Source organism: Litchfieldella qijiaojingensis (genome assembly GCF_014651875.1).
Classification (GTDB): Bacteria; Pseudomonadota; Gammaproteobacteria; order Pseudomonadales; family Halomonadaceae; genus Litchfieldella; species Litchfieldella qijiaojingensis.
On the sequence record NZ_BMXS01000016.1, the window covers coordinates 1 to 57,671 of the forward strand.

Annotated in this window: 49 protein-coding genes and 1 pseudogene (1 of these 50 running past the window's edge); 16 read left to right on the top strand and 34 right to left on the bottom strand. The window is 61.6% G+C overall.

Annotated elements, in window-relative coordinates; genetic code table 11:
- Nucleotides 1–286, bottom strand: a pseudogene (gene glyA / locus IE093_RS14750) (serine hydroxymethyltransferase); the annotation flags it as partial.
- A gap of 260 nt (nt 287–546) precedes the next feature.
- Here glyA and IE093_RS14755 point away from each other — a divergent pair.
- Complete coding sequence (locus tag IE093_RS14755) at nt 547–1,425, top strand: AEC family transporter (protein WP_189470482.1); 879 nt, start codon at nt 547–549, stop codon at nt 1,423–1,425.
- Nucleotides 1,426–1,449: 24 nt separating this feature from the next.
- The gene (locus IE093_RS14760) at nt 1,450–1,797 is read left to right on the top strand and encodes a hypothetical protein (protein WP_189470483.1); all 348 of its coding nucleotides are present in this window, start codon (nt 1,450–1,452) and stop codon (nt 1,795–1,797) included.
- A gap of 73 nt (nt 1,798–1,870) precedes the next feature.
- Here the strand turns inward: IE093_RS14760 and IE093_RS14765 are convergent, their stop codons facing one another.
- Nucleotides 1,871–2,632, bottom strand: coding sequence for a transporter substrate-binding domain-containing protein (locus tag IE093_RS14765; RefSeq protein WP_189470485.1), 762 nt, complete (start codon nt 2,630–2,632; stop codon nt 1,871–1,873).
- Nucleotides 2,633–2,886: 254 nt separating this feature from the next.
- Here IE093_RS14765 and IE093_RS14770 point away from each other — a divergent pair, with 254 nt between their 5' ends.
- Complete coding sequence (locus IE093_RS14770) at nt 2,887–4,044, top strand: PQQ-dependent sugar dehydrogenase (protein ID WP_189470487.1); 1,158 nt, start codon at nt 2,887–2,889, stop codon at nt 4,042–4,044.
- Nucleotides 4,045–4,089: 45 nt separating this feature from the next.
- Here IE093_RS14770 and IE093_RS14775 read toward each other — a convergent pair whose 3' ends face one another.
- Nucleotides 4,090–5,196 carry an FAD-binding oxidoreductase gene (locus IE093_RS14775; RefSeq protein WP_189470489.1) on the bottom strand — a complete coding sequence of 369 codons (1,107 nt, stop codon included), beginning with the start codon at nt 5,194–5,196 and terminating at the stop codon, nt 4,090–4,092.
- A gap of 356 nt (nt 5,197–5,552) precedes the next feature.
- On the opposite strand from IE093_RS14775, the gene IE093_RS14780 reads away from it, so the two are divergent.
- From IE093_RS14780 to IE093_RS14790, 3 genes are all read left to right on the top strand, one after another.
- Nucleotides 5,553–6,839, top strand: coding sequence for an aromatic ring-hydroxylating oxygenase subunit alpha (locus IE093_RS14780; protein WP_189470490.1), 1,287 nt, complete (start codon nt 5,553–5,555; stop codon nt 6,837–6,839).
- A gap of 193 nt (nt 6,840–7,032) precedes the next feature.
- Nucleotides 7,033–8,481, top strand: coding sequence for a sensor histidine kinase (locus IE093_RS14785; protein ID WP_189470491.1), 1,449 nt, complete (start codon nt 7,033–7,035; stop codon nt 8,479–8,481).
- A 42-nt stretch (nt 8,482–8,523) separates the two neighbouring features.
- On the top strand, nt 8,524–9,888 hold the full coding sequence (locus tag IE093_RS14790; RefSeq protein ID WP_229803612.1) for a sigma-54-dependent transcriptional regulator: 1,365 nt from the start codon (nt 8,524–8,526) through the stop codon (nt 9,886–9,888).
- 132 nt (nt 9,889–10,020) lie between these two features.
- Here the strand turns inward: IE093_RS14790 and IE093_RS14795 are convergent, their stop codons facing one another.
- From IE093_RS14795 to IE093_RS14815, 5 genes are all read right to left on the bottom strand, one after another.
- Nucleotides 10,021–10,371: a hypothetical protein gene (locus IE093_RS14795; protein WP_189470675.1), complete on the bottom strand. Its 351-nt coding sequence runs from the start codon at nt 10,369–10,371 to the stop codon at nt 10,021–10,023.
- Between the two features lie 88 nt (nt 10,372–10,459).
- Nucleotides 10,460–10,789 carry a hypothetical protein gene (locus IE093_RS14800; RefSeq protein WP_189470492.1) on the bottom strand — a complete coding sequence of 110 codons (330 nt, stop codon included), beginning with the start codon at nt 10,787–10,789 and terminating at the stop codon, nt 10,460–10,462.
- Between the two features lie 268 nt (nt 10,790–11,057).
- Nucleotides 11,058–11,297 carry a hypothetical protein gene (locus IE093_RS14805; RefSeq protein ID WP_189470493.1) on the bottom strand — a complete coding sequence of 80 codons (240 nt, stop codon included), beginning with the start codon at nt 11,295–11,297 and terminating at the stop codon, nt 11,058–11,060.
- A gap of 24 nt (nt 11,298–11,321) precedes the next feature.
- Nucleotides 11,322–14,189, bottom strand: coding sequence for a formate dehydrogenase subunit alpha (gene fdhF, locus IE093_RS14810; RefSeq protein WP_189470495.1), 2,868 nt, complete (start codon nt 14,187–14,189; stop codon nt 11,322–11,324).
- A gap of 18 nt (nt 14,190–14,207) precedes the next feature.
- Entirely contained in the window at nt 14,208–15,926 is a 1,719-nt protein-coding gene (locus IE093_RS14815) for an NAD(P)H-dependent oxidoreductase subunit E (protein WP_189470497.1), read from the bottom strand.
- 252 nt (nt 15,927–16,178) lie between these two features.
- On the opposite strand from IE093_RS14815, the gene IE093_RS14820 reads away from it, so the two are divergent.
- The 3 genes from IE093_RS14820 (at nt 16,179) to IE093_RS14830 (ending at nt 20,448) form a co-directional block, all read left to right on the top strand.
- Complete coding sequence (locus IE093_RS14820; protein ID WP_189470499.1) at nt 16,179–16,706, top strand: PRC-barrel domain-containing protein; 528 nt, start codon at nt 16,179–16,181, stop codon at nt 16,704–16,706.
- A 221-nt stretch (nt 16,707–16,927) separates the two neighbouring features.
- On the top strand, nt 16,928–18,502 hold the full coding sequence (locus IE093_RS14825) for a BCCT family transporter (protein WP_189470502.1): 1,575 nt from the start codon (nt 16,928–16,930) through the stop codon (nt 18,500–18,502).
- A gap of 275 nt (nt 18,503–18,777) precedes the next feature.
- Complete coding sequence (locus tag IE093_RS14830; protein WP_189470504.1) at nt 18,778–20,448, top strand: BCCT family transporter; 1,671 nt, start codon at nt 18,778–18,780, stop codon at nt 20,446–20,448.
- An 81-nt stretch (nt 20,449–20,529) separates the two neighbouring features.
- On the opposite strand, the gene IE093_RS14835 is transcribed toward IE093_RS14830, so the two are convergent.
- From IE093_RS14835 to IE093_RS14845, 3 genes are all read right to left on the bottom strand, one after another.
- Nucleotides 20,530–21,252: a 3'-5' exonuclease gene (locus IE093_RS14835; protein ID WP_189470506.1), complete on the bottom strand. Its 723-nt coding sequence runs from the start codon at nt 21,250–21,252 to the stop codon at nt 20,530–20,532.
- A gap of 4 nt (nt 21,253–21,256) precedes the next feature.
- Nucleotides 21,257–23,167, bottom strand: a complete 1,911-nt coding sequence (locus tag IE093_RS14840) for a DUF294 nucleotidyltransferase-like domain-containing protein (protein ID WP_189470508.1) — start codon at nt 23,165–23,167, stop codon at nt 21,257–21,259.
- Between the two features lie 163 nt (nt 23,168–23,330).
- Complete coding sequence (locus IE093_RS14845; RefSeq protein WP_189470510.1) at nt 23,331–23,717, bottom strand: DUF4168 domain-containing protein; 387 nt, start codon at nt 23,715–23,717, stop codon at nt 23,331–23,333.
- A 239-nt stretch (nt 23,718–23,956) separates the two neighbouring features.
- Between IE093_RS14845 and IE093_RS14850 the strand changes: the two genes are divergently transcribed.
- Nucleotides 23,957–24,901 carry a DMT family transporter gene (locus IE093_RS14850; RefSeq protein WP_189470512.1) on the top strand — a complete coding sequence of 315 codons (945 nt, stop codon included), beginning with the start codon at nt 23,957–23,959 and terminating at the stop codon, nt 24,899–24,901.
- 103 nt (nt 24,902–25,004) lie between these two features.
- Here IE093_RS14850 and etfB read toward each other — a convergent pair whose 3' ends face one another.
- The 10 genes from etfB to IE093_RS14900 all read right to left on the bottom strand — a co-directional run bounded on the left by etfB (nt 25,005) and on the right by IE093_RS14900 (nt 37,631).
- A complete protein-coding gene (etfB, locus tag IE093_RS14855) occupies nt 25,005–25,823 on the bottom strand; it encodes an electron transfer flavoprotein subunit beta (RefSeq protein WP_189470514.1) in 819 nt (272 codons plus the stop codon).
- Nucleotides 25,813–27,096 (bottom strand): electron transfer flavoprotein subunit alpha, encoded by a 1,284-nt coding sequence (gene etfA, locus IE093_RS14860; protein ID WP_189470516.1) that lies wholly within the window; start codon nt 27,094–27,096, stop codon nt 25,813–25,815. The genes etfB and etfA overlap by 11 nt, the downstream gene beginning before the upstream one ends.
- On the bottom strand, nt 27,093–29,060 hold the full coding sequence (locus tag IE093_RS14865) for a (Fe-S)-binding protein (RefSeq protein ID WP_189470518.1): 1,968 nt from the start codon (nt 29,058–29,060) through the stop codon (nt 27,093–27,095). Before IE093_RS14865 ends, etfA begins: the two co-directional genes overlap by 4 nt.
- Nucleotides 29,061–29,315: 255 nt before the next feature.
- Nucleotides 29,316–31,388: a dimethylglycine demethylation protein DgcA gene (dgcA, locus tag IE093_RS14870; protein ID WP_189470519.1), complete on the bottom strand. Its 2,073-nt coding sequence runs from the start codon at nt 31,386–31,388 to the stop codon at nt 29,316–29,318.
- A gap of 12 nt (nt 31,389–31,400) precedes the next feature.
- The gene (locus IE093_RS14875) at nt 31,401–31,949 is read right to left on the bottom strand and encodes a 4-vinyl reductase (protein WP_189470522.1); all 549 of its coding nucleotides are present in this window, start codon (nt 31,947–31,949) and stop codon (nt 31,401–31,403) included.
- 173 nt (nt 31,950–32,122) lie between these two features.
- Nucleotides 32,123–33,100 carry a dipeptidase gene (locus IE093_RS14880; protein WP_189470524.1) on the bottom strand — a complete coding sequence of 326 codons (978 nt, stop codon included), beginning with the start codon at nt 33,098–33,100 and terminating at the stop codon, nt 32,123–32,125.
- Nucleotides 33,101–33,240: 140 nt separating this feature from the next.
- On the bottom strand, nt 33,241–33,945 hold the full coding sequence (mtgA, locus tag IE093_RS14885; protein ID WP_189470526.1) for a monofunctional biosynthetic peptidoglycan transglycosylase: 705 nt from the start codon (nt 33,943–33,945) through the stop codon (nt 33,241–33,243).
- Nucleotides 33,946–34,053: 108 nt separating this feature from the next.
- Complete coding sequence (gene gbdR / locus IE093_RS14890) at nt 34,054–35,187, bottom strand: choline metabolism transcriptional regulator GbdR (protein ID WP_189470528.1); 1,134 nt, start codon at nt 35,185–35,187, stop codon at nt 34,054–34,056.
- 332 nt (nt 35,188–35,519) lie between these two features.
- Nucleotides 35,520–36,377, bottom strand: a complete 858-nt coding sequence (fghA, locus tag IE093_RS14895) for an S-formylglutathione hydrolase (RefSeq protein ID WP_189470530.1) — start codon at nt 36,375–36,377, stop codon at nt 35,520–35,522.
- A 144-nt stretch (nt 36,378–36,521) separates the two neighbouring features.
- Entirely contained in the window at nt 36,522–37,631 is a 1,110-nt protein-coding gene (locus IE093_RS14900) for an S-(hydroxymethyl)glutathione dehydrogenase/class III alcohol dehydrogenase (RefSeq protein WP_189470532.1), read from the bottom strand.
- 182 nt (nt 37,632–37,813) lie between these two features.
- Between IE093_RS14900 and IE093_RS14905 the strand changes: the two genes are divergently transcribed.
- The gene (locus IE093_RS14905) at nt 37,814–38,704 is read left to right on the top strand and encodes a LysR substrate-binding domain-containing protein (RefSeq protein WP_189470534.1); all 891 of its coding nucleotides are present in this window, start codon (nt 37,814–37,816) and stop codon (nt 38,702–38,704) included.
- A gap of 78 nt (nt 38,705–38,782) precedes the next feature.
- On the opposite strand, the gene IE093_RS14910 is transcribed toward IE093_RS14905, so the two are convergent.
- Nucleotides 38,783–40,162, bottom strand: coding sequence for an L-serine ammonia-lyase (locus tag IE093_RS14910; protein ID WP_189470535.1), 1,380 nt, complete (start codon nt 40,160–40,162; stop codon nt 38,783–38,785).
- 154 nt (nt 40,163–40,316) lie between these two features.
- On the opposite strand from IE093_RS14910, the gene IE093_RS14915 reads away from it, so the two are divergent.
- Together IE093_RS14915 and IE093_RS14920 are read left to right on the top strand one after the other, a co-directional pair.
- Nucleotides 40,317–41,267: a LysR substrate-binding domain-containing protein gene (locus tag IE093_RS14915; protein ID WP_189470537.1), complete on the top strand. Its 951-nt coding sequence runs from the start codon at nt 40,317–40,319 to the stop codon at nt 41,265–41,267.
- A 53-nt stretch (nt 41,268–41,320) separates the two neighbouring features.
- Complete coding sequence (locus IE093_RS14920; protein ID WP_189470539.1) at nt 41,321–41,965, top strand: hypothetical protein; 645 nt, start codon at nt 41,321–41,323, stop codon at nt 41,963–41,965.
- Between the two features lie 81 nt (nt 41,966–42,046).
- Here the strand turns inward: IE093_RS14920 and rpoD are convergent, their stop codons facing one another.
- The 3 genes from rpoD to rpsU form a co-directional block, all read right to left on the bottom strand.
- Nucleotides 42,047–43,909, bottom strand: a complete 1,863-nt coding sequence (rpoD, locus tag IE093_RS14925) for an RNA polymerase sigma factor RpoD (RefSeq protein WP_189470541.1) — start codon at nt 43,907–43,909, stop codon at nt 42,047–42,049.
- A 259-nt stretch (nt 43,910–44,168) separates the two neighbouring features.
- Nucleotides 44,169–45,992 carry a DNA primase gene (gene dnaG, locus IE093_RS14930; protein ID WP_189470544.1) on the bottom strand — a complete coding sequence of 608 codons (1,824 nt, stop codon included), beginning with the start codon at nt 45,990–45,992 and terminating at the stop codon, nt 44,169–44,171.
- Nucleotides 45,993–46,132: 140 nt separating this feature from the next.
- Nucleotides 46,133–46,348, bottom strand: a complete 216-nt coding sequence (gene rpsU, locus IE093_RS14935; RefSeq protein WP_016416934.1) for a 30S ribosomal protein S21 — start codon at nt 46,346–46,348, stop codon at nt 46,133–46,135.
- A 280-nt stretch (nt 46,349–46,628) separates the two neighbouring features.
- Between rpsU and tsaD the strand changes: the two genes are divergently transcribed.
- Entirely contained in the window at nt 46,629–47,660 is a 1,032-nt protein-coding gene (gene tsaD / locus IE093_RS14940; protein ID WP_189470546.1) for a tRNA (adenosine(37)-N6)-threonylcarbamoyltransferase complex transferase subunit TsaD, read from the top strand.
- On the opposite strand, the gene plsY is transcribed toward tsaD, so the two are convergent.
- Nucleotides 47,657–48,292: a glycerol-3-phosphate 1-O-acyltransferase PlsY gene (gene plsY / locus IE093_RS14945; RefSeq protein WP_189470549.1), complete on the bottom strand. Its 636-nt coding sequence runs from the start codon at nt 48,290–48,292 to the stop codon at nt 47,657–47,659. The genes tsaD and plsY overlap by 4 nt on opposite strands.
- 174 nt (nt 48,293–48,466) lie before the next feature.
- On the opposite strand from plsY, the gene folB reads away from it, so the two are divergent.
- Nucleotides 48,467–48,820, top strand: coding sequence for a dihydroneopterin aldolase (folB, locus tag IE093_RS14950; protein ID WP_189470551.1), 354 nt, complete (start codon nt 48,467–48,469; stop codon nt 48,818–48,820).
- Nucleotides 48,820–49,338, top strand: coding sequence for a 2-amino-4-hydroxy-6-hydroxymethyldihydropteridine diphosphokinase (folK, locus tag IE093_RS14955; protein ID WP_189470553.1), 519 nt, complete (start codon nt 48,820–48,822; stop codon nt 49,336–49,338). Before folB ends, folK begins: the two co-directional genes overlap by 1 nt.
- 57 nt (nt 49,339–49,395) lie before the next feature.
- On the opposite strand, the gene IE093_RS14960 is transcribed toward folK, so the two are convergent.
- The 8 genes in view from IE093_RS14960 to IE093_RS14995 are tightly spaced (at most 59 nt apart) and all read right to left on the bottom strand, a layout consistent with a single transcriptional unit that may run on beyond the window.
- Nucleotides 49,396–50,538, bottom strand: a complete 1,143-nt coding sequence (locus IE093_RS14960; RefSeq protein WP_189470555.1) for a tRNA nucleotidyltransferase/poly(A) polymerase-related protein — start codon at nt 50,536–50,538, stop codon at nt 49,396–49,398.
- 6 nt (nt 50,539–50,544) lie between these two features.
- Nucleotides 50,545–50,874 carry a thiosulfate sulfurtransferase GlpE gene (gene glpE / locus IE093_RS14965; protein ID WP_189470557.1) on the bottom strand — a complete coding sequence of 110 codons (330 nt, stop codon included), beginning with the start codon at nt 50,872–50,874 and terminating at the stop codon, nt 50,545–50,547.
- A gap of 59 nt (nt 50,875–50,933) precedes the next feature.
- Nucleotides 50,934–51,749, bottom strand: coding sequence for a symmetrical bis(5'-nucleosyl)-tetraphosphatase (locus IE093_RS14970; RefSeq protein ID WP_189470559.1), 816 nt, complete (start codon nt 51,747–51,749; stop codon nt 50,934–50,936).
- Nucleotides 51,750–51,769: 20 nt separating this feature from the next.
- Nucleotides 51,770–52,165, bottom strand: coding sequence for a Co2+/Mg2+ efflux protein ApaG (gene apaG / locus IE093_RS14975; protein ID WP_189470561.1), 396 nt, complete (start codon nt 52,163–52,165; stop codon nt 51,770–51,772).
- The gene (gene rsmA, locus IE093_RS14980) at nt 52,162–52,965 is read right to left on the bottom strand and encodes a 16S rRNA (adenine(1518)-N(6)/adenine(1519)-N(6))-dimethyltransferase RsmA (protein WP_189470563.1); all 804 of its coding nucleotides are present in this window, start codon (nt 52,963–52,965) and stop codon (nt 52,162–52,164) included. The genes apaG and rsmA overlap by 4 nt, the downstream gene beginning before the upstream one ends.
- A gap of 53 nt (nt 52,966–53,018) precedes the next feature.
- Entirely contained in the window at nt 53,019–54,068 is a 1,050-nt protein-coding gene (gene pdxA / locus IE093_RS14985) for a 4-hydroxythreonine-4-phosphate dehydrogenase PdxA (RefSeq protein WP_189470565.1), read from the bottom strand.
- A 16-nt stretch (nt 54,069–54,084) separates the two neighbouring features.
- Nucleotides 54,085–55,389: a peptidylprolyl isomerase gene (locus tag IE093_RS14990; RefSeq protein WP_189470567.1), complete on the bottom strand. Its 1,305-nt coding sequence runs from the start codon at nt 55,387–55,389 to the stop codon at nt 54,085–54,087.
- Between the two features lie 32 nt (nt 55,390–55,421).
- Nucleotides 55,422–57,671, bottom strand: the 3' portion of a protein-coding gene (locus tag IE093_RS14995) for an LPS-assembly protein LptD (RefSeq protein WP_189470569.1). It continues 186 nt past the right edge of the window; 2,250 of the gene's 2,436 nt are visible here — the last part of the coding sequence; the start codon falls outside the window, past its right edge — the gene reads right to left on this strand; its stop codon occupies nt 55,422–55,424.

Here is a 57,671-nt window from a genome sequence, read left to right on the forward strand (position 1 = left end):
CGTAGTCGGCGCCGAACAGGTCGCAGGCGCGCTCGATGGCCAGGGCCTCGACCTTGTCGACGAACTCGCAGCCACCGTAGTAACGCTTGCCCGGGTAGCCTTCGGCGTACTTGTTGGTCAGTTGGGTGCCCTGTGCCTCCATGACCCAGCGACTGGCATAGTTCTCGGAGGCGATCAACTCGATATGCGCCTCCTGACGAGCGGTTTCTTCAGCAATGGCGGTAGCCAGGGCGGCATCGAAGGATGCCAGGCGGTCGTTGTGGGCAAACCCATCACGGTGGGACATGCGAGCCTCCAGAGATTGTTGTCGTGGCCGGGAAGCAGTCGTTATTCACTATGCCATCCTTGCGGCGATGGTATTCCTTGCCCTGTGGGGCAAGATGCTTGGCGACGTCACGACCCGATGCGTTTGCGACACGAGTGTCGCCCCTCGACAATCCATTTCGTTTTTCTGGCTGACCGACACGCTCGGTTGCATCTTCGCAGGCTAATTAACGACAATACGCGCCTATCGCGTCGTTTTCCCTCATTTCAAGGATATTGCCCATGCTTGCCGAACTCTTCGCCGTGATGGCCCCGGTCTTCGTCGGCGCGAGTCTCGGTTTCCTATGGATTCGAATGGGTCATGCCTACCCGGTGGAGTTCGTGACCAAGCTGGTCTTCAATATCGGTACCCCGGCGCTGATCCTGGCCTCGCTGTCCGGTGCAGAGATCGATGCCGGCAGTTTCGGACGTACCATGCTCGGCACCGTATTGGTCCTGGTAGCCATGGGGTTGCTGACATTCGCCATGGCGCCGCTGCTGCGCAAGGACTGGCGGGTGCTGCTGTCGCCGATGATGTATCCCAATACCGGCAACATGGGCCTGCCGGTCACACTCTATGCCTTCGGCACTGCCGGTTTCGCCTTTGCCATCGCCGTCATGGTCACGGTGTCGCTGGTGCAGTTCACCTTCGGTACCGTGATGACCAGCCGCAGCGGTAAGCCGCTGAGGACGCTGGCGCGAACCCCCAACGTCTATGCCATCCTGATTGCCCTGGCCATCCTGCTGACCGACACCTCACTGCCCCTATGGCTCGATAACACCCTGGACCTGATGTCCGGTTTCACGGTGCCGCTGATGCTGATCACCCTCGGGGTGTCACTGGGTAGCATCCAGGTCAAGAGCCTGCGCTCCGGGGTCGGTTTCAGCCTGCTGCGCACCCTGGCGGCGGCACTGCTGGCCTCGGCGATCGGCTTCCTGCTCGAACTGCCACCGATGGCGCACAGTATCCTGGTGCTGCAGATGAGCATGCCGGTTGCCGTCTTCAACTATCTGTTCGCTCAGCGTGCGGGACGCGAACCCGCCTATGTCGCTAGCCTGGTGTTCTGCTCGACGCTGCTGTCGTTCCTTTACTTGCCGCTGCTGCTAGCCTATCTAATGTGAAGGCATTCGAAGCGGAGGCTCACCATGGCGCAGGATTCCGAAACGAAGCGATTATCGGTGCAGCACCACGATACGTTCCCGCAGTCACAGGAGCAGCACGCGTTGACACCCTGGCTGACGCCATTCCCAGGCCTATCCCTCACCGTCATCTGCGCGGAAATCACCTTGGGCAAGGACGAGGCGTACCTGAAAGCGGAACGCCACCAAATGGAGAATGGCCGAGTGACGACGGAGAGAATGGAGGGTCATGTGCCTCCGGCCATGTATCATGAGGCATGGCAAATGGCGGCACGGCAGGCGGAAATGATCGGCGAGTGCATGTATCAGCAGATGCGGTTGTTCATGCCGTGGCTGCCAAACTCACGGCGCTGAGCTATTCCTCAGGAACACTCGACATGAACGTCAACGACGAACCGCAAGCGGTTCGTCGTTGGTGACATGGGCATTATTGGATCAACATGTGCTCGCGACGCAAGGCGTCCAGATCACCGGTCAATTCCATGCGTTCCAGAATGAAATTGACGGTATCCTGAAGTCGTTCGGCGTCGGCTTGTATCAGATAGGCGAGTTGGCTTTTGGTAAATGGCTCGTCTGCCAATGGTGCTGCCAAGTTTTCGTCGGCGTTGGCGTAGAAAATGGCTTCCGGGCTGTCGGTAATCATCACGTCGACTTCCTTGGCCGCCACGGCGGGAGGAATATCGAGATTGTGCTCGATGACGACGACCTCGGCCTGCTGAATGTTGCCCTTCACGAAGGCTTCGTTAGTCCCTCCGGGGTTGACTCCGATCCTGACATCCGGTTGATCGATATCCTCCAACGAGGAGAAGCGATCCGCACTATCGACATGTACCAATGGCGTCTTGCCATAGGTCAGGTAAGGGTGTGAGTATCGTGCCTGTAGCTGACGGGAAATGGTACGGCTGATGCCGCCCATGCCAATGTCATATTCGTCGGCCTTGAGATCATCCATCAACGTCGGCCAACTGGTTTCGACGAACTCGACTTCCAACCCCATCTCTTTGGCCAAATATTCCGCCATGTCGATATCGAAACCTTCATATTCTCCTTCGTCGAGATAGGTGAATGGCTTGTAGTCTCCGGTGGTCCCTACGCGTAGTGTGCCACTGTCGAGAATGGCATCGAGATCACGCGCCGAAGCACTCAGACTAGTGGCCAGCAGCAGCCCGATAACAATGAATCGAAGCATGGGAAACTCATTCCTTATGATTGTTGGTGGGAAAACCAAGCGACTCGATCGAGGGTGTTTACAAATAGTAGTTTGTAAACACCCTCGTCCAGCTTCTTCAATGTCAGATATACCCAATCAAGCGTCAAGTGCAAGCACCTGAGCGCTGGTTTCTCGCACCGCCATGCCTTGTACTACCCAAGGCATGGCCAACCAGGCTTCACTTCCGAAGTCTCTGCTAGTGTGTAAGGACATGTCGTGACAGGGAGTCGACCATGAGCGATTTCGTCGGAGTCTCTCGATGGCTGGTCTTGTCCGGCACCTTGCTGGCTGGCGGTGCATTGCTGGGCACGACCCAGGCAGCGGAAGTGACACACGCAAGGATCGATAGCGAGCTTCACGACTTTCGCTTGGTCCGACTGGCCTCGGGGCTGGAGCATCCGTGGGCCACGGCGTTTCTGCCCGATGGCCGTTATCTGGTCAGCGAACGATCTGGACGTTTGGCCCTGATCGACGAGGACGGCGGCATCACCCGTTTGGAAGGCTTGCCGGAGATCAATGTCCAGGGTCAAGGCGGTCTGCTGGATCTGGCACTGCATCCCCGATATGGCGACGGCGAGCACGATTGGGTGTACTTCAGCTATTCCAAGCCTGGCAATGGCGGCACCGCCACGGCCATCGGCCGGGCACGCCTCGATGACAACCGCCTGACAGACGTGGAAGACATCTTCGTTCAGGGTCGCTATTCGCGACCCGGCCGTCACTACAGCGGACGACTGGCCTGGATGCACGATGGCACCCTGTTGCTGGGCATTGGCGATCGTGGCGTCGACCCTGACCGCGCGCAGGACAAGCGCGACCATGCCGGCAGCGTACTACGCTTGACCGATACCGGCGCGGCCCCCGAGGACAACCCCTTCGTCGGCGACGGCTCGGCACTCGAAGAGATGTACACGCTCGGCAACCGCAACATCCAGGGCCTGACAGTGGCGCCTGACGGCACGATCTGGGCCACCGAACACGGCCCACGGACCGGCGATGAAGTAAACCGTATCGAGGCCGGGGTCAATTACGGTTGGCCGGAGGTGACGTTGGGTCGCGACTACGCCACCAACCAGCCCATTGGCGCAAATTCACTGCCCGGCATGCGCGACCCCCTGCATGTCTTCGAGGGACGTTATGCACCCTCCGGGCTGGCCTATGTCGACAGTGAGCGTTTCCCCGACTGGAAGGGCGACCTGCTGGCTGGTGGTCTACGTAGCGAGAAGCTGATCCGGCTGCGTGTGAACGGCGGCGACGTGAGCGCCGCCGAGGTGCTGCTGGAGGGAGAAATCGGACGCATCCGCGATGTACGTCAGGGCCCCGACGGCTACATCTACCTGCTCAACGACCGTTCGAACGGTGGGTTGTATCGTCTGGAGCCGGTGGAATGAGTGGCAGAAAGTGACGGCGCGCCCGATGGGGCGCGCCGGATGGTATCAGTATTCCACCACTACATCACCGACGGGCTTGCTGCAGCAGGAGAGGATATACCCCTCTTCGACATCCTCGTCGGTGATGCCGCCGTTGTGTTCCATTTCGACCTGGCCCGACGTCAGGGGAACACGACAGGTGCCGCAGATACCCATGCCACAGGCCTTGGGAATGTGCAGTCCCAGTTTGGCAGCCGCCGAATGCACCGTCTCGCCGGGGTGGATGCGCACGCTCTTGCCGGTGGCACTGAACTCGACACTGATCAGGTCGGCCACGTCGAATTCTTCGGCCTCGGCCTCGGCCTGTTCGACATTCTCGAGCACCTCTTCCTGGACCTCCACCGGCGTGGCACCGAAGGATTCCTCGTGGTAGTGGCTCATATCGAAGCCGTTGTCGCGCAGCAAGCGCTTGACGGCGTTCATGTATGGCGTGGGGCCACAGCAGAATATCTCGCGGTCCATGAAATCGGGCGCCATCAGCTCCAGCATGGACTGGCTCAGATAGCCGCGGAAGCCGGACCATGCTTCGCCCAGCTCATCGCTGCGCTCACAGACGATATGCAGCTTGAACTCGGGAATCCGCGAGAAGATATGCTCGAGTTCACGATGGAAGATGATGTCCCTTGGGGTACGCGCGCTGTGCACGAACTCCAGGTCGACGGCAGCGTTGGTGTCGAAGAACCAGCGCGCCATGGACATCAACGGCGTGATCCCCACCCCACCCGACAGCATCAGGATCTTGTCGGCCGGATAGTCGATGGCGTTGAAGATGCCCACCGGCCCGTGAACCGCCAGTTCGTCGCCGACCTTGAGATTGTCGTGCAGCCAATTGGAGACCTTGCCGCCCGGCACGCGCTTGACGGTGATCGAGAAGCTATAGGGCACCGACGGAGAACTGGAGATGGTGTAGGAGCGCATGATCGGCTCGGCATCGATCTCCAGTTCCAGGGTCACGAACTGTCCCGGCTTGAAGAAGAACAGCACCGGTTGCTCGGCCATGAAGCAAAAGGTACGAACATCCCAGGTTTCCTGGATCACCTTGACGCACCGCACCAAGTGACGGCCGTTGGTCCAGGTCTGGGTAGTTACCGGATTGAGGAAGCTCGTTGTCATTGTCGTCTCTGCCTGGCTGGGCTGCACCATCGGTAGGCCTCCAATGCCTGGGGGCCCTCTCTTGATGAGCGCATTTTGCGCCATGCACCAGGGCCTCAACTTGTCTGTCAACGACATGAGCATATCCCTGGAATCCACCGGCAGGTCAGATTTTTCGCTACCGCGTCGTTGGTGAACCACCTTGTGTCGTCGGCAGACAACTGACCAGAGTCGACGTGATCCAAACTCGCCGAAAATCGACGGCATGACCGACAGGACATGCCCATCCTGGCCTCTCACGACACCCCTAACAACCATTATTCGACCTGACCGCGGTGGCGACCGCCGCGACAGCCATGCAAGAGGATGCTGCTGCCATGACCCCGATGTCCACTCCACGTCTGGACGACCCCCTGGCGCCGGCCCGCGAGGCCACTGCCGAGATGCTTGCCAATCGCCAACGCAACTTCTCTCTGCCGCAACCGTTCTACAACGACGCTCGTTTGTTCGCCCTGGACATGCAGGAGATCTTCGAGAAGGAGTGGCTGTTCGCCGGCATGACCTGCGAAATTCCCACCAAGGGCAGCTTCATGACACTGGAAGTGGGCGAAAACCCGGTGATCATCGTGCGCGGCAACAACGGCGCGGTCCATGCCTTCCACAACGTGTGCCGCCATCGCGGTTCGCGGTTGTGCCTGAAGGACAAGGGCAAGGTCGCCAAGCTGGTCTGTCCCTACCACCAGTGGACTTACGAACTCGATGGACGACTGCTGTTCGCCGGTAGCGACATGGGCGAAACCTTTGACCTCGGCGCCTATGGTCTCAAGCCAGTCCACGTCAAGACCGCCGGTGGCTACATCTTCATCAGCCTGGCCGAGCAGCCGCCGGCCATCGATGACTTCCTGGTGACGCTGGAGCACTACCTGTCGCCCTACGACATGGACAACGTCAAGGTGGCGGTGGAATCGAGCATTGTCGAACAGGCCAACTGGAAACTGGTTCTCGAGAACAACCGCGAGTGCTACCACTGCAACGGCGCCCATCCGGAGCTGCTCAACTCGCTGCAGGAATTCGATGATACCGATGACCCGCGTGCCACACCGGCTTACAAGGCGCTGGTCGAGCGCAAACAGGCCGACTGGGATGATCAGCAGGTTCCCTGGCAGCTCAAGCGCTTCGGCAAGCGCAACCGCCTGACCCGCACTCCGTTGCTGGACGGTACGGTGTCGATGACCATGGATGGCCAGCCGGCGTGCAAGAAGCTGATGGGACGCCTGATCAGCCCCGATATGGGCTCGCTGCGCATCCTGCACCTGCCCAACTCCTGGAACCACTTCATGGGCGATCACGCCGTGGTGTTCCGGGTCATGCCGCTGGGCCCACAGCAGACCGTGGTGACCACCAAGTGGCTGGTGCACAAGGATGCCGTGGAGGGCGTCGACTACGATCCCGAGCACATGCGCAAGGTGTGGGACGCCACCAACGATCAGGACCGGCAACTGGCCGAGGAAAACCAGCGTGGGATCAATTCCAAGGCCTACCAGCCCGGCCCCTACTCCGAAACCTATGAGTTCGGGGTGATCGACTTCGTCGATTGGTACAGCGAGCGCATGCTCGAAAACCTGGAACATACCGCGCCGCACCTGCGGCTCGCCCAAGGCTGACGGGATTTGTAATCGTTCGCCAACTCCGCATGATGAAAGGGCCCGCCAGTGTGCGGGCCCTTTTCATGTCACGAATCCAGCGACGCTGGAGCCGGCCTGGACGTCTCAAGGAGAACCTGCTGGGATAGTATGGGTCATATGCGTACCGTACCTGTCCTGCTCGCAGGTTGTCGTCGTCAACCACGAGAGTCCAATGCGTCTACGCAACATCATCATTCTCACCGTTCTCGTTCCCCTGTTCCTCATCCTGCTGGTCTTCAGCCTGGTGGCGATCAAGTCACTGGAGGACAACGTCCGCTCCAAACTGCAGAACGAAGTCCAGATCATCACCCATGCCATTGGCACTTCACTGAGCTATGCCCTTGAGCGGGACACTCCGGAAGCGCTGCAGGAATCACTGCACTCGGCGTTCTCCTTCCACCGCATCTATGGCGCCTATGTCTTCGATACCAATGGCCAGAAGATCTATGGCCTGGGCCTTGGCGAAGAGCTCTTCAAGCCGGAGGACATTCGCAAGGTGGCGGAAAGCGGTGAGGGGCTCGGAGCCTATCGACAGCATGAGCGCTGGAATTACTACTCGGCACTGATGCCACTGACCACTCCCAGCGGCGAAACCCAAGGCGTCCTGCAGGTCAACCGGCTCAACACCGGGATCGAAAACTATACCGGTTTCATCAGCATCGTCGCGGTGCTGGTGTTCACCTTCGGCGCCGCCGGCATCGTGCTGACCATCTGGTGGGGCTTTCGCCACTATATCGAACGCCCCATCAATCGGTTACTAGGGGTCATGGAGCAGATCGAGAAAGGCGATCGCAGCTATCGCGCCGCCATCAAGGGACCCGTGGAATACCGCAAGCTGTCGATGGCACTCAACGGCATGCTCGACGCCATGGCTGCCAAGGATGCCGACATCGAAGCTCGCCAGCAGAAGGAAATCGAACTGGAGCAGCGCTTGCGCAAGTCGAAGAAGCTCGCTGAACTGGGTGTCCTGGCCGCGGGCGTGGCTCACGAGATAGGCGCCCCGCTGACCGTGATCAACGGGCAGGCGCAACGTTTGGCCCGCCGCAAGACGATTGGCGATGATGAACGCGCCAAACTCGATCGTATCCGCAACGAGGTCGAACGCATCGTGGTCATCGTGCGGCATTTGATGGAACTCGGCCGCCAGCATAACGTGGAAAAGGAACCCTGCCGCCTGACCGATATCGTCGCGAATGCCCGAGAACTGGTGGAAGACGAGCTGACTGCCCAGCAGGCTCATCTCGAGGTGGATCTGGACGATCCCGACGCGACCCTGATGGCCAACGCCCAGCAGCTTACCCAGGTGGTGACCAACTTGCTGCAAAATGCCCTGCAAGCCAGTCCGGGCGGCAGGATACGGCTTCGCGCTCGCCGTCATGACGGCGAACTGCATCTGACGGTCGAGGACGACGGCCCCGGCATTGCCGATGCCGAAAAGAGTCAGGTTTTCGATCCTTTCTTCACCACCAAGCCGGTCGGCCAGGGTAGCGGTCTCGGGCTGTCCATGGTGCATCGTATCGTCAACGATCATGGCGGCAGCATCGGCGTCTTCGACAGTGCCCTCGGCGGCGCTGGCTTCGATCTGACCCTACCCTTGAAAGAAACCCAGCCAACGGTATAGGGGCCATGTCATCGTCAGTTCCAAGGAATACCAGGAGGTCCCGTGCAAGCACCCATACTGATCGTCGAAGATGACCCCGCTACCCTAGAACTGCTCGTGGAAGAATTGAGCGACGCGGGCTATCCCACCCAAGGGGTGGAAAGCGCCGAGGATGCCATTGCCACCCTGAGTCACAGCCAGGTCGAACTGATCATCAGCGACGTGCGCCTGCCCGGTATCAGCGGCATGACCCTGCTGGAAAACCTGCGCCGCGACGATAAACCGGTCGGTTTCATCGTAATCACGGCCTTTGGCACCATCGAGCAAGCCGTGGAAGCCCTCAAGATCGGCGCCGACGATTTCTTGACCAAACCACTCGATCTGGAAAACGTTCGTGAAGCGGTCTTTCGCGTACTGGAAAACCGTCGTTTGACCTCGCGCTTGAACAATGCCGACCACCAGAGCGTGAATTTTCATGGCCTCGTTGGCGCCAGCGAGGTGATGCAGTCGCTATTCCATGATGCCTCGCGGTTGGCCAAGAGCGAGGCACCGATTCTGATCCTCGGGGAAAGCGGTACCGGCAAGGAGCTGCTGGCACGCGCCATCCATGCCGAGAGTCCGCGCCAGGGAGCTCCCTTCGTCGCCGTCAACTGCGCCAGCATCCCATCCGAACTGATGGAGAGCGAATTCTTCGGACATGTAAAGGGAGCCTTCACCGGTGCCAGCGAGTCACGCCAAGGCCTGTTCCAGGCCGCCGCGGGTGGCAGCCTGTTCCTCGACGAGATCGGCGAGATGCCGACGGCGTTGCAAGCCAAACTGTTGCGCGCCCTGCAGGAAAAGACCATACGCGCAGTGGGCGCCGAGAAGGAAGATAAGGTCGACGTGCGGATCATCGCCGCGACACACCGAGATCTGGAAGAGGAAATCAAGAACGAGAACTTTCGCAGCGACCTCTTCTATCGCCTGGAAACCTTCTCGTTGCGCATTCCCCCGTTACGTGAACGCGAGGGCGATATCGACCGGTTGGTGGCGGCTCTGATCGACAAGCACTCCGAAGCCCAGGACAAACCCATCAAGCATGTCGAACCCTTGGCCTTGCAGTCCTTGCTGACTTACTCCTACCCAGGCAACGTCCGCGAGTTGGAGAATGCCATCATGCGGGCCGTGACCTTGGCCGAGGACGGCGTATTGAGCCATGCCGACCTGCCCGAACGGATTCGCCAGCACACCAATGGCAGACCTGCCGTGACCGACAGCGACTTGATGCCTGACGAGTATGGCGATCACTGGCCACGTCTCGAGGATGTGGAAAAACGCTATATCCAGAAGGTCCTGGAAGCCACTGGCGGCAACAAACGGCGCACCGCCGATATTCTCGGCATCGCTCGCAAGACCCTGTATCGGCGTCTCGAGGAAGATGAGGGCTAGAAACGACATCGCCCCCGATAACCTTCGGGGGCGATGCGTCACATCCTTGTGAAAAGACGACGTTCCTCATGGTGGGCCGGCACCATTCCTTGTCGTCCATGCTCTCCTCGTTGAGGACTTCCTTTTTTCCTCTTAATTAGCTTCCTCCCAAGGCTCCGATGTTTCTTCCTGGGGCAAGGCTTCGCCACCACTACCGAAGCCTGCCTCGTCACCCTGGGGTGGCAAACCCGATTCCGTGCCGGACGTGTCTGGCCCCGCTCCCGGTGCCGGTTCAGTCTCCGGCATGGTCGGGTCGGGTTCCGATCCTGTTCGAGAATCGGATGCTCCAGAGGGATCGGGCGCTTCCTGCCATTCAGGGTCGCTCTGTCCAGACGCTTGTGGATCGTATTCCGGTTCTTCCATGGAAAAAGCCATCGGGCTGGCGAGCAGGCCGAATGACACACAGAGAATTCCGATCCTCTTGAGCAGTTCGTTGGACATCATGATCCTGTCTACCTCCTTGATAGCGATGACTTCGCCTGGTTGCAGCCACCAGACATGTTCCGCTCCCTGCGCCATCCCTGGCTACTAATCATCCCTGGCTACTCTCTTGCTGTTGCTGCTCTTGCTGTTTCTGTTTCTGTTGCTGTTCTTGCCCATCCTCCGCCATGGACTTTTGGGACGACTCCTCATTCATGCCGGCGTCACCTTGCTGCATACCGGTATCCTCTTGCGGCGTGCCGACATTGCCTTCCTGCATTCCAGAATCCTGCTCGGTGGGCTGATCCGTGGACGACTGGTTTTCCATGGGCGGCATATCGTCACCACTGTCACAGCCTGCAAGCGACAGCGAACCAAGCATCAAGGCAGCGACCGACAGCATCGCCATGAGCTTATGATGAGACCTGCTGCGATGTTTCATCCTTGCCTCCTGGGTTGCCTCTGTACTTGCCCAAACACCAGCACAGGACATGCCAACCCTGGCCACAGGCATATAAAAAACTTTAACATCAACAAGATACCAAAAACGGCACTGCACCATTTTAGTCCGATCGGCGCATGCGCAAGGCATTCAGCATGGCGCTAAATGACACATGGGTCAGAGTGCCTCTGTGCAAACGGCAACGCCCCGCTCGACACAAGGTCGGGCGGGGCGTGCGTTCACAGTGTCGTGAAATGGCGAGCGACGGTCAGCGCAAACCTGGCAGCAGGTAGCGTTCAATGGCGGAGCGCACCGAAGGCAACATGACGTCGGTATGCTGCATCAGCTCGCGTACCAGATCCTGAAGTCCCAGAACACCCACTTCCGCATGCTTGCGCAACGCCAGACGCGCACACGTTTCGGGGCAGGCCCCCTCGGGAATCTGAACTCCCAAGGCCACCAGCCGGCTGCGGAAGTCATCCCCATCGATCAGATCGACGATCATCATCTGCCTGTCCTCCTCTATATCCCCTCAGGGGGAGACGGCCTCTCGAGCTGCCGCCTTGGACAACCGGCAGGCGGCGTATTTGAACTCGGGGATCTTGCCGAACGGGTCCAGCGCCGGGTTGGTGAGGATATTCGCCGCCGCCTCGGCATAGCAGAACGGCACGAATACCATACCCTCCGGCATCAGCGAGTCGGCCCGCGTGCGCAGAGTGATCTCGCCACGCCGGGTGGTGATGGTCAGCGGATCGCCCGGCTGGACCCCGAGGCGCCTCAGCTCGCTGGGTGCCAGGCTGGCCACGGCCTCGGGCTCGAGGTCGTCGAGTACCCGGGCCCGACGGGTCATCGAGCCGGTGTGCCAATGCTCGAGCTGGCGCCCGGTGGTCAGCACCGTGGGGTAGTCGGCGTCGATCGGCTCATCCGGCGGCAGCGGCAAGGTGGGACTGAACTTGGCCCGGCCGGACGCCGTTGGGAAAGCATCCGAGAACACCACATCCGCTCCGGGAGCATCGTCCGCCGGACAGGGATAGGTCACCGAGTCCTCGCGCTCCAGGCGTTCCCACGAAATATGATCGAGCGACGGCATGCCACGCGTCATTTCGGCGAACACATCACGAGGATGCTGGTAGTTCCAGGGTAGACCGAAGCGCTTGGCGACTTCCTGGATGATCCACCAGTCGGGCTTGGCATCGCCCGGCAGCGGCATCGCCTGACGCCCCATTTGCACCTGACGGTTGGTATTGGTCACGGTACCATCCTTCTCCGGCCAGGCGGAGGCCGGCAGGATCACGTCGGCGAACTGGGCGGTCTCGGTGACGAACAGGTCCTGCACCACCAAGTGTTCGAGCTTGGCCAGGGCGGCACGCGCATGACTCAGATCCGGGTCGGACATGGCTGGATTCTCGCCCTGGATATACATGCCACGGATGGTGCCATCGTGAATGGCCTCCATGATCTCGACCACGGTGAGTCCCGGCTTGTCGTCGAGCTTGGTATTCCACAGCTCTTCGAAGGCGCTGCGCACCTGGGCATCGGAGACCGGTTGGTAATCGGGCATGACCATGGGGATCAGGCCGGCATCCGACGCCCCCTGAACGTTGTTCTGGCCACGCAGCGGGTGCAGGCCGGTACCGGGTCGCCCAGTATGGCCGCAAGCCAGCGCCAGCGAGATCAGACAGCGGGCATTGTCGGTGCCGTGGGTATGCTGCGAGATGCCCATGCCCCAGAAGATCATCGCCTTGTCGGCCTTGGCATATTCGCGCGCCACCTCACGAATCGCTTCGGCACTGACACCGCAACTCTCGGCCATGGCCTCCGGCGTCAGGTCGCGCACGTGCGCCTTCAATGCCTCGAAGCCCTCGGTGTGGGCATCGATGTACTCCTGGTTGTAGAGCTCCTCGGTGACGATCACGTTGAGCATGGCATTGAACAGCGAGACGTCGCTGCCCGGCGTGAAGCGCAGTGCCTTGTGAGCATAAGCGCCCATCGCTTGCCCACGCGGGTCGATGATGATCAGCTTGGTGCCGCGCTTGGCGGCCTGCTTGAAGAAGGTCGCCGCCACCGGGTGGTTCACCGTCGGATTGCAGCCGGTAAGGATCACTACGTCCGCTTCCTGCGCCTGCATGAACGAGGCGGTTACCGCCCCCGAACCGATGCACTCCATCAACGCTGCCACTGAGCTGGCATGGCACAGGCGCGTACAGTGGTCGACATGGTTGGAGCCGAAACCGGTACGTACCAGTTTCTGGAATAGCCAGGCTTCCTCGTTGGAGCACTTGGCACTGCCGAAGCCGGCCAGGGCATCGGGGCCGTGGGCCTTCTTGAGATCGACCAACCCCTTGGCCGCCAGGTCCAGGGCTTCATCCCAGCTCGCTTCGCGGAAATGGCTCAGCGGCTTGGCCGGATCGAAATCCGGATCGATGCCTTTGGGAACGCCCTCGCGACGGATCAACGGCACGGTCAAGCGCGAGGGATGGCGCGGGTAATCGAAGCCGAAGCGGCCCTTGACGCACAGGCGGTTCTGGTTCGACGGCCCATCGCGGCCTTCGACGAACAGGATCTCGTCGTTCTTGACGTGATAAGTGAGCTGACAGCCAACCCCGCAATAGGGGCATACCGAATCGACGGTCTTGTCGGCGACCTTGGAGTCGCCATGCCCTTGCTCGTCGATCAGGGTGGCCGGCATCAGCGCCCCGGTCGGACATGCCTGGACGCACTCGCCACACGCCACGCAGGTGCTATCTCCCATGGGATCGTCGAAGTCGAAGACGATCTTGGACGCCGCACCGCGATTCGCCAGGCCGATGACGTCGTTGACCTGTACCTCGCGACAGGCTCGCACGCAGAGGTTGCACTCGATACAGGCGTCGAGATTGACGTTCATCGCCGAGTGGGTGGTGTCGTGGGTCAGGGAGCCTTCACGGGCGACGACATGGTGCACGGTAGGTTCCGAACGCGCCTCACGCGACGGCAGGCGCTCCTTGACCGCCGTGGCATCGATGGCCAGTTGATCGGCCATGGCCCAGAAGTGACTGGAGCGGTCGGGGCTGTCGTCACGATCAGGCTGATCGGCGATCAGCAGTTCCATCACTCCTTCGCGGGAAATGCGTGCGCGTTCGGAGGTGGCACTCTTGACCACCATACCGGGTTTGGCTTCGCGCAGGCAGCTCGCCGCCAGCGTGCGTTCGCCCTCGACCTCGACCATGCAGGCACGGCAGTTGCCGTCGGGCCGGTAGCCGGGGGCATCCTTGAAACACAGATGCGGAATGGTCTCGCCAGCGCGTTTGGCCACCTGCCACAACGTTTCGCCGGGATAGGCGCTGACTTCAGCGCCGTCGAGGGTCAGGGTAAAGGCGTCGGCCTGAGCGGATGCAGCCGGGGATAGTGCGGTGTTCATGGTCGGTCTCCTCTACCCTCAGCCTTTGACGATAATGTTCTGCGCGGCCAGCGGCTCGCGAAAGTCCTTGAGCAGCCCCAGTACCGGGTTGGGGGCCGCCTGTCCGAGGCCACAGATCGAGGCGTCCATCATCACCTGAGACAACCGTTCGAGCTCGGCGGCGTCCCATTCGTCGCGTTCGAGCAGGGTCAGCATCTTCTCGGTGCCCACGCGGCACGGCGTGCACTGGCCACAGGACTCGTCGGCGAAGAACGCCAACAGGTTGGCCACTGCCGCGCGCAGGTCGTCCTGATCGGACACCACGATCACCGCCGCCGAACCAATGAAGCAACCATGCTCCTGCAGGGTGTCGAAGTCGAGCGGCACATCGGCCTTGGACGCCGGCAGAATCCCGCCCGACGCCCCGCCAGGCAGATACGCCAGGAGCTGGTGGCCTTCCTGCATGCCACCACAGTACTCTTCCAGCAGCTCGTTCATGGTGATACCGGCCGGTGCCAGATGGACACCGGGACGCTTGACCCGTCCCGAGACCGAGAAACTTCTGAGCCCCTTGCGGCCATGGCGACCATGGCCGGCGAACCACTCGGCGCCACGCTGCCAGATCAACGGGATCCAGTAGACGGTTTCGACGTTATTGACCAGGGTCGGGCGGTCGAACAGGCCTCGCTGCGCCACGAACGGCGGGCGGTGGCGCGGCTTGCCGGGCTTGCCTTCCAGCGACTCGATCATCGCCGACTCCTCGCCGCAGATATAGGCGCCGGCGCCACGCCGCATCACGATATACCCTGCTTCGACCAGGCCGGCTGCCTCCAGTTCGGCGATGGCTTCGTGCAGCACCCGGTGCAGGCCGGGATATTCGTCGCGCAGGTAGATATACAGCGCCTCGGCCTCCACCGCCCAGGCACTGATCAGGGCACCCTCGAGGAAACGATGCGGAGCGCGCTCCAGATAGTAACGATCCTTGAAGGTTCCCGGTTCGCCCTCGTCGGCATTGATGGCGCAATAACGCGGTCCGGGTTCCTGACGCACGAAGTACCACTTCTTGAAGGTCGGGAAACCGGCACCGCCCAGTCCGCGCAGGTTGGCGGTCTCGAGCGTCTTCATCAGTTCATCCACGGAGACCTGGCCATCGCGGCACTGGCCGAGCAGTTCATAGCCGCCCTCGCAGCGATAGTCTTTCAGATGCTGCCAGTCGATGGCCTCGGGATGGAAGTGGTGGGTATCCAGCACCGCCTCGACGGCCTCGCGCGTGGCGTGATTGACATGCCGATGGCCGACTTCCACCACTGGCGCCATTTCGCAACGGCCCATGCAGGGAGCGCGCAGGACGCGCACCTCGGCCGGGTCGACACCGGCTTCGAGCTCGGCTTTCAGTGTCGCGGCCCCGGCCAGTTGGCAGGACAGCGAGTCGCAGACACGAATGGTCGTGGCCGGCGGCGGCGTCTGGTCGTCATGGATGACGTCGAAATGAGCATAGAAGGTCGCCGTCTCGTAAACCGCCGCCATCGGCAGGTTCATGAAGGCGGCCAGTGCCCGCAGGTGGCGTAACGAGAGATGGCCATGGGTATCCTGGATGACGTGCAGATGCTCGATCAGCAGGTCGCGGCGACGCAGGCTGGGCTCAGCCCGCTCGTCACCGATCAGGGTTCGTAGTTCCTCCAGCGCAGCGGGGTCAAGGTCACGACCACGGGGCTTGCCCCGGAAGCGACGGGAGGGGGTCACGGTCTGGACGGTCATGGCGCGTGCTCGTTTTTATCGATAATGACATACCCGCATGGTGGCACCAGCGTTTATCGGAGGCAATCGTGCTGGCCCCGAGCGCCTGGCGAACGCCGAGAAAGGATACGCGTGCGTCGCTCTCGGCTACCTGGACAGGGGGCGCGGATACTTCGGGAAACAAAAAAATACCTATACCTTCTGACAATTCCAAGCGCTGTCCATTACGTTGATCAGGGAAAGTGTTTTTCCGTCGGAAACGGGGTCGACGACATGCGCAAGACATTCTTGAACATCGGTACCACGTTGATCGCTGCCAGCTTCGCGGTCAGCGGACATGCTGCCGAAGAGCCGCAGGAACCACAGGGATTGTATTCCGCCGACACCATCCTCGATGCCGACGTCTACCTGTCCAGCAACCTGGAGGAGAGGGTCGGCGAGGTCGAGGATATCCTGTTGGACGATGACATGCGGGTGCAGTCCCTGGTCATCGAAAGTGGCTCCACCCTGGGGCTGGGCGGTCGCGAGATCGTCGTTGACAACGGAAATTATCGCCTGGAGACCGTTACCGAGAATGACGGCGATACCGCTCACCGAGTCATCGTCGATGTCTCCGCGGCCGAACTGGATGAAATGCCGGAATACAACGCCAGCTGGTGGGATGAGGCCAGGCAACGTGCCCGAGAGGCCTGGGAAGCCACTCGGGAAGGTGCTGAAAGCGCCTGGCAGCGTACCCGAGAAGGTGCCGAACGTGCCGCGGAAACCATTGACGAGAGAATCCGTGGCGGCGACGAGCAATGACACACGAATCGCCTATCGATTCGCCTATCCTCGAGCCCACCTGAACGGTGGGCTCGGTCATTACTATAAAGCGCGAGTAACATACCGCATCACATCCCGCCAGACATGTAGAGGTCGCTTTCACGACACTACGCGCACCGGGATGCCCCAAGAATGCGTTAACTGAATCCACCAGGCGTCGCTCGGCGGATTCGGTCGACAACAACAAACGAGGGTATCCCATGAGACAAGATGACGACCCCGTCCTGACACCCGGTCAGGACAACAAACAGGTTATGGGGCTGGATTTCCATAACCCGGTGTTTCCGCTTTCCGCCATTGCCATCCTGGCATTCATCATCTATGCATTGGTCTATCCGGAGGTGGCCAACCAGCAACTCGGCGCCGCACGCGGTTGGTCGATCGAACATTTCGACTGGCTGTTCATGATCGCCGGCAATATCTTCGTGGTGTTCTGTATTGCATTGATCTTTCTCCCTGTCGGCAAGATTCGCCTGGGAGGCCAGGACGCTCGTCCCGAGTACTCGCGAGTGTCATGGTTTGCCATGCTGTTCGCCGCTGGCATGGGTATCGGCTTGATGTTCTGGAGCGTGGCCGAACCGGTGGCCTATTACACCGACTGGTACGGCACGCCGTTGAACGCCGCCGCCGGCACCGCCGAAGGCGCCAGCGCCGCCATGGGCGCAACCATGTTCCATTGGGGACTCCATCCCTGGGCGATCTACGGTGTGGTGGGGCTGTCGCTGGCCTTCTTCGCCTATAATCAAGGATTGCCCCTGACCCTGCGTTCAGCGTTCTACCCGCTCCTCGGTGAGCGTACCCGCGGTTGGATCGGCCATATCATCGATATCGTCGCCGTACTGGCCACGATCTTTGGCCTGGCCACTTCGCTGGGCTTCGGCGCCAGCCAGGCGGCCGGCGGGTTGGCCTATCTGTTCGATGTTCCCAATACCATTGGCACCCAGCTCGCCATCATCGTGGTGGTTACCGCCGTGGCGCTGTTCTCGGTATGGCGCGGCATCGACGGCGGGGTCAAGCTGTTCTCCAATATCAACATGGTGATTGCCCTGACACTGCTGCTGTTCGTGGTGCTTACTGGCTCCACCCTGCTGTTCATCAACGGCCTGTGGACCACCACCGTCGACTACGTGGCCCATATCGTACCGCTGTCGAACTGGATCGGTCGCGACGACCAGACCTGGTACCACGGCTGGACGGTCTTCTACTGGGCCTGGTGGATCTCCTGGTCACCGTTCGTTGGCATGTTCATCGCACGCGTCTCGCGTGGCCGCACGGTACGCGAATTCCTGACCGCGGTACTGGTGGTCCCGACCGTGGTGACCATCGTGTGGATGACGGCCTTTGGCGGTACCGCGCTGGAACAAGCTGCCAACAACGTGGGCGCGCTATCCGAGGGCATCAGCGACGTGTCGCTGGCAATGTTCCAGATGCTCGAGCACCTGCCGCTGACGATGCTGACCTCGACCCTGGCCATCGTACTGGTGCTGGTGTTCTTCATCACCTCGTCGGACTCCGGTTCTCTGGTGATCGACAACATCACCGCCGGGGGCAAGACCGATGCGCCCAAGAGCCAGCGCGTATTCTGGGCAACCCTGGAAGGTGTGATCGCCGGGGTATTGCTGTATGGCGGTGGCAGCACAGCCCTCAGTGCGCTGCAGGCAGGCGCCGTGACCACTGGCCTGCCTTTCACCCTGGTGTTGCTGGTAATGTGCTTCAGCCTCTACAAGGGGCTGCACCAGGAGCAACGTCAACTGGGATTGACCGCGGCCACCTGAAGCGTTGACCCATCGTGCCGGTAAGCAATACCGACCGGTTTCGCCTACCCTGCCAGGGACGGCCCGTTCAAGGCTTCCCTGGCATTGTCGTGACTAAGTTACCAAACTGATTGGACAAACCCACGACTCATTCCGGTATGGTATGGAGGCCACTCATCGCATTCAGCAGGCTGAAGGAGACACAAGAATGGAGAAAAAAACATAGTCCGGGAAGACTTATCCAACCCGACTTGAGCGATGCAGTTACCTGAAGTCACTCAGACGGAGATTCCACTGTGGCAAATCATTCCTCTCAACAAACAGCCAAGGGGCAGAACGCAGGCTCCGAAGGCATACCCGCCCCTGACGGGCCGGCAAACCTCATCGATACCGACTACGTGATCGGCCAGGACAATATCACCGCCAGCCCCTTGGGGATCAACGTCGACCTGCATGGCAAGGTCTTCACCTTCTCCTCGCTGGTGATCCTGTTCTTCGTGATCATCACACTAGCCCTGCAGGATGAGATCGAACCCATCTTCGATGCCATGTTCGGCTTCCTCACCGGGAACCTGTCGTGGTTCTTCCTACTGGCGGCCAATATCTTCGTGGTCCTCTCCATCGTGCTGATCTTCACCCCGCTGGGGAAGGTTCGGATCGGCGGCATGCATGCCAAGCCCGACTTCAGCTACCTGGGCTGGTTCTCCATGCTGTTCGCCGCCGGCATGGGCATCGGCCTGATGTTCTACGGTGTCTCCGAGCCGATCACGCACTTCGACACCGCCCTTGGCGGCACCAGTATGGAAAACGGCGCACGCACCGACTGGGCGCCGCTGGGTGCCGCCGCCGGTAATGCACAGGGCGCGATATCGCTGAGCATGGCCGCCACCATCTTTCACTGGGGCCTGCACCCATGGGGTATCTATGCCGTGGTGGCGCTCGCGCTGGCGCTATTTGCCTACAACAAGGGGTTACCGCTGACCATGCGCTCGATTTTCTACCCGATTCTGGGAGAGCGTATCTGGGGTTGGCCGGGGCATGTCATCGACATCCTGGCAGTGTTCGCCACGCTGTTCGGACTGGCCACCTCGCTGGGGCTGGGCGCCACCCAGGCCACGGCGGGGCTCGGCTACCTGTTCGGCGTGCCCGCCACCAACACCACCATGGTGCTGTTGATCATGGGCATTACCGCCGTGGCGCTGGTCTCGGTGGTGCTCGGCGTCGACAAGGGCGTGAAGCGGCTCTCGCAGCTCAACATGATTCTCGCCGGTTTGCTGCTGCTGTTCGTGATCCTCGTGGGCCCGACCCTGATGATCGTTACCGGCTTCTTCGAGAACCTGCTCTCCTACGCCGTGAACCTGCCGGCGCTGTCCAACCCCTTCGGGCGCGAGGACGCCAACTTCTCCCAGGGCTGGACGGCCTTCTACTGGGCCTGGTGGATCGCCTGGTCGCCGTTTGTCGGCATGTTCATCGCCCGGGTCAGCCGTGGCCGCACGGTCCGCGAGTTCCTGATCGCCGTGCTGCTGGTGCCCTCGGTGGTCTCGGTGCTGTGGATGACCTCCTTCGGCGGCACCGCCATCGACCAGGCCGTCAACCAGGGCTTCGAAGGCGTCCGGGAGGCAGCCCTCGAGCTGCAGCTCTTCCAGATGCTCGGCCAGCTGCCGCTGACGGCCATCACCTCCTTCGTGGCCATCGTGCTGGTGATGGTGTTCTTCATCACCTCCTCCGACTCCGGATCGCTGGTGATCGACTCGATCACCGCCGGCGGCAAGGTCGACGCCCCCAAGCCGCAGCGGGTGTTCTGGGCCACCATCGAAGGCGCCATCGCCATCGCCCTGCTGTTGGGTGGCGGCCTCACGGCCCTGCAGACGGCGGTGATCACCACCGGCCTACCCTTCACACTGGTGTTGCTGGCCGCCTGCTACGCCATCGTCAAGGGGCTGATGAGCGAACCCAAGGCTGCCTGACACAACAGCCCGCAACAAACACGACAGGCGGCCTTGTGGCCGCCTGTCGTGTTTTCCCACTCGCCTCCCGCCAGAGGCCTTCTAGCTCCATAATTCCCCGACCGGCGTATCCCACTGGTAGCGGTTGGCGATCTGCGCCTGCAGCAGTTCCGCCGTGGCTAGCGCATCGATCAACGCATGGTGGCCCTGATAAGCCGGCAGACCATAACGCAGCCGGCTGTTGTGCAGACGAATGGATACCGGCGGGCGCCCCATCCAGCGCCGAAACCGTGCCCAGGGTGATTGACGGTGCAGGCGTGCCTCCAACGACATGGTGTCGATCACCGGAAAGCGCACCCCCTGCCCCAGGCGCGCCTTGACGGCAGTATCGAAGAACGGCCTTTCGATATGGCGGTAGTGCACCACGGCCAGTCGACCCGCCAGCATGGCCAGCACTTCCTCCAGGATCTCTTCCAGATCGGGGGCTTCGGCGATCTCAGAATGAGTGATGCGATGAAAAGTCACCGATTTCCGACTCAAGGGACGAGGTGGCCGCACCACCCAGTAGCGGCGCTGAGCCAGAAGAATGCGCTGCAACGTGAAGGGAACCAGGCCGATGCTGACGATGGCGTGACGTCGCTCGTCGAGGCCGGTGGTTTCCATGTCCATGGCGACCAGGGGCGCCTCACCGATCGGCGTCTCGGGTGCCAGGCTGCCGGCGGCGAAGAAGCGTGCCAAGCGTGGCTCACGAGCAACGGCGGCGCATCGTATCATGTATTCCGACCAGTCTGGCCGCGATTGCTGGGGGAGGCGAAAGGAGGGCATCGGATCAGAGCGCACGACTCGTGGTGGGAATGGGATAGCGGTATTTCAGGAACTTCTGGGCATTGCTCAACACCTGGAAGGCATCCTTGAGATTGTGGCGCTCGGTATCCGAGACATTGCCCGGCTCGATATTGTTGTCCGGCACCCGCTCCTCCTCGATGTCGATCACCTGGTGGCGAATGCGCACCATGGCGATGAACTCCAGTGCATAACGGATCTTGTCACCGGTGCCCGCCGGCAATAACTGAGTCTTGGCAATGTCATCGAGGCGATCGAAGGAGTTCTGGGCCCGAGAACCACAGGCCAGGGCGTGTACCCGGATCAGGTCGGTCATCGGTGCCGTGCCGCGCCGCTTGAGGTTGATGGAATTGTTCTGCTTGCCATCCTTCTCCATCACGAAGGTGCGGAAGAAGCCCAGTGGTGGCGTGCGATTGAGCGCATTGCGTGCCATGGCCGCCAAGAAGTACGGACTTTGCGACGCCTTTTCAGCCACCAGATCCTGCAGCTGCTCGACGAAGGCTTCTTCGCCGTAAACACTGTCCAGATCGAAAAAGATCGAGCTATGCAGCAGGTGCTCCGGGTTCGGATTGTCGATCCAGTCGCTGAAATAGCCCTTCCACACCCGCAACGGCTGCCGCCATTGCGGGTTAGTGGCCATGATCCCTCCCTTGCAATAGGTATAGCCACAGGCATCCAGACCATCGCTGACTCGCTTCGCCAGTTCGGCGAAGTAGTCGTCGTGGCGCTGCGGATCGAAGCTGTCATCCAGAACCAGCGCGTTGTCCTGGTCGGTGACGATGCTTTGCTCGTTGCGCGCCATGGAGCCCAATGCCATGAAGCAGTAGGGAACCGGTGGCGGCCCCAGCGCTTCCTGAGCCAACTCCAACAATCGTCGGGTGAAGCTCCGCCCGATGGTCGACAGCGCGCTACCGACCATCTGTGAGTTGGCACCGTCCTTGACCATGCGCACGAAGGCGGCTCGCACTTCCGGCTCTAGACGCCCCAGGCCTTGGGCATTGGGCTGACTGTAGATGTTGCTGACCAGATAGAGACTGCTGTGCGTTTCATAACGGATGATGTCCGACAGATGCAGCACCCCTACCGGCCGACGGCGGTACAGTACCGGCAAGTGGTGCACGTTACTGCGCAACATGTAGAGCATCGCCTCGTGCACCGACTCGTCGGAGCGGATAGTAATGAGATTCTCGGTCACCACATCGCCGACCGGCGTGGTGGCCGATAGCCCCTCGGCCACTATCCGGTTGCGAAGATCCTGATCGGTCAATATTCCCACCAACTGCCATTGGCGGCCCTTCTTGTCGGTAAAGGTGCGGCGGGGGTCGTCACCCGGCTCGGCGATGACCAGCACTGCCGAGACGCTTTCCTCGTTCATGCGCCTCGCGGCTTCCTGTACCGATACGCTCCGGTCGATCAGCAATGGGCCGCGAGTGACTAGCTTGCGGACCCGAGTGAGCATCATCTCGTTGCTCTTGCGCTGCTCTTCCACCGTCGACTTCAAGCGAGGTCTATCCAACTCGACGAAATCGGCGAAGTGCTCGTCCGCCTCGCAGAGGTGATGAAAGACACGCTCGGGAATGTAATAGATCAGGGTATCTTCGATGGCACGGGCGGGATGGCGTATGCGGTGATTGCGCAACAAACTGAAGTGCCCGAAGATATCGCCCTCGCCCAGACGATTGTAGAGATCGCCATTGCGGCGGTAGATCTCCACCGCACCACTGCGGATATACAATAGGTCGGAGATGGTGTCGTCCAGCTTGAGAACATCCGTGCCCGCCTTGAAATAGGCCACTTCCACTTGGCTGGCGACCTCGTCGAGCAATGCATCGGGGAGGCTGTCGAAGGGAGGGAAGCGCCCCATGTGCTCTCGTATTTCCAGTAGCTCGACGTCCATGCACGACTCCTGCCCAGACAGACTATGACGCCAGTTTGAAGCGCCAAACGGTGGGTGTAAAGCGTGCCTTGCCTACCAGATACGCGAAAGGCCACCCGCAAGGATGGCCTTTCATATTGACGCTGTCGGTCAAAAAACCGACGACGATCAGCTTATGACTGCTCTATTGCTGCCCTGCCATCTGCTGAACTCGTTGCATCAATTCAGGGTCCTGCTGAATAGCGTGCCCGATTGCATTGAAGGTCTCTACGTCCAAGCCGCTACCCTCAACGACCTTGACCATCTCATCGTTGGCTTCCATGCGAATTTCCTGTTGGCTGGCCTCGTCTTCGGCTGCCTGAAGGCGTTCGGTGTACTCCTGCGAAATCACGGCGATTTCCTGAGAGGCGTCGGCGAACTGCTGAAGCTGTTCATCGCTGAAGTCCTGTGCCGGAGCGGCCTGGGACTGTGTGGGGTCTTGCGCGGGATCTTGCTGGGCAAAAGCTGCCTGAGCCGATACCAGGCCCGCTGTCAGCAGGGCGGCGGAAAACAGAGCAGTCATCCGTTGCATGTGATACCTCCAAGGGTGTGACAGTGAATGTGCCCTAGTGTGACGGCCATGAGTGGCCTAGGTTCAACACTTTGTTGTAACAAATAGATACATGAAGTTATTCCAAACTTACATACGTCACTATTTTGCGACATTTAGTCCCTCTCATGTCATCATCCCAGTCCCTTTTCTTCCGCCATTGCTAATCAACGGGTAAGGTAGGATTTTCCACGGCTTCTCGAAAGACAAGGACTGCCCACATGTCTGCCTCTCGAACGTCCTCACTCGCCATCGCCGCCATGCCGGCCTTATTCGTGCTGCTGTGGAGCACCGGCTTCATCGGTGCCAAGTTCGGGCTTCCTTATGCGGAACCCTTTACTTTTTTGTTCGTGCGTTTCGTGCTGACTCTGGCATTGTTGATTCCCCTGGTATTCCTGCTCAAAGGCGGCTGGCCGAAAGGCCCACGGCTGTGGGGGCATATCGCTGTTTCGGGTCTGATGGTGCATGGTGCCTATCTGGGCGGTGTCTTCTATGGCATCTACCTGGGCATGCCGGCAGGGCTGGCCTCGCTGCTGGTCGGCCTGCAACCGCTGCTGACCGCGGCCTTGGCCCGGCCACTGCTCGACGAGCGCTTGAGTCCATCCCAATGGACCGGGCTGGCTCTGGGGCTGGTGGGTATCACGTTGGTACTGGGTAGTAAGCTGGACCCAGGCGATGGTGGACTGTTCCACGGCTTCGGGCTGGGCGCCTTGGCCAGTGTACTGGTCGCACTGTGTGGCATCTCCTGTGGCACTCTCTACCAGAAACGTTACTGCACGGGGATGCCACTGCTTGGGGGCACAGTCGTTCAGTATCTAGGCGCCGGAGTGCTACTGGGGCTCGGCGCCCTGCTGCTCGAAGAGCGGCATATCGACTGGACGCCCACCTTCATCCTGACCCTCGGCTGGCTGGTGCTGGTATTGTCGATCGCCGCCATCCTGTTGCTGATGGCATTGATCAAGCGTGGCGAAGCCTCGCGCGTGGCCAGTCTGTTCTATCTGGTACCGCCGGTCACCGCCCTGGAAGCCTGGTGGCTGTTCGACGAGGCGCTGCCGCCCATCGCCCTGGTGGGCATGGCCGTCGTATTGACTGGGGTCGTGATGGTAGTGAAGGGCAAGCGAACCACCTTCAAGAAAGGCGCCGCGGATACGACCAAGAGAGCGTAGGCCGAGCAGGTTGGAGAGAGTGCACGTAAACTGTGGCTGACCCGGGCACGGGCATCAGCCACAGCAACGTCCTGAATCAGGAGCGTCCTGGATCAGGAGTTTCCTAGCGCAGTACCGCTTCCTCCTTGAGCAGCTTGTAGATCGCCTCGGCGCCCTGTTCCGGCGTCACGTCGGACAGCACTTGGCCGCCCCCCCCCTCGGCCTTGGCCGCGGCGGCCTTGAAACGGTCACGGGCCGAGGCCGCCTTGACGATCTTCAACCGCTTGGGTCGCTTGCGAGCAGCTTGCACCGTCCAGTCGTTCGAGGCTTCGTCGAATACCGCAGGAGCCTCGGCAAGGCGCATTTCACCTCGGCGTGCCGGCCCGTAGGCGCTCTGCCGCGCGGCCGATGCGGCGCCATCGACGGTAACGATGGCCGGCAGGCGCACCTGAAGCCGACGACGCTGACCTCGAGGCAGGGCCTGGAGCAGGGTGGCAACGCCATTCTCCACCTTTTCCACGTTGGCCAAGCCGCTGACCATCGGCCAGCCCAGACGTTCGGCAAGTAGATAGGGCAACAAGCCGGAGCCTTCTCCCTGTTCGGCACGTTCGCCGGTAATCACCAACTGGGGCTTCGCTTCGCTCAGGGCGCTGGCCAAGGCGGGAATCACATCGGCACCCGGCGGTTGCTCGACCAGGGTCAGGGCTTGGAAGCCCATGCCCAGATAGCCCCGCAGCGCGCCTTCGCTCTCCTCGTCGAGTACTCCCGCATGCACTAGCGTAATACGCGACTTGTCGAGGGACATGGCCAGCTCAACGCCCCGGGCATCCTGGTCGGCACGACGTGCGCGACCGGTCAGCGGATGTCGACCGATGGACACTAGAACCGCAACTTCGAGCGCCCCCCGGGCTTGAGCGTCAGGGGCTTGGGCCTCAGGCTGCATCGCGTTTCTCCTCTCGTTGCTGCGCCACCAGATCGACTAGTGCCGCCAGGACCTTAGCCGAGTCACCGATCACTGCCAAGTCCGCACGCTTGATCATGTCACACCCCGGATCGAGGTTGACGGCTATCACCTTTTCGCAGCTCTGGATGCCCTGCAGGTGCTGAATGGCACCGCTGATGCCCACGGCTAGGTAGACTCGAGCCGTTACCCAGGTTCCGGTAGCACCCACCTGCCGATGGCGCGGCATGAATCCGTCGTCCACTGCCACCCGCGATGCCCCTTCGGTCGCCCCCAGCACCTTGGCGGCATGATGGAATCCATCCCAGTCCTTGACGCCATTGCCGGCGGAAAGAATGAACTCGGCTTCCGCCAGCGCCACCCCGGCCGGGTCGACGGCCACCTGGCCCAGATCCTCGATACGCCCCAACTGTGAAGGCAATGCCTGCGACAAGGCCATCGGCTGCGCCGCATGACGGGTCTCGGAAACCGGCTCGGCACACTCGGACAAGGCCAAGGCCACACGCGGCAATGCGCGCTGTATATCGGTGGTGCCCGCCGCTCCACGAGCGGTGCAGCGCCATCCCAATTCGCAGGTGTCGTCCATCTCGATCTGCCAGACACCAGTGGCAGGCCGCTCCTGGATGCGAGCCGCCAACCGCCGCCCCAGGTCGGCACCGCCCAGCTTGGAGTCGGGCAGCAACCAGTAATACGGGGCAAGCTCACGCTCGATGGCACTTAGAGCCGCCAGGCGTGTCTCCGGTGTATAGCCATCGAACACCTCTTCATCGAGATGCAGCAGACGATCGACACCCGCCTCACCGAAGCCATCCTCCTTGTGACTACCGAAGACCACCGCCAGCACGGCTCCTTGCCGTTCGCTATCGGCATCGGCCAGTTGCCGGGCCAGGCCCAGTAGGTCGCGGTCATGAGACGATAGCCGTCCGCCGGGCATATCCGGCACCACGGCGACCAGGAAGGCCGGTGCCTCGATCTCGACATGGCGCCGGTCATCGGCTGTCGTGGTCGAATGCCCGGCACCTCGTCCCGCTGTGGGGGCCTGCTGGACTCCACTGCGATCGATGCGCTTGATGCCATTGGGGCCGATGAAACCCAAGCCATGGGGATTCTTGCGTATCACCCCATTGGGCCCCATCCACTCCGTTGCCACGGCCGTTCCTTGTCCCAACTCGAACAACACCCGTTCGTGTTCGGGATGCAGACGGTTCCGGGCGATCCATTCCTTGCGCGGATCGCGACGCAAGATCTCGGTCATGATGCCACCTCCTTGATCGCGATGCGTGCCTCGCCGGTGGGTTGAGCGCGTGCTTCACTCTCCGGTACCAGGGCATCGGCCACCAGCTCGGCGATGTCGCGGATCTCGGCAGTGGCATCCACCACCCCCTCGAGCATGGCGGTACACTGCGGACAGCCGACTGCCACCAGCTCGGCACCGGTCTCCTTGACGTCGTTCATGCGCATGTCGGGAATCCGCTGCTTGCCGGGAATATCGGTGATCGGCGCTCCGCCACCGCCGCCGCAGCAGCGCGACCGGAAACCAGAGCGAGCCATCTCCGCCACTTCGATGCCCAGCGCCCTGAGCACATTGCGCGGCGCTTCATATTCGCCGTTATAGCGCCCCAGGTAACAGGGGTCGTGGTAGGTGACCTTGCCACCCTTCCAGGGCGCGAAATGCAGACGCCCCGCCTCGTACAGTTCGGCAATATAGGTGCTGTGGTGGAACACTTCATAGTTGCCACCCAACTCGCCGTACTCGTTCTTGAGCACATGGAAACTGTGCGGGTCACAGGTGACGATGCGTTGGAAACGATACTGCGACAAGGTGGCGATATTGCGCTTGGCGAGTGACTGGAATGTCGCTTCGTCACCCAGACGCCGTGCCACGTCGCCACTGTCGCGCTCCTCGTTGCCGAGCACCGCGAAGTCGACGCCAGCACCGCGCAACACCTTGATCAGGGCACGCAACGTACGCTGGTTGCGCATGTCGAAGGCACCATCACCGAGCCACAGCAGCACATCCGCTTGCTTGACGTCCCGCATCACTGGCAAGTTCAAGTCCGCCGCCCAGTGCATCCGCGAGCCGGGTTCGAAGCCGCCGGGGTTGTCGGTGGCGATCAGGTTGTCGAGCACCTCGGCGCCCTTGTTGGGCGTATTGCCATGTTCCAAGGTCAGGAAGCGTCGCATGTCGACGATGGCATCGACGTGCTCGATCATCATCGGGCACTCTTCGACGCACGCCCGGCAAGTGGTGCACGACCACAGCGTCTCGGCATCGACCAGTGCCTTCCCCTCGCGGGCCACGATAGGCCCATGCGGGTCGCCGTGATGCTCGCCGACCGGTTTGTCCGGATAGGGGCTGCCGGCATAGTTGGCATCGCTGCCGCCGGTCATGCCAACCACCATGTCCTGGATCAGCTTCTTGGGATTGAGCGGCTGACCGGCGGCGAAGGCCGGGCACACCGCTTCGCAACGACCGCACTGCACGCAGGCGTCGAATCCGAGCAACTGGTTCCAGGTAAAGTCGCTGGGCGTCTCCACGCCGAGCGACACCTTGGGATCGTCCAGATTCAGCGCCTTGAGGCCGGTGGAACGACCGCCACCGAAGCGCTCGGCCCGGCGATGGAAGGCCAGGTGCAGGGCGCCGGCAAAGGCATGCTTCATGGGTCCGCCCCAGGTCATGCCGAAGAACATCTCGCCCAGGCCCCAGGTCACCACCGCGGCCAGCGCCACGGCCAGGATCCAACTGCCGAAATCCGCAGGCAATACACCCACCGTCGGCAGCGTGATCAGGAACACGCTCAACGAAAAAGCCATCAGGCTCTTCGGCAAGCGCATCCAGGGTCCCTTGGACAAGCGCGCGGGCGGGTTGCGGCGTCGCCTGGCCACGAACAGGCTGCCGACGAACATGATCGCACTGGCCACCAGCAGCGCCCAGCCGAGCACACCCTGCGCCAGTCCCAGACCATGCACCAAGATCATCAACACCGCTGCCAGCACGAAACCGCCGGCGGTGGCCACGTGAGTGTTGGACATCACCTTGTCGCGCCCCACCACATGGTGCAGATCCACCAGATAGCGACGCGGCATGGCCGCCAGCCCTTTGAGAATCGGGACAGGCGATGGCCGTCCCTGGCGCCACAGGCGGATACGCCGCCAAGCGCCGATCACCGCCAGCCCCAGCGCGGAGAAGATCAAAATCGGCAAGAGGGTCTCGAGCATCTCGCTCACCTCGCAAACTAGCAATTGTTATCGACGCCGTTCGGTCAAGGACGAGGGAAGCGTCTCGCGCCACGCATTCGCTGCTACCGAACCTCGGTTGGCAACCTGCGGTCACGGCGTGAAAGGGCCATCCCTGGCCCCCACGCCTCTGCCGTCATCCCAACGGCAGGACCGCGTCACTGCACCTCGGTTCGGGCGAATGCTGAGAGCGCTTCGCCACTCCCCTCTTCCTTCTTCTGTCTTCCGACTGGGTGGTTAGAAATCCTTGCAAAGGCGCAGGGCATCATAGATAGCCGCATGCGTATTGCGCGGCGCCGTGCAATCGCCCAACCGGAACAGCAGGAAGCCTTCACCCTCTTCCGCCAGGCACGGCTGCGGCTGGATGGCATACAGCGCGTCGACATCGATCTGACCCCGGTTACGCGACTGCTCCTTGAGTGCGTAATAAAGGGCTTCATCGGGACGCACGCCGTTCTCGACCACCACTTGGTCGACCACCCGCTCTTCCAGAGCGCCGGTGTACTCGTTCTCGAGCACTGCCACCAGCGAGTCACCTTCGCGATAGACCTTATGCAGCGCCAGGTCGGAGGTCATGATCACCTCCTTCTCGTAGAGGCTGCGGTAATAGGTCGGGAAGGTGGTGCCGCCCACCGCCGCACCCGGCTTGATGTCGTCGGTGACGATCTCCACCTTGGCGCCCTTGTCGGCCAGGTAGTCCGCCGCCGAGACGCCGGAAAATTCACAGATGGTGTCGTAGATCAGCACGTTCTTGCCCGGCTCGACGGCACCGCTGAGGATGTCCCAGGTGCTCACCACTAGGCTCTCTTCCGAGTTCTCGGAATAGCCCCACTCGGGGAATTGCGACAGGAACGGCTGCCCGCCAGTGGCCAGCACCACGATATCCGGACGCAGGTCGGCGATCGTCGCCTCGTCGGCCAGGGTTCCCAGGCGCAGATCGACGTTCAGGCGCGCCAGCTCGAGCTGATACCAGCGGGTGATACCGGCGATCTGATCACGCTGCGGCGCCTTTGAGGCGATGGTGACCTGTCCGCCCAGACTGTCCTTGGCCTCGAACAGGGTCACGTCATGGCCGCGCTCGGCAGCGACACGCGCCGCTTCCATGCCGCCAGGACCGCCACCGACCACGACCACCTTGCGCTTGGGCCCTTCGCTCTTCTCGATGATATGCGGCAACCCCATGTATTCGCGGGACGTGGCGGCGTTCTGGATACACAGTACGTCCAGCCCCTGATACTGGCGATCGATGCAGTAGTTGGCCCCCACGCACTGCTTGATCTGGTCCACCTGGCCCATCTTGATCTTGGCAATGAAGTGCGGGTCGGCGATATGCGCCCGGGTCATGCCAACCAGGTCGACATAGCCACCTTCCAGGATGCGCTGTGCCTGGTTGGGATCCTTGATGTTCTGGGCATGGATCACCGGCACGCTGACCACTTCCTTGATGCCCGCCGCCAGGTGCAGGAACGGCTCCGGCGGATAGGACATGTTGGGAATCACGTTGGCCAGGGTGTTGTGGGTATCGCAGCCCGAGCCGACCACGCCGAAGAAATCGAGCATGCCGGTGGCATCGTAATAGGCGGCGATCTGCTTCATGTCCTCATGCGACAGACCATCGGGATGGAACTCGTCACCGCAGATGCGCATGCCGACCACGAAGTCGTCACCAACCTCGGCGCGCACTGCCTTGAGTACTTCCAGACCGAAGCGCATGCGATTCTCGAGACTGCCACCCCATTGATCGGTACGCTTGTTGACGCGCGGGCTCCAGAACTGGTCGATCAGGTGCTGGTGCACGGCGGACAGCTCGACGCCGTCCAGACCACCCTCTTTCGCACGCCGCGCCGCCTGGGCGAAATCACCGATGATGCGCCAAATCTCCTCTTCCTCGATGGTCTTGCAGGTCGAGCGGTGCACCGGTTCACGGATCCCCGAAGGCGACACCAGGGTCGACCAGTCGAACCCGTCCCAACGCGAGCGGCGCCCCATGTGGGTGATCTGGATCATGATCTTGCCGCCATGCTTGTGCACCGCATCCGCCAGGTTCTGGAAGTGCGGAATGATGCGATCGGTGGACAGGTTCACCGAGCTCCACCAGCCCTGAGGGCTGTCGATGGAAACCACCGAGGAGCCGCCGCAGATGCACAGACCGCAGCCGCCCTTGGCCTTCTCCTCGTAATACTTGACGTAGCGCTCAGTGGTCATGCCGCCATCAGTGGCATAGACCTCGGCGTGAGCGGTGCTCACCACCCGGTTGCGGATGGTCAGCTTGCCGATTTCGATCGGTTGGAATAGTGCTTCGAATGCCATGACGAACGGTCCTCAACCCTGCTGGTCGGATGAAAGCGGCTTGGTGATGAAATAGCCCACCTCGCAACCCTCCTCGGCAGCGCTCTGCGTCTGCTCGGCAACGGTACGCAGGCTGCTGCCGCGGGCGGCGAGGATCTGGTCCATGGCCCCGGCGAACCAGCCGGTGAACATGTACTCGACCTTGCGACCCACTTTGCCCAATTGATACACGAAGGCGCTGTGTTCGAGACGTACCCGGACGGTGCCCGCGTCCAGATCGATCTCCTCGGTGATGAACTTGCCCCAGCCACGCTGGGACAGACGCTTCATGTAGTGCTCGAATACCGCCTCACCTTCCAGTCCGTGCAGTTCGGCTTCCTTCTCGCACCAGTGCCAGGCGCTCTTGTAGCCGGCGTGATAGAGAATCTCGGCATACTTCTCCGCACCCAGCGCCTCTTCCACGGCGACATGGTTGTTGATGAAGAAGTGTCGCGGTACGTAGAGCATGGGCAGGGCATCGGTGGTCCAGACACCGGTTTCGCTATCCACTTCGATGGGCAGTTCGGGAGCTACCTTGGTCACAGTCGTATTCCTCGGAATAATAGTTGTTTGATTTGGCTTCGGGCTTCGGGCTTCGGGCTTCGGGCTTCGGGCTTCGGGCTTCGGGCTTCGGGCTTCGGGCTTCGGGCTTCGGGCTTCGGGCTTCGGGCAGTAGTGTTGCTCGTAGCTCGTAGCCCGTGACTCGTAGCTGGCCGTCATTCGCCCCAGACGTCACGTAGCACCCGTACCCAGTTCTCGCCCATGATCTTGCGCACCACGGGCTCGCTGAAACCGCGACGCAGAAGCGCCTCGGTGAGGTTGGGGAACTCCCCGATGGTGCGGATACCCTCCGGATTGATGATCTTGCCGAAGTTAGTCAGGCGACGGGCGTAGCCCTTGTCGTGGGTCAGCCACTCGAAGAAGTCCTTATCGTGGCCTTGGGTGAAATCGGTGCCAATGCCGATGGAATCCTCACCGACGATGTTCATCACGTACTCGATCGCCTCGACGTAGTCGTCGACGGTGGCGTCGATGCCGGCACGCAGGAAGGGAGTGAACATGGTCACGCCAACGAAACCGCCATGGTCGGCGATGAACTTGAGTTCCTCGTCGGACTTGTTGCGCGGATGCTCCTTGAGCCCGGATGGCAGACAGTGGGAGTAGCAAACCGGCTTCTTCGATTCGAGGATCACCTCCTCGGAGGTCTTGGCGCCGACATGCGACAGGTCGCACATGATGCCGACCCGGTTCATTTCGGCTACGATCTCGCGGCCGAAGCCGGAAAGACCACCATCACGCTCGTAGCAACCGGTGCCCACCAGGTTCTGGGTGTTGTAGCACATCTGCACGATGCCCACGCCGAGCTGCTTGAAGATCTCGACATAGCCGATCTGGTCTTCGAAGGCATGGGCATTCTGGAAACCGTAGATGATGCCGGTCTTGCCCTCTTCCTTGGCCCGGGTAATGTCCGCAGTGGTCCGCACCGGGCGTACCAGGTCGCTGCACTCGGCCATCAGGGCGTTGGACTTGACGATATTGTCGACGGTCGCCTGGAAGCCTTCCCACACGGAAACAGTGCAGTTGGCGGCGGTCAGGCCACCGCGACGCATATCCTCGAACAGCTCGCGGTTCCACTTGGCGATGATCAGGCCATCGATAACGATGGCGTCGTTATGCAGCTCTTGAGGGGTCATGGTCAGCTCCGGACAAGTGACAAGGCTCAATGACATCTTGCCGGCAGCATATCCCTCGCTCCCCTCATCACGACGCTTGGAAACGACCGGGAAAATTCCAAAAGCGTCACGCGTGTCGCAATCGCGATGACAGCGCCTCGCTAGAGCTGCTGGAGGTAGGCCTCTCCCCCCAAATTGCGCATCTGCTGGCGGATCCAGGCACTACGACGTTCCACATGGTAGTTGGGGCGGGAAGCACTCCAGCCACGGGGGTTGGGCAGGATCGCCGCCAAACGGCTGGCTTGCGCCTCGGTGATCTGATGAGCCGAAACGCCAAAATAGTGCTGGGCGGCAGCCTCCAGGCCGAAGACCCCGCTATCCCATTCGACGATATTGAGATAGACCTCAAGGATGCGCTCCTTGGGCCACAGCAACTCGATCAACATCGTGAACCAGGCTTCCAGCCCCTTGCGCACCCAACTGCGACCGGTCCACAGGAACAGGTTCTTGGCGGTCTGTTGGCTGATCGTGCTGGCCCCGCGCAGCTTGCCACCATTACGACTGGCCTCCCAGGCGCGTCGCATCTCGTCGACGTCGAAGCCATGATGCAGGGGAAAACGTTGATCCTCGGCGGCGATGACCGCCAATTTGGCATTGTTGGATAGTTCCGCCCAAGAGCGCCAACGATGTTCGATGGAGATCGGCTCACGCGAGACCCAGGATTGGATCTTGCGCTCGACCATCACCATGGATCCGAACACCGGCACGACCCGAAACAGCAATACCAGCAGTATCGACAGCGTGACGAAGCCGATCAGGCCAAGCAGCAATGCGCGCTGTGCCCTACGCAACCACCCTTGCGTCATGAACAAACCTTCTATGGTTACCAAGCGAGTCAAGACAATCCGCCCAGTATAACAAGGCCGCGCCCCGAAAATCGGGGCGCGGCATCGACACAGGATGGTGCATGAAGCCTATAGCGGAACACTGGCGTAGGTTGGCTCTCCCTGGGCCTGAGCCAATGCCAGCACGGCACTGGATACGAGATCCTGTGACGGCGCCCCGACCTGCGTATGCTTGAGCAGGGCGTCCTGCTCGGCACCCAAGGGGACGCTGCGCGTGGTTTTGGCACCGATGGCCAGCCGTTCGTCACGCGGTGGAATGCCGAAGTACTCGCGATAACACTTGGAGAAGTGCGGGGTAGAGACGAAGCCGCAAGCCGATGCCACCTCGATGATCGACATCGGGGTCTGCTTGAGCAACTGACGCGCCCGGGTCAGACGCAGTTTGAGGTAGTAGCGCGACGGCGAGCAGTGCAGGTACTTCTGGAACAGCCGCTCGAGTTGGCGCCGCGACACATCGACGTAATGCGCCAACTCATCGAGGCCGATGGGCTCCTCCAGGTTGGCTTCCATCAAGGCGACGATTTCCAGCAACTTGGGCTGAGTAGTGCCCAGCACGTGCTTGAGCGGCACCCGTTGCTGATCCTGTTCGCCACGCACCCGGTCGCAGATGAACATTTCCGAGATGCCCGCCGACAGCTCGCGGCCATGGTCGCGACTGATCAGGTTGAGCATCATGTCGAGCGGCGCAGTCCCCCCGGATGCCGTGGCACGATCGCGGTCGATCGAGAACAGGCGGGTGGTCAGTGCCACACGTGGAAACGCCTCCTGCATGGCAGCCAGGCACTCCCAGTGAATGCTGGTCTCGAAGCCGTCCAACAATCCGGCCTTGGCCAATGCCCAGCTACCAGTGCAGACCGCTCCCAAGCGACGCGACAAGCGAGCCTGGGACTGCAACCAAGCGACATGTTCGCGTTGCACACTGCGGTGCGGACCCACTCCACCACAGACGATCACCATGTCCAACGCCAGGGGCACTGTGGTGGAAACATCCGGTGTGACCTGCAGGCCATCGCTGGCACGTACCGGTGCACCATCCAGGCTCAAGGTATACCAGCGGTACAGCTCACGGCCAGCCAACTGATTGGCCATGCGCAGCGGCTCGATGGCCGACGCCAGGGATATCAGCGTGAAATTGTCCAGCAGCAGAAATCCCAGGGTCTGGGGTGCCGGAGAAGAACGGGACGCATCGGGAGTGGTTGCCATGGGTGAAACTCCTGGACGGTTGGTCTGTCACGACCGTCGAGCGCGACTCGACGACCTCGTTGTCGTTGTTAGGTGCGTATACGACTTGAGACCGCCGGTACGAGCCATCCATCGTTCTCGCTTGTCGCAGTCAGGCAAGTTCTGCTCGCAATGTAACCTCTGTGTCGTATTTTGACATGACAAATTTACCTATCGACAAGCAAATGAACATTGCATATAGACAATGACGTCGCATATGGATATGCCAGAGTCGTCTGAACGCACAGAAGCGAGAATAAAAAAGCGCCGACGACAGCGGCGCTTCGATAGGAAAGGGATCGCCCGAATGGGCCTCACTCCTTGTCGCGGAGCCGCTCGGCGTGATAGCGCAAGTGATCCTCGATGAAGGTGGCAATGAAGAAATAGCTATGATCGTAGCCAGGCTGACGACGCAAGGTCAGCGGGTGGTCGTGTTTGGCGCATACCGCTTCGAGCCGTTCAGGACGCAATTGCTCCTCCAGGAAGTCGTCGGCCTCGCCCTGATCGATGAACAACGGCTGGCGTGACGCCCCCTTGGCTACCAGTTCGCAGGCATCGTACTGGGTCCAGGTACCGGGGTCGTTGCCCAGGTAGTTCGAGAAGGCCTTCTGCCCCCAGGGGCAGGTGCTGGGATTGACGATCGGCGAGAAAGCCGACACCGCACTGTAGCGCCCGGGATGACGCAGTGCCATGATCAATGCCCCATGCCCGCCCATGGAGTGGCCACTGATCGACTCCCGACCATTGATCGGGAAATGCTGGCGCACCACCGAGGGCAGTTCGTCGGCGACGTAGTCGTACATGCGGTAGTGCTTCGCCCACGGCTCCTGAGTGGCATTGATATAGAAGCCGGCGCCAGAGCCGAAGTCGTAACTGTCATGCTCACCGGGCAGATCCAAACCGCGTGGACTGGTGTCCGGACACACGATGGCGATACCGAGTTCGGCGGCGACACGTTGCGCGCCAGCCTTCTGCATGAAGTTTTCGTCGGTGCAGGTCAGCCCCGACAACCACCACATCAGCGGCACCCGCTCGTTCTCGGCCTGAGGCGGCAGATAGATGGCGAAGATCATCTCGCAATCCAGCGCCCGGGAGTGATGCTTGTAGCGCTTCAGCCAGCCGCCGAAGCTCTTGTTGGCGGATACCAAGGAAAGCGATTCGGACATGGTCATAAGGACTCCTCTTGACAACACCGCCCCACCGGGGAAACACCAAACGAATACCTCCGCGAGTCGCTCGGCGATTCATTCGAAGTTTCCCATCGGCAGGGGCGGTCGACCAACGATTATCCCGCCTGGGCAATAGCGAGCATGCCCTCAGTAGTGCAGCACGCTACGGATGCTCTTGCCGGCATGCAGCAGCTCGAACGCCTCGTTGATCTTCTCGAACGGCATGTCGTGGGTGATGAACTCGTCGATCTTCAGCTCGCCGTTCATGTACCGCTCGACATACCCCGGCAGCTCGCTGCGGCCCTTCACGCCGCCGAACGCCGAGCCCTTCCACACCCGGCCGGTCACCAACTGGAACGGCCGCGTGGAGATCTCCTCGCCGGCACCGGCCACGCCGATGATCACCGACTCCCCCCAGCCCTTGTGGCAGCACTCCAGCGCCGAGCGCATCACGTTGACGTTGCCGATGCACTCGAACGAGTAGTCGACCCCGCCGTCGGTCAGATCGACGATCACCTGCTGGATCGGGTCCGAGTAGTCCTTGGGGTTGACGAAGTCGGTGGCGCCGAACTGGCGCGCCAGGTCGAACTTGTCGGGGTTGACGTCGATGGCGATGATCCGCGCGGCCTTGGCCATCACCGCGCCCTGGATCACCGCCAGACCGATGGCGCCCAGGCCGAACACCGCCACCGTCGCGCCCGGCTCGACCTTGGCGGTGTTGAGCACCGCACCGATACCGGTGGTCACCCCGCAGCCGAGCAGGCAGATCTTGTCCAGCGGCGCCTCCGGCGAGACCTTAGCCAGCGACACCTCGGGCAGCACGGTGTATTCGCTGAAGGTCGAGCAACCCATGTAGTGATGCAACTGCTGGCCATTGAGCGAGAAGCGCGAGGTGCCATCGGGCATCACCCCCTTGCCCTGGGTGGCGCGCACCGAGCTGCACAGGTTGGTCTTTCCCGACAGGCAGAACTTGCACTGGCCGCATTCGGCGGTGTAGAGCGGGATCACATGGTCGCCGGGCTTGAGGCCGACCACCCCCTCGCCGACCTCCTGGACGATGCCGGCGCCCTCATGGCCCAGCACCGAGGGGAACAGGCCCTCCGGGTCGGCCCCGGACAGGGTGTAGGCGTCGGTATGGCAGACGCTGGTGGCCTTGATCTGTACCAGCACCTCGCCGGCCTTGGGGCCTTCGACGTCGATTTCGGTGAGTTCCAGCGGCTTGCCAGCTTCCAGGGCAATCGCAGCGCGTGATTTCATCAGGCACTCCTGATCCGTGAACGGCGATAATGGTGAAAACCGATGCCGGCAAGCCGCGAATGACGCGCTTGCCGGCACATGACATCTTTTTCAGTCTAGGCGAGCCCACGTTCGAGAATAAACTGCGTTAGACTCATAAGATTATTGCCTGCCAGCAATAATTAAGAAGGAGAAAGACACGCATGCATCGCTGGGATCGTATCGAGGCCTTCACCGAAGTGGTCCGCTTGGGCACCTTTTCCGCAGCGGCGCGCCATCTCAAGGTCTCCAATTCGCATATCAGCCGCCTGGTCGGACAACTCGAGAACCAACTCGACATGCAGCTTCTGTATCGCACCACGCGCCAGATCCGCCTCACCGATGCCGGCGCGCGCTATTACGAGCACTGTCGCCACCTGCTCGATGGCTTCCGCGAAGCCGAAGCCGCCATCAACGATCTGCAGACCAAGCCCAAGGGAATACTCAGACTATCTTCGGCGACGACTTTCGGTGAGCGTTACATCGCCCCCTTGGTCAACGACTTCCACCGCCTGCACCCACAGCTAGAGGTGCACATGCATTTCACCAACCGTCAGGTGGAAGTGATCGACGAAGGCTACGATATCGCAATACGTATGGGCGTACTCAAGGACTCGACGCTGATCGCCCGACGCCTGTGCGAGAGACGGGAATACGTGGTCGGTTCCCGAGCCTACTTCGAGCAGGTCCCGCGCCCGCACTCGCTAGCCGAGTTGGCCAGCCATCGCTGCCTGATCGGCTCCCGCGACAGTTGGTTGTTCGAAGTCAATGGTCAGCGCCGCGAAGTCCGCATCCACGGGCACTGGCAGGCCAATTCGGGGCCGGCCATCCTCGATGCCACGCTAAAGGGTTTGGGCCTGGCCCAACTGCCGGATTACTATGTCGAACCGTATCTCCAGTCAGGAGATCTGATCTCGGTACTCGAAGCCTTCCAACACCCCGATACGGCGGTATGGGCCGTCTACCCCCGCCATCGGCACTTGTCGCCCAAGGTACGTCAATTCGTCGACTTCCTGGTCGAGCATATCGGCGAGATGTTGCCGGGAAAGCGGTGAGCGGTGGCATACAAAAAAAGGGCGCCTATTCGGGCGCCCAAGTAGGGTTGAACGAGAGAGGAAATCGAGTTCAGAGCGTCAGCATTCTATGGCGTTCACTGCCAGACCGCCGCGAGAGGTCTCCTTGTACTTGTCCTGCATGTCGGCCCCGGTGTCGCGCATGGTGCGAATCACCTTGTCAAGCGAGATAAAGTGGGTGCCGTCGCCTCGCAGTGCCATCTGAGCGGCATTGATGGCTTTCACCGAGGCGATGGCGTTGCGCTCGATGCAGGGCACCTGCACCAGACCGCCCACCGGATCGCAAGTCAGGCCCAGGTTGTGCTCGAGGCCGATCTCGGCGGCATTTTCCACCTGAGCGACCGAGCCCCCCATGACCTCGGCGAGCCCCGCCGCAGCCATGGCGCAGGCCGAGCCCACTTCACCTTGGCAGCCCACTTCAGCGCCGGAGATCGAGGCGTTCTTCTTGCACAGAATGCCCACTGCCGCGGCGGCGAGCAGGAAATCGACCACATCGCGCTCGCTGGCATCCGGCTGGAATTTCATGTAGTAATGCAGCACCGCCGGGACGATGCCCGCCGCTCCATTGGTCGGCGCGGTGACCATGCGGCCGCCGGCGGCATTCTCTTCGTTGACCGCCAAGGCGAAGACATTGACCCAGTCCATGGCCGAGAAAGTCGAAGCGATCAGGCTGGGACTGTCTTCCACGGCCAGCAAGCGCCGATGCAGCGCAGCAGCACGGCGCTTGACGTTTAGCCCACCAGGCAACACGCCCTCGTTGTGCAAACCGGTCTCGACACAGTCCTGCATCGCTTGCCAGATCTTCCACAATCCGGCCCGGATCTCGGCTTCGCTTCTCCAGGCCTTTTCGTTTTCCAGCATCAATTCGCTGATGCGTAGACCATGCATCTGGCAAAGTGCCATCAGCTCGGCGGCACTGTTGAAATCATAGGGCAAGGAGGTGGTGTCGGTGTCGAGTTCGCCGGCCTGAGCCTGGACCTCGTCGATCACGAAGCCACCGCCCACCGAATAATAGGTGTTGCTATAGAGTTCGGAACTGTGCCCGTGAGCAATCAAGCGCATCGCATTGGGATGATGCGGCAGGTTCTCCTCGAGCAACTGCATGTCGCGCACCCACAGGAAGGGAACCGCAAGCCGATTGTCGAGCAACAGCGTCTGGGATTCCAGCAGCTCCTCAATGCAAGGCGAGATGATCGCGGGATCGACACGGTCGGGCCGTTCGCCCATCAATCCCATGATCACCGCGCGATCCGTACCATGCCCGATACCGGTGGCTGACAGTGAACCGTACAACTTCACCTCAATGCGAGCCACCCGCTCGAGCAAATCACGCTCGCGCAGTGACTGCACAAAATCATAGGCCGCCCGCATGGGGCCCACGGTATGCGAACTGGACGGCCCGACACCGATCTTGAACAAGTCGAACACACTGATGGACATGGGTAACCTCGCGGACGCCTACAGGCGTTTCATCAATATAGCTAAACCGAAGCGATTCCAATGCTGCCCTTACGGGCCATTTACGCTATGGTGGTCTCATAGCCCTTGGTGGACAACCGAGAATATCTTGCCTTTCGTTTAGAATGACTAAACCATGAGCCGCACTCTCAATGCCCAGACTCATGCCTGGCTGAAAGTCTTCGCCATCAGTGCCCGACACCTGTCATTCACTCGCGCCGCCGAGGAGTTGCACGTCACCACCGGCGCGGTTAGCCAGCAGATCAAGCAGCTCGAAGAGCGCCTGGGTTTCAAACTGTTCCGGCGCCTGCCGCGCCGACTGGAGCTGACCGACGAGGGCCGCCGGCTGGCAGCGGTGGTCGACGAGGCCTATCAGTCGGTGGGCCTGGAAGTGAAGCGCCTGCGTTCGGGGGTGATGAGCGGTATCCTGCGACTTCGCTCGGTGCCCTCCTTCCTGACCAAGTGGCTGATGCCACGCCTGCCCCGCCTGCAGGCTCGCTTCCCCGACATCGAGCTGCATGTATCGGCCGAAGACAGCAACCTCTCGTTGCGCGACGGTGACTTCGACCTGGCGCTGGATCTCAACGACGGTCACTATCCAGGACTACAGATCACACCGCTGATGGACGAGATCATCTTTCCCGTCTGCGCCCCAGGACTGATGCGCGGCAAGCCGCCCCTGCACCGGCCGGAAGACCTAGCCTATTACCCCTTGCTGCACGATGTCACCGCCTGGCGTGGCAGCCACGACTATGCCGAATGGGAGCACTATCTACGAGCCATCGCGGCCCCGCATGTCAATGTGCGCCGTGGTTATACCTTTAACCGCAATCAGTTGACCATGGAAGCGGCAATCGCCGGCATGGGTGTGGCCATCGCCAGACAGACACTAATCACCAACGAACTCAAGACCGGTGCCCTGATCGCGCCTTTTTCACAACGCGTGGAAACCGGCAAACGCTACGGCATCGTGCATGCCCAGGGCGCACTTGACGACCGACGCGTGCGCGCCGTGCACGATTGGCTGGTGGAAGAGGCCCGGCGCAGCACGCCAACCGGGCAAGCCATGACAGTCACAAGCGCGTGACGATACAATGACATTCAAGTTCAAAGATTTGTCTTCTTCGCGGAACTCCCCTGATGCCACCTACGCCCTTGCCGCCGCCGACTTCCATCGGCTTCGGCGCGACTTGCCTTCGCGCTGCCTGCTACATCCTGCTGATCGCCGCCATGATGGAGGGCGTCCATTACGAGGCGCTATACCTCAAAGGCACTCGCTTCAGTGAATATGGGTTCACCGAACTGGCAGAGATCATTTTCCTGACCGTCATCTCCGCCCTGCTGCTGTATGTACGCCACGTCCAAAAGGCGTTACCTACCGTCACCTTGCTGATGTTCGCCTTCGTTTTCAGTTCCTTGATCCGCGAACAGGATCACTTTCTCGATCGGTACGTCTTCGACGGTGCCTGGCAGACCCTGGTGACATTGGTGCTTGTGCCATGTCTCACACTCGTGATCATGCGCCGCAGGCGTTTCGTCGCCGAATTCGTTCACTACAGCAACACCTTTTCCTTCGGGCTATTCGCAGCCGGCTTTCTGACCACCTATGTCTTTTCGCGCCTCTATGGACGCAGTGAGATGTGGATTGCCATCTTCGAGGACGACTATCGACGCACCTTCAAGGACGCTGCCGAGGAAGTCACCGAACTACTCGGCTACAGCCTGATTCTAATCGCGGTGATCGAGATGGTGTTGTTGGTACGGCGCTGGCGGGCACAAACTTAAAGCCCGCCTTTTCAGGCACAAACGAGAAACGCCCACCGGTTTGGCCGGTGGGCGTTTCTCGTTGCATACCCTTAAAGGGGATTATTCGTCGAGGAACGAACGCAGCGGTTCGGAACGCGACGGATGACGCAGCTTGCGCAGCGCCTTGGCTTCGATCTGGCGGATGCGTTCGCGGGTGACATCGAACTGCTTGCCGACCTCCTCGAGGGTGTGGTCAGTGTTCATGTCGATACCGAAACGCATGCGCAGCACCTTGGCCTCGCGCGCGGTCAAACCACCAAGTACGTTGCGAGTGGCCTCGATCAACCCCTCGCCGGTGGCCGAGTCGATGGGCAGCAGCATGGTGCCGTCCTCGATGAAATCTCCCAGGTGCGAATCGTCGTCGTCACCGATGGGGGTTTCCATGGAGATCGGCTCCTTGGCGATCTTGAGCACCTTGCGGACCTTGTCCTCGGGCATCTCCAGACGCTCGCCAAGCTCTTCCGGCGTTGGCTCGCGACCCATCTCCTGCAGCATCTGCCGCGACACGCGGTTGAGCTTGTTGATGGTCTCGATCATGTGCACCGGGATACGGATGGTACGCGCCTGGTCGGCGATCGAGCGCGTGATCGCCTGGCGAATCCACCAGGTGGCATAGGTCGAGAACTTGTAGCCACGACGGTATTCGAACTTGTCCACCGCCTTCATCAGACCGATATTGCCTTCCTGAATCAGGTCCAGGAACTGCAAGCCGCGGTTGGTGTACTTCTTGGCAATCGAAATCACCAGGCGCAAGTTGGCCTCGACCATTTCCTTCTTGGCCCGACGCGCCTTGGCCTCACCAATCGACAGCTTGCGGTTGACCTCCTTCAACTCGGCGACCGGCAGTTGCACCATGTCTTCCTCAAAGGCGATCTTGCGCTGGGCCCGAGCGATATCGTTGCGGAACGGCTCGAGTCGCTCGCTGAACTTGGCATTTGCGGTCAGGAATTCATCCATCCACTCGGCGCGCGACTCATTGCCAGGGAACGATTTGATGAAGGTCTTGCGCGGTACTTTGCCCTTCTTGACGAAGACCTGCATGATGACCTTTTCCTGCTCGCGCACCTGCTCCACGCTGATACGCACCTGCCCCACCAAGCGTTCGAAATGCTTGGGCACCAGCTTGATCGGCGAGAACAGCTCGGCCAGACGTGCCTGTTCTTCTGCGGCCTTGGGAGCCCCCCGACCATACTTCTCGATGGCAGCCTTGGTCAGCTCGTTCTGCTCGCGAATCTGTTCGAAACGCGCCCTGGCTTCCTCAGGGTCCGGCCCCCCTTCGCTGCCGCTGGTGTCCTCGGCGTCGCCGTCTTCGTCGTCGCCTGTCTCACTATCGGCATCCTCGTCGAGCTCGGCCACGGGCTCCGGCTCGGGCTCTTCGGCCTCGGCCACGCCAGGAATACCTTCGTCAGGATCGATGAAACCCGAGAACAGGTCGGACAGACGACCGGGAACCTCTTCGTCCTGAGTCGCATCGTAGGCTTCGAGAATCGAGTCGACGGCACCAGGCAGGTAAGCCAGCGCCGACATCACCTCGCGGGTACCTTCCTCGATGCGCTTGGCGATCTCGATCTCACCCTCGCGGGTCAGCAACTCGACGGTACCCATTTCGCGCATGTACATGCGCACCGGATCGGTGGTACGGCCGACGTCGCTTTCCACCGCCGCCAGCGCCGCCACCGCCTCTTCGGCGGCGTGCTCGTCGGGGGAATGATCGGCCATCATCAAGGTGTCTTCATCCGGGGCTTCCTCAACGACACTGATACCCATGTCGTTGATCATGCCAATGATGTCTTCCACTTGATCCGGATCGGCGATATCCTCGGGAAGGTGGTCGTTGACCTCGGCATAGGTCAGGAAGCCCTGCTCCTTGCCGCGCGCGATCAACTCCTTCAGACGTGACTGCTGCTGCGCATTTCCAGCCATAGAAACCCTATCTCGACGAAGAAGAATGAAGCACCCAAACGTATAGGCGGAAAAAATCCGGTAAGCCGATCAGTATAGCGGCTTACCATGCTTGTCCGCCAGCGCTCCATTTGCGCCGACGCTCAGGTGTGTTAGGTTGTTCGGTTGCACTCGTGGCCGGATCAATCGAACGTATGCCCCTTAGATGGTGATAATGGGCAACAATTCAACCCCAGCCACACATTCCTTCAATTGCTTGCGACGCTTCCTGCGCCTTGGCTCAACGGCTCAGTGCCGTCAGTAACTCCTTGAGCCGTTGTCGGTCTTCCCTCGTCAGCCGCTCCCCATTGCGCTCCCTGGCAAGCAGCGAGTCGATTTCGCTCTGCGGCGTCCGGCGCAAGCGCTGCTGGCGAAAATGTTCGACCAAGCCATCCAGCTCGTTGGCGCGCGCCTCGCGCGGGATCAAGAGCTCTCGCCGCGCTAGTTCGACCAGTCGCTGCCCTTCCACGCGACCATGGAAATGCGCCAGCAATACTTGCGGGCTGCGATAGCCACCCGCCCGCAACAGCTCGATGACCTCCACGCACAGCGCCCCATCAGGCTCATCGGCGGGGCACCATTCCAGCGTCTCGGGCAACCGTTCGACCAGACGTGGCTCGTGCACCAGCAGTTGCAGGGTGCGCCCCACCAGCCCCAGCGCCCCGGCGGCACGCCCGGGGATGTGCCCCTTCGACGGCTCCTCCCGCGATTCGAATGCCTGCGGAGACGAGCCACCATCGCGCTCGACCTCATATGCAGCACTCAGCGTCAGCAGAGCTTCGAAGCGAGCCTGGTCGACTCCGCTGCGCTTGGCTAGCTCAGCGAGCAACATCGACTTGAGTACCCCCTCCGGCAACCGCTGCAACGCTTTCAGCACCTGACTGGCAAAGCGCTCGCGATCTTCGACTCGGGCCAGATCGCGACCGAGCGACGCCTGCTCGAAGAGAAACTCCGACAATGGGCTGGCACAGGTGATGCGATCAGCGAAAGCGTCGGCACCCTCGCGGCGCACCAAGCTGTCAGGGTCCTCGCCCTCGGGCAGGAACAGGAAGCGCGCCTGGCGGCCGTCGATCATCAACGGCAACACCGTTTCCAGAGCGCGGTTGGCCGCCTGACGCCCGGCCCGATCACCATCGAAACAGAACACCACCTCGCCGACCAGACGGAACAATCGGCTGAGGTGCTCTTCACTGGTCGCGGTGCCAAGCGTGGCCACGGCATTGCGAATACCGAACTGCGCCAGCGCCACCACGTCCATATAGCCTTCGACGATCAGGACTCGCTCGAGCTGTCGATTGGCCTGACGTGCCTCGAACAGGCCATACAGCTCGCGCCCCTTGTGGAACACCGGTGATTCCGGCGAGTTCAGATACTTGGGCTTGGCATCGCCGAGCACTCGCCCGCCAAAGGCGATGGTGCGCCCCTTGAAGTCGCGGATCGGAAACACCACCCGGTCGCGAAAGCGGTCATAAGTGCGTCCGCTGTCTTCGCGCTGGACCAGCAACCCATACTCGACCTGTACCGCTTCGGGGATGCCGCGCTCGCTCAAGTGACGCTTCAACGCCTCCCAGTCGTGGGGGGCGTAACCGATGCCGAACTCCGCCTGGACCTCGGCGGAGAGCCCACGCCGCTCGAGATAGGCGCGTGCCGCACCGGCTTCGGTCATCCTGAGACGCTCGCGGAAAAAGTTCGCCGCCAGTTCCAGCAGATTGACCCCTTCCTGGCGCTTGCGTTCCCGAGCCTGGGCTCGAGGATCATCGGCACCCTCCCGTGGCACCTCCATCCCCTGGCGGGAAGCCAGCTGTTCCACCGCTTCCGGGAAGCGCAGATTGTCGTACTCCATCAGGAAGCGCAGCGCATTGCCATGAGCCCCGCAGCCGAAACAGTGGTAGAACTGCTTGTCCTGACTGACAGTGAACGACGGAGTCTTTTCCTGATGGAAAGGACACAGCCCGGAATAGTTGCGCCCGCTCTTCTTCAGCGCGACACGCTCACCCACCACCTCGACCACATCGACCCGAGCGAGCAGATCATCGATGAAACGTTGCGGGATCTGACCAGCCATAGGCGGTGAACTGTCCTGGGTGGCGAAAAAGCGGGAGCCGAGATCGTGCACGAAAAAACACAAGCGGCCACCTCCCGGCGGCCGCTTGGCGTCCCTCTTGAAACGACTCGATCACTTATACGAGCCGTCTCCAGTACGGATCAGTACAGCCGTTCGAAGCGCTTGCGTTCACGCTGCAGCTTCTTGGCGTGACGCTTGACAGCCGCCGCCGCCTTGCGCTTGCGTTCCGCAGTCGGCTTCTCGTAGTGCTCACGGCGACGCACTTCGGACAGAACGCCGGCTTTTTCGCAGGAACGCTTGAAGCGACGCAGAGCGACGTCGAACGGCTCGTTATCACGTACTTTGACAGAAGGCATTAAGCACTCACCTACCTTGAAATCATGAGTTCGGTTCGAACGCACACCTTGAGGGTACCGTATACGGCTTGCCACGACGCTTGGACGGTCGAGCGTGGGCAGAGACCGTGGTCGCGAAGAAAAGCAAAGACGAAAAGGAATCCCTAGGTGCACGACCCAGTCTTACAGCGGACAGTATTGTAGTCCCGCTTCAGGGGCTTTGCAAATAGCGCCCTGCCCACGACAAGCAAAAACGCGTAGAATGGACGCTTGTCATGCAGCATTCCAGGATTTTCCACTTATGCGCGTTTTGGGGATCGAGACGTCGTGCGACGAAACCGGCGTCGCCCTTTATGATACGCAAGCCGGTCTGCTGGCCGATGCACTCTACAGCCAAATCTCCATGCACGCCGAGTACGGCGGCGTGGTACCGGAACTGGCGTCTCGCGACCATACCCGCAAGCTGTTGCCGCTGATCGAGGAAGTGCTCGCCAGTGCGCAACTGAGCCGCAGCGATCTCGACGGCATCGCCTACACCGCTGGCCCAGGGCTGGTCGGTGCACTGATGGTCGGTGCCGCCACAGCGCATGGCATGGCCCGGGCGCTGAACATCCCGGTGCTTGGCGTGCACCATATGGAAGGCCATCTGCTGGCGCCGATGCTCGAGGACGCCCCTCCGGCATTTCCTTTCGTTGCCCTGCTGGTTTCCGGCGGCCACACCCAGTTGGTGGAAGTCCGCGGCCTGGGCCAGTATCGCCTGCTCGGGGAGTCGGTGGATGACGCCGCCGGTGAAGCCTTCGACAAGACCGCCAAGATGCTCGAACTCGACTACCCCGGCGGTCCGGCCGTGGCGCGCCTGGCCGAGCGTGGCGACCCCACGCGCTTTCGCTTCCCCCGACCGATGACTGATCGCCCGGGGCTGGATTTTAGTTTTTCGGGCCTCAAGACCCACACCCTGATTACCGCCAATAGGCTACGCGAGGCCGGTGAATTCGACGAACAGGGGCGCGCCGATATCGCCCGCGCCTTCGAGGACGCCGTGGTCGACACCCTGGTGATCAAGTGTCGACGCGCCCTGGACCAAACAGGACTCAAACGCCTGGTGGTAGCCGGGGGGGTCAGTGCCAATGTCCGCCTGCGCGAACGCCTGGAGCAGGAAACCGCCAAGCGCGGCGCCCAAGCCTTCTATCCGCGAGGTCGTTTCTGCACCGACAACGGCGCCATGATCGCCTATGTTGGAGCCCAACGCCTGCTAGCCGGAGAGCGCGACGACAGCACCATGAAGGCCGTGCCGCGCTGGCCATTGGCTGAGCTCATGCCTCCGGCGGCCTAGCGCTTCGAATCATCCTGCCGCGAAGGCTGCTGCCGCATGCCCAAGCGATTCTCGCGTCCACTGCCCATGCGGCGTATGTTCCATACATGCCGCGTCAGGACCAGTAATGCAAAGGCCAGGACCACCAGCACGTAATCTCTGGCCAGCCACAGACTGAGCAGGGGGGCAAGCGTGGCACTGGCCAACGAAGCAATGGCAGCGGTACGCACCCGCCAGGCCAACAGCGCCCAGCAAAGGGCGCAGCACAACGCCACCCAAGGAGTGAGCACCAGTAGAACCCCGAAGGCGCTGGCCACCGCCTTGCCACCGCGAAACCGATGCCACAGTGGATAGCTGTGACCCAGCAATACTCCCAACCCGACCAGGCCTTGGGCCCAGGGCGGCAGCCCCACTCCTTTGGCCAGCCATAACACCGGCATCCCCTTCACAGCGTCCAGTACCAGCGTTGCCAAGGCCAGGTGCTTGCCATGCAGACGCAACACATTGGAAAAACCGGGATTGCGCGACCCGGAAAAACGTGGATCGCGCACGCCGGCCAAGCGGCACACAGTCAGCGCCCCCAACCACGAGCCACTGAGATAGCCCGCCACCAGCAGGGCAAGGGTCGTAGGCAACAGGGGGTAAGACGACATGGCGACGCTCTCGACGGCTCATGGCAAGACGTCATGATTCTGCCAGGCGAGAGGGCATTGCGATAGGCAACCGCGCCAATGGCGACGGATGAACGGCACTTCCTATCGTGCGAGCGCCGGGTACCGTACAATTGATGGCCTGCATTCCAGGCACACGAGGGGAAGGAATCGGACATGGACCGCGTGTTGATCGAGTCACTGGCCGTGGACACCGTCATCGGGGTCTATGAATGGGAGCGCCACATCCAGCAACGGCTGGTGCTGGACCTGGAGTTGGCCACCGACATCCGCCCCGCGGCGCGCGATGACGACCTGACGCTGACATTGGATTACGCTGCCATTAGCGAGCGTATCGTCGACTTCGCCGACAAGCACTCCTTCGGCCTGGTGGAAACCTTCGCCGAACGACTGGCGGCGATGCTGCGCGAGGAGTTCGCCATTGCCTGGCTACGCTTGACGGTTCGCAAACCTGGAGCCGTACCCGCCGCCGCAGCAGTGGGCGTTTGCATCGAACGAGGGGAATGCTGATGACCCGGGTGGCAGTCAGCATCGGCAGTAATATCGACCGCGATCATCACGTTCGGGTATGCCTGGACGCACTGCAAGCCAGCTTCGGCGAGCTCTGGGTATCGCGAGTCTTCGAGAGCGTACCGGTCGGCTTCGAGGATGGACGCAACTTCTATAACCTGGTGGCGGTATTCGACAGCCAGCTCTCGGTGGGCGACCTTCAGGCTTGGGGCAAGCGACTGGAATACGCCAACGGCCGGCGCCCAGACAGCCCCAAGTTCAGCCCGCGCACTCTGGATATCGACCTGCTGACGGTGGGGGAACTCACCGGCATCCACGACGGGGTTCAACTGCCTCGTGACGAGATCACCCGTCATGCTTTCGTGCTGCAACCCCTGGCGGAACTATTGCCCGATACGCCCCACCCTCTCTGCGGCATTCCTTACGCCGACTTGTGGGCCACGTTTCCCCGCGACAGCCAGGCATTGTGGCCAGTGGACTTCGTGTGGCAAGGGCGTGTCATTTCCCGGGCGGCATGACGAGATCCAGGGCTAGGACTTGTCCGAAAAGTCGGCCGAGCGATGGCCAGACAAGGCCTAAGAACGGCTGGAAGCCAAGGCGTCATCGATCACTTCCCGACGGCGGCGACGCAACTCTTCTCCCAGTGCCTTGCCCTTGAACCCCTCATCCAGCAGCGCCTGCGGCAGAATCTGCGCAGCCAGCCGCCAGGCCAAAGCCAAGTCGGTGGCTAGCTCCGGGTTTGCGAGACTGACCAGCGCCACTTGGGGCGCCACTCTTTCGGCACGTCGCCAGGCATCGATACCGTCGAGCCACGCCATGACGCGTGCCCCTTCCAGGAGGGCGGGAGCGGCCAACCACAGCCGGTGTGTCAGGGCAGTCTGGTGAGCCAGGTCGTGATAGGCGCGCGGCAAGCGCAGCCGTTCGCCCAAGCGCCGACGCTCCTCGTCATCGAGATGTTCGCACAGCCTGGCCCATCGCCAGCGCTCCCACTGCCCATCCTCTTCAGGCAAACGGTGCAGACGTGCCAGCGCCTCTTCCAGCGCCCTGCAGTCGCGCGCCAGTTCCGGCATCAGCACGGACAGGGCACCGCAATCACTCAAGGCGCGGAAATAAGCTTCGGGGTAGGGTTCACCCAAGGCCTTCTCGGTTTCGACCCAAACTCGCTCGGCCACCAGGTGGTGTATTTCACCGCTTTCGACGAGCTGGCACATCAACGCCCGAGTTTCTTCGGCGATGGCGAAGCCCAAGCCTTGATAGCGAGCCAGGAATCGAGCGGTACGCAGCACCCGTAATGGGTCCTCGACGAACGCTGGTGACACATGACGTAACAAGCGCGCTTCGAGGTCGCGCGCGCCGCCATACGGGTCGACGAGGTGACCGGCCCGATCCTCGGCCATGGCGTTGATGGTCAGGTCGCGTCTCGCCAGGTCATCTTCCAGGGTCACGTCTGGGCTGGCATATACCTGGAAACCGGTGTAGCCGTGCCCCTGCTTGCGCTCGGTACGCGCCAGCGCGTACTCCTCATGGGTCTCGGGATGCAGGAACACCGGAAAGTCACGCCCCACCGGCTTGAAACCGCGCTCCCGCATGGCCTCGGGCGTGGCACCGACCACCACCCAATCGTTGTCATAGACCGGCCAGCCCAGTCGTGCGTCGCGCACCGCACCGCCCACCCGATAGACTTCGAGCCCGGCGAGACGAGGGTCGTCCTGACTCATGGTCGCCTACTTCGCGATGCGAGACGGATGACTCACTGCCCAGTCGCTGAACCCGCCATCCAGGCTATAGACACGGTCGTAGCCCTGCCCGGACAGCCAGACCGCTGCCTGCTGGCTGGAGTTGCCGTGGTAACAGACCACCACTAGGGGTCGCTCACGCGGCGCCTCGTCGAGCAAGGCACCGACACTGGCATTGTCCAAGTGACGGCTGCCGGGAATATGCCCCTGAGCGAAACTCATGGGATCGCGAATGTCCACCAAGGTCAGAGGCTCCTCGGCATCCAGCCATCTGGCCAAGGTGGCGGGGTCGAGATGATCGAAGGCGTTCTGGCTCATGGGGCGTTCTCCTGCAGCGATCGCTGAGAGGGTGTTTGCTGGACAAACATAGCGAATGGTCACGATTGATGAGAATGTCGAGGTTCGCTGACGCGCTCGCCTGTCGTCAGATTCAGAGCGGTCAGACTGCCGCCCCAGACACAACCGGTATCCAGCGCTTCGGCCCGTACCCGGCTTCCGGGGGTACGCCCTTGCAGGGCTGCCCAATGGCCGAAGAGGATTCGCGGATCGTCACTACGCGGGAACGTGAACCAAGGAGCGAAGCCCGCCGGCGCCGAGTCCAACCCTTCCTTGGCGGAAAAATCCAAACGTCCCTCGGCATCGAGGAAACGCATGCGCGTGAAGGCATTGACGATAAAGCGCAGCCGTTCGATGCCATCGAGGTCATCGCGCCATCGCGACGGCTCATTGCCATACATCCGCTCGAGAAAAGTGCCACCGGTATCGCTCGATAGCCGTCGCTCGACTTCCCTCGCCAATTCGATAGCCTGAGAGAGAGGCCACTGGGGCAGCAGCCCGGCATGGGCCATCGCCCACTCTCCCTCGACCAACAGCAGTGGCCGGGATTGCAACCAGTCGAGCAAGATACCACTGTCCGGTGCCTCGAGAATCGCCGCCAGGGTATCCTTGCTCTTGAGATCGGCGCCGCCCCGGGCCACGGCCAGCAGATGCAGGTCGTGGTTACCCAGTACGACTTGCGCCGCATCACCGAGCGCCATCACCTCGCGCAGACAGGTCAGCGACTCGGGACCGCGATTGACCAGGTCGCCGACCAGCCACAAACGATCCCGGGCGGGATCGAACGCCAGACGTTCCAGCAACGCCAGGAACTCGGCGTGGCAACCTTGCAGGTCTCCGATCGCATACGTCGTCATGCTGCTCCTCTTCGTGACGGTCAGTGCACCTGATTGGGGCCGGCCAGGCGAAACGGGGAAATCCTGACCTCGAAGGCCTGTTGCGAATGGGCCTCAACGCAGGTGTAGGCCCCCTCCATGACACCTACCGGGCATTCGAGCACCGCCCGGCTGGTATAGCGAAAGGTCTGCCCGGGCCCGATCAGCGGCTGCTTGCCGACCACGCCCTTGCCGCGTACCTCCTGAACCTTGCCACTTCCCTGAGTGATCTTCCAGTAACGCGCCAGGAGCTGCACGCTATGCAGCGAGTGGTTGTGCACGGTAATCGCATAGCTGAACACATAGCGCTGCTCGGCCGGCGAGGACTCTGCCTCGCGGTAGGTAGGCTCCACGTGTACTCGGATGGTCGCCGACAGATCATTGGCGGAATCCTTCATGACACGCCTCCTGCCAAGTGATTGGCGATACGCACGAACTCCTCTACCGTTAGTGTCTGCGGTCGCCGGCCGGGATCGATGTCCAGTGCCGCCAAGGTGGTGGCGTCGATATGACCCTTGAGATTATTACGCAGCGTCTTGCGTCGCTGGGAAAACGCCTGGCGCACCAGATCGAACAATTGGCGCTCGTCGCTGGCCGGGTGCGGCAATTCGGCATGGGGCGTCAGACGCACGATCGACGAATCAACCTTGGGCCGGGGCACGAAGGCCTCCGGCGGCACCACGAACAACGACTCGACCCGGCAATGATACTGAGCCATCACCGACAGCCGCCCCCAGTCGGCACCGCCGGGGCTGGCCGCTAGCCGCTCGACCACCTCCTTCTGCAACATGAAGTGCATGTCGGCGATGGCGTCGCCGGCATCCAGCAGATGCACGATCAAGGGAGTGGAAATGTTATAGGGCAGATTGCCCACCACGCGCAGTGGGGGACCATTCCCCCTGAGTTCGGCGAAGTCGACCTTGAGAGCATCGCCCTCGTGAATGATGAAGCCAGGATAGTTGAAGAACTGCACCCGGAGCCCCGGAATCAGATCCCGATCGAGTTCGATGACTTCGAGATGTCCCGTGGCCTCGAGCAAGGGCTCGGTCAGCGCCCCCTGGCCAGGGCCTATCTCCACCAGCCGTTCTCCCGAGCGGGGGCCGATGGCGCGCACGATACGCGAGATGACACCAGGGTCACGCAGGAAATTCTGGCCGAAGCGTTTGCGAGCCCGGTGCATCGGAGGGCGAGAAGACATGCGCTCAGGTGTCCTTTTCAGGTAACGGTCGAAAAAAGAAACGGACCAAGGGCTCAACCTCCCCGCCGCGCCATCTCGGCGGCGAGCGCCACGGCGACTCTCAGGCTGCCCGGATCGGCGATGCCCTTGCCAGCTAGATCCAGCGCCGTGCCATGATCCACCGAGGTGCGCACGATCGGCAACCCCAGGGTGATATTGGCGCCACTTCCAAAACCAGCATACTTCAATACCGGTAGCCCTTGATCATGATACATGGCCAGCACCGCATCGGCGCCCTCGAGATGACGGGGGGTAAACAGCGTATCGGCCGGCAACGGCCCCTCGAGATCGAGCCCCTGTTCACGCAACCGCGCCAGCGTCGGCGTGATGATCTCGAGCTCTTCCCGGCCCAGGTGCCCATCTTCACCAGCATGGGGATTCAGGCCACAGACGACGATGTGAGGAGCGTCGATACCGAAATGACGGCGCAGGTCGCCATCGAGGATCCGCAGTACACGCTCGAGACGCGTAGCGGTGATGGCGTCGGCAACCTCGCGCAGCGGCAAGTGCGTGGTGGCCAGGGCCACCCGCAGTGCACAGCGAGGCTCCCCGGCCACCCTTCCATGCAGCGCTGCATCGGTGGCCAGCATCATCACTACCTCATCGACGCCACAGGCATCGCGCAGATATTCGGTATGCCCAGTAAAGCCGATATGACCGCCGTCGATGATCGCCCCCTTGTGCACCGGCGCGGTGACCATGGCGTCGGCATGGCCGTCACGGCATGCGGCGATCGCCACATCGAGGGTTTCCAGCACATAGGCGCCGTTGGCTGGCTCGAGTACACCGGGATGCGATGGGACACGCAAGGCAACCGGCCATACCGGCAGCACGCCGGGGCGAGGATCCCGCGGCATGCGACCGGGGGCCGACACTTCGATCTCGATACCGAGCCCCAGGCGCTCGGCGCGCTCGGCCAACATCCCGGGATCACCGATCGCGACCAGCGTGGCCGGCAGCGGCTTGCCCGAAGACGCCAGCATCAGCGTCAGTTCCGGGCCGACACCAGCCGGCTCGCCGGTGGTCAAGGCCACCATCGGCGTATTGGAAATGGAAGACGTCATCGAGACCCAACCAACGTTAGAGACGCTTTTCGATGAAGGCGTCGGCACGAATTTCCTGCAACCAGGCTTCCAGCTCATCGTTCACCTTGCGCTGGAACAGGGTTTCCCGCACCTGGCGACGCTGTGCTTCGCGGGTCACGTCCTGCTGACGGCGCTCGTCGACGACGATGATATGATAACCAAAACGAGAGCGCACCGGCTGGGAGATTTCCCCCACCTCGAGGGCATTCATGGCCTCTTCGAAGGCCGGCACCGTCTGCCCCGGGCGCAGCCACCCCAACTCCCCGCCATTGAGTGCGCTGCCACTGTCGTCGCTGAACTGCTGAGCCAAGGCGGCGAAATTCTCGCCATTGACCAGTCGCTGGCGGATCTGGTTGGCCAGCGCCTCGGCACGCTGCTCATCACGATTGGGAGTGGTCTCTATCAGGATATGCCTTGCGCGGTGCTCCCGGACCACCGCCTGTTGCGCTCCGCCTTCACGATCGACGAGCTTGACCAAGTGAAAGCCACTGGTGCTGCGCAACGGCTCGCTGACCTCGCCGACCTCGAGGTGCGGTACGACATCGGCGAAGAGACTTGGCAGTTCGCCGTCACGGCGCCACCCCAGGTCGCCACCGTTCAGCGCCTGGCCACCGTCGGACTCAGCGGCGGCCAACTCGGCGAAGTCGGCACCTGCCGCTAGTTCGCTGGCGAGTCGCTGGATCTTGTTTTGGGCCTCGCTCACCTCTGAACTGCTCGGTGACTGAGGCAAAGCCACCAGGATATGCGCCAGACGATAGCGGGCATCCCGGTTGGCACCCTGGCGTTCCAGATAACGATCGACCTCACGGTCAGAGATATTGACACGGCTGGCCACACGGCGCTGCTGCAGTTGACGCATCAGCATCTCGCGGCGGACTTCCTCGCGCACCCCCGCCAGCGTCAAGCCATCGGCCTCCAGTGCATCGGCGAACTGCTCAAGCGTCATGCCATTGCTCTCGGCGATACCACGCACGGTACGGTTGAGTTCGGTATCGTCGACGCTGAGGTTGGCCTCCTCGGCCATCTGCAACTGGATTTCCTCGAGAATCATGCGATCCAGCACCTGACTGCGCAGGGCCTGCTCCGAAGGCGGGCTAATGCCGCGCCCAGTCAACTGGCTACGTGCCTGTTCGACCCGCTCTTCAAGCTCGCTGGCCATGATGGCCCCTTGGTTGACCACCGCCACGATGCGGTCCAGTGGCTGGATGGCCTGCGCCAGCGCCACCACGGGCGCCAATGCCAAGGCGAGCGCCAGGCCCAGCGGGGCGAGTATTCGACTGCGCATAGATTCCTCGTTCATGTCATTTCGGTTGATCGTCGCCACCGGGCATCTCAGAAGGCAGTGGCCCGATAGCCGGGGATGGCTTCTTCGAAATAGGTGTCGGCTCCTTGCCCCACACCGCCAAGTCCCTTGAAGACGAAGCGCAGGAAGATACCACGGTCGGTGAAATCGTCCTCAATGGTATTGGCGGTATCGTTATCCTCGATCCACTCCCGCCACACGAGCTGCACGCCGTAACAGCAGTCGTTCCATTGCACCCCGGCAAGCTGATCCAGAGCCCGGTCGTTGGTGTTGTCGTAGAGAAAGCGACCGATCATGTCCACACGCGGATTGAGTCGATAAGCGAAGGAAACGTCGTAATCCTCGCGGTTGAAGCCCAGCCGATCCTCCGCGTCACCGGAAGGATCGAACCCTTGGAGCTCCCAACGATAGCCAAGGTTCAACACATGCCCGCGAGGGTCACGATATCGTAGTCCGACCGAACTCCGCTCGGTGCGGCTGAGATCGTCGTCGTACAGCCACTCGTAGCGGGTGCTCCAGCGGTCGGTGACCTGCCAGTCGAGCCGCGTGACCACTGGCGAGCGCTCACGGGTAGCCTGATAGAACCGCTCGAAGTTACGCTCGGGAGGCAGGGTATCGGGGTCCCCGGCTATGTCGATCGTACGGTCGTCGAAGAACACCGCCTGCCCCACCCCCAGGGAGAAGCGCTGGCGGCCGGTATCGTCCTCGAGAAACCGGGTGGTGGCCGCGTAGGAGAGGCGGTTGAGGTCGCCGACACGGTCCGAGCCGGTGAAGCGATATGGCGACCACAATTGATTCCAGGAGAACGCCCGCTCGTCAGTGTCGAAATCGGGGAACTCGCTCTGGTCGCGGGTCGGCACGTAAGCATAGTTGAGTCGCGGCTCCAGGGTCTGGAGATAGCCCTCGCCACGGATGTCGAGCTCACGCTCGAAAATCAAGCCGGCATCGACGGTCGATACCGGCACCGTGCGTGACGGCGTCGTGTCGAAGTCGGTCTGGCGCTCGCCATAATCGAGCTCGTAGGCGGTATGCAGCATCTCGACACGCGGCTCGAGAAAGCCCCAGCTCGGCTCGGCGCGCCAGCCCACTGCCGGCGACAGGTGCAGCCGGCCGCCAACGGCCGACTCGCGCAATGGTACGCGTGTCTCGTCAACGTCACGCCAGAAGTAGGTGGCGTTGGAGCGCCACTGTTGATAGAAGCCGTTGTCCTGGCGCCAGCGTGCATTGGCGGTCAGGCTCGGCAGCCGGTAGAACGGCTTGTTGCGATCGAGCAGCGGCTCCTCGAGTTTCTGGAAGCCTTGCGCACGCGCCTCGAGCTGCCACAGGCTGCCACGATAGTCGAGCCGTGCCAGGCGCAGCAGATTGTTGGTCTCGCGCTCACCGAAGCTGCGCCCGAAATCGTCGAAGTAACGGCCGTCGCTGGCGCTGCCATAGCGCAGGTTGTAGCGCAAGCGTGGCGAGAAGCGACCGACATGTTGATAGTCGACGTACCAACGGTCCTCGCCCTCGAAGCGTCGCGAAGAGACATCGGGGTCTCTGTCGCTGCCCCCTTTGTCGCTGGACAGGAAGGCTCCCTCGAACGTACCGGCATCGCTGGGGAACAGGTAACGGAATTCCCCTCCCAGCAACAACCCATGCTCGGTGAGCCAGCGTGGGGTGATGGTGGCATCATAGTTCGGTGCCAGGTTGAGGTAGTAAGGCTGGGCGTAGTCGAATGAATCGCTGGACAGCCCCAATGCCGGCCACAGGAAGCCGGTCTGGCGGCGGTCATCGATGGGGAAACGCACCCAAGGCCAGTAGAAGACCGGCACCCGACTGACCTCCAGGCGCGCATGACGGGCCGTACCGAAACCACTCTCACGATCGAGCACGATATCGTTGCTGACCAGGCGCCATAGGTCGTCGCCCGGCTCGCAGGTGGTGAAACTTGCCTCGGTCAAGCGATAGCGACCATCTTCCAGGCGCTGCAGCCGCTGGGCATCGCCCCGCAGGCGATGGTCATGAACCACATAGTGGGCCGTATCGACTTGGGCGGCATCGCTTTCGAGGGATACCTCGGCATCATCACCGCGCACCAACAGGCCTTGATCGCGCAATGCCAGCGGGCCCGAGGCGAAGGCACGGTCGCGTTCGGCATTGACCCGCACCTGGGGCGCTTCGAGCTGACTGTCGTTACGACGCAGGATCACTTCGCCGCCGAGAATCGTCTCACCATCCGCACCGTAGCTGGCGGTATCGGACACCGCGCGCACCTGTGCGGGAACGTCACCGGGCGGCAG

Bases quoted from the DNA above. Each gene is read 5' to 3' on its own strand.
- IE093_RS14755 (WP_189470482.1), top strand. From the start codon at position 547: ATGCTTGCCGAACTCTTCGCCGTGATGGCCCCGGTCTTCGTCGGCGCG.
- IE093_RS14760 (WP_189470483.1), top strand. From the start codon at position 1,450: ATGGCGCAGGATTCCGAAACGAAGCGATTATCGGTGCAGCACCACGAT.
- IE093_RS14765 (WP_189470485.1), bottom strand. From the start codon at position 2,632: ATGCTTCGATTCATTGTTATCGGGCTGCTGCTGGCCACTAGTCTGAGT.
- IE093_RS14770 (WP_189470487.1), top strand. From the start codon at position 2,887: ATGAGCGATTTCGTCGGAGTCTCTCGATGGCTGGTCTTGTCCGGCACC.
- IE093_RS14775 (WP_189470489.1), bottom strand. From the start codon at position 5,196: ATGACAACGAGCTTCCTCAATCCGGTAACTACCCAGACCTGGACCAAC.
- IE093_RS14780 (WP_189470490.1), top strand. From the start codon at position 5,553: ATGACCCCGATGTCCACTCCACGTCTGGACGACCCCCTGGCGCCGGCC.
- IE093_RS14785 (WP_189470491.1), top strand. From the start codon at position 7,033: ATGCGTCTACGCAACATCATCATTCTCACCGTTCTCGTTCCCCTGTTC.
- IE093_RS14795 (WP_189470675.1), bottom strand. From the start codon at position 10,371: ATGATGTCCAACGAACTGCTCAAGAGGATCGGAATTCTCTGTGTGTCA.
- IE093_RS14800 (WP_189470492.1), bottom strand. From the start codon at position 10,789: ATGAAACATCGCAGCAGGTCTCATCATAAGCTCATGGCGATGCTGTCG.
- IE093_RS14805 (WP_189470493.1), bottom strand. From the start codon at position 11,297: ATGATGATCGTCGATCTGATCGATGGGGATGACTTCCGCAGCCGGCTG.
- fdhF (WP_189470495.1), bottom strand. From the start codon at position 14,189: ATGAACACCGCACTATCCCCGGCTGCATCCGCTCAGGCCGACGCCTTT.
- IE093_RS14815 (WP_189470497.1), bottom strand. From the start codon at position 15,926: ATGACCGTCCAGACCGTGACCCCCTCCCGTCGCTTCCGGGGCAAGCCC.
- IE093_RS14820 (WP_189470499.1), top strand. From the start codon at position 16,179: ATGCGCAAGACATTCTTGAACATCGGTACCACGTTGATCGCTGCCAGC.
- IE093_RS14825 (WP_189470502.1), top strand. From the start codon at position 16,928: ATGAGACAAGATGACGACCCCGTCCTGACACCCGGTCAGGACAACAAA.
- IE093_RS14835 (WP_189470506.1), bottom strand. From the start codon at position 21,252: ATGCCCTCCTTTCGCCTCCCCCAGCAATCGCGGCCAGACTGGTCGGAA.
- IE093_RS14840 (WP_189470508.1), bottom strand. From the start codon at position 23,167: ATGGACGTCGAGCTACTGGAAATACGAGAGCACATGGGGCGCTTCCCT.
- IE093_RS14845 (WP_189470510.1), bottom strand. From the start codon at position 23,717: ATGCAACGGATGACTGCTCTGTTTTCCGCCGCCCTGCTGACAGCGGGC.
- IE093_RS14850 (WP_189470512.1), top strand. From the start codon at position 23,957: ATGTCTGCCTCTCGAACGTCCTCACTCGCCATCGCCGCCATGCCGGCC.
- etfB (WP_189470514.1), bottom strand. From the start codon at position 25,823: ATGCAGCCTGAGGCCCAAGCCCCTGACGCTCAAGCCCGGGGGGCGCTC.
- etfA (WP_189470516.1), bottom strand. From the start codon at position 27,096: ATGACCGAGATCTTGCGTCGCGATCCGCGCAAGGAATGGATCGCCCGG.
- IE093_RS14865 (WP_189470518.1), bottom strand. From the start codon at position 29,060: ATGCTCGAGACCCTCTTGCCGATTTTGATCTTCTCCGCGCTGGGGCTG.
- dgcA (WP_189470519.1), bottom strand. From the start codon at position 31,388: ATGGCATTCGAAGCACTATTCCAACCGATCGAAATCGGCAAGCTGACC.
- IE093_RS14880 (WP_189470524.1), bottom strand. From the start codon at position 33,100: ATGACCCCTCAAGAGCTGCATAACGACGCCATCGTTATCGATGGCCTG.
- mtgA (WP_189470526.1), bottom strand. From the start codon at position 33,945: ATGACGCAAGGGTGGTTGCGTAGGGCACAGCGCGCATTGCTGCTTGGC.
- gbdR (WP_189470528.1), bottom strand. From the start codon at position 35,187: ATGGCAACCACTCCCGATGCGTCCCGTTCTTCTCCGGCACCCCAGACC.
- fghA (WP_189470530.1), bottom strand. From the start codon at position 36,377: ATGACCATGTCCGAATCGCTTTCCTTGGTATCCGCCAACAAGAGCTTC.
- IE093_RS14900 (WP_189470532.1), bottom strand. From the start codon at position 37,631: ATGAAATCACGCGCTGCGATTGCCCTGGAAGCTGGCAAGCCGCTGGAA.
- IE093_RS14905 (WP_189470534.1), top strand. From the start codon at position 37,814: ATGCATCGCTGGGATCGTATCGAGGCCTTCACCGAAGTGGTCCGCTTG.
- IE093_RS14910 (WP_189470535.1), bottom strand. From the start codon at position 40,162: ATGTCCATCAGTGTGTTCGACTTGTTCAAGATCGGTGTCGGGCCGTCC.
- IE093_RS14915 (WP_189470537.1), top strand. From the start codon at position 40,317: ATGAGCCGCACTCTCAATGCCCAGACTCATGCCTGGCTGAAAGTCTTC.
- IE093_RS14920 (WP_189470539.1), top strand. From the start codon at position 41,321: ATGCCACCTACGCCCTTGCCGCCGCCGACTTCCATCGGCTTCGGCGCG.
- rpoD (WP_189470541.1), bottom strand. From the start codon at position 43,909: ATGGCTGGAAATGCGCAGCAGCAGTCACGTCTGAAGGAGTTGATCGCG.
- dnaG (WP_189470544.1), bottom strand. From the start codon at position 45,992: ATGGCTGGTCAGATCCCGCAACGTTTCATCGATGATCTGCTCGCTCGG.
- rpsU (WP_016416934.1), bottom strand. From the start codon at position 46,348: ATGCCTTCTGTCAAAGTACGTGATAACGAGCCGTTCGACGTCGCTCTG.
- tsaD (WP_189470546.1), top strand. From the start codon at position 46,629: ATGCGCGTTTTGGGGATCGAGACGTCGTGCGACGAAACCGGCGTCGCC.
- plsY (WP_189470549.1), bottom strand. From the start codon at position 48,292: ATGTCGTCTTACCCCCTGTTGCCTACGACCCTTGCCCTGCTGGTGGCG.
- folB (WP_189470551.1), top strand. From the start codon at position 48,467: ATGGACCGCGTGTTGATCGAGTCACTGGCCGTGGACACCGTCATCGGG.
- folK (WP_189470553.1), top strand. From the start codon at position 48,820: ATGACCCGGGTGGCAGTCAGCATCGGCAGTAATATCGACCGCGATCAT.
- IE093_RS14960 (WP_189470555.1), bottom strand. From the start codon at position 50,538: ATGAGTCAGGACGACCCTCGTCTCGCCGGGCTCGAAGTCTATCGGGTG.
- glpE (WP_189470557.1), bottom strand. From the start codon at position 50,874: ATGAGCCAGAACGCCTTCGATCATCTCGACCCCGCCACCTTGGCCAGA.
- IE093_RS14970 (WP_189470559.1), bottom strand. From the start codon at position 51,749: ATGACGACGTATGCGATCGGAGACCTGCAAGGTTGCCACGCCGAGTTC.
- apaG (WP_189470561.1), bottom strand. From the start codon at position 52,165: ATGAAGGATTCCGCCAATGATCTGTCGGCGACCATCCGAGTACACGTG.
- rsmA (WP_189470563.1), bottom strand. From the start codon at position 52,965: ATGTCTTCTCGCCCTCCGATGCACCGGGCTCGCAAACGCTTCGGCCAG.
- pdxA (WP_189470565.1), bottom strand. From the start codon at position 54,068: ATGACGTCTTCCATTTCCAATACGCCGATGGTGGCCTTGACCACCGGC.
- IE093_RS14990 (WP_189470567.1), bottom strand. From the start codon at position 55,389: ATGAACGAGGAATCTATGCGCAGTCGAATACTCGCCCCGCTGGGCCTG.